59 protein-coding genes and 1 pseudogene (2 of these 60 cut by a window edge) are annotated in these 55,152 nt (G+C 55.2%); 22 read left to right on the top strand and 38 right to left on the bottom strand.

Features of this window, described 5'->3' with window-relative positions:
* Positions 1-1,274 carry the 5' portion of a M20 family metallopeptidase gene (locus MXF20_RS07045; RefSeq protein WP_325968421.1) on the bottom strand. Its footprint begins 7 nt before the window's first position, so 1,274 of the gene's 1,281 nt are visible here — the first part of the coding sequence; the start codon lies at positions 1,272-1,274; its stop codon lies beyond the left edge, outside the window.
* 79 nt (positions 1,275-1,353) lie between these two features.
* Here MXF20_RS07045 and MXF20_RS07040 point away from each other — a divergent pair, with 79 nt between their 5' ends.
* Positions 1,354-2,124 carry a GntR family transcriptional regulator gene (locus tag MXF20_RS07040; protein WP_325968420.1) on the top strand — a complete coding sequence of 257 codons (771 nt, stop codon included), beginning with the start codon at positions 1,354-1,356 and terminating at the stop codon, positions 2,122-2,124.
* A gap of 128 nt (positions 2,125-2,252) precedes the next feature.
* The gene (locus MXF20_RS07035) at positions 2,253-2,714 is read left to right on the top strand and encodes an OsmC family protein (protein ID WP_325968419.1); all 462 of its coding nucleotides are present in this window, start codon (positions 2,253-2,255) and stop codon (positions 2,712-2,714) included.
* Here MXF20_RS07035 and MXF20_RS07030 read toward each other — a convergent pair whose 3' ends face one another.
* The 3 genes from MXF20_RS07030 to MXF20_RS07020 all read right to left on the bottom strand — a co-directional run bounded on the left by MXF20_RS07030 (position 2,715) and on the right by MXF20_RS07020 (position 7,031).
* The gene (locus tag MXF20_RS07030; RefSeq protein ID WP_325968418.1) at positions 2,715-3,791 is read right to left on the bottom strand and encodes a diguanylate cyclase; all 1,077 of its coding nucleotides are present in this window, start codon (positions 3,789-3,791) and stop codon (positions 2,715-2,717) included.
* A gap of 173 nt (positions 3,792-3,964) precedes the next feature.
* Positions 3,965-5,800, bottom strand: coding sequence for a methyl-accepting chemotaxis protein (locus tag MXF20_RS07025; protein ID WP_325968417.1), 1,836 nt, complete (start codon positions 5,798-5,800; stop codon positions 3,965-3,967).
* A gap of 181 nt (positions 5,801-5,981) precedes the next feature.
* Complete coding sequence (locus tag MXF20_RS07020) at positions 5,982-7,031, bottom strand: NAD(P)-dependent alcohol dehydrogenase (protein ID WP_325968416.1); 1,050 nt, start codon at positions 7,029-7,031, stop codon at positions 5,982-5,984.
* Positions 7,032-7,139: 108 nt separating this feature from the next.
* On the opposite strand from MXF20_RS07020, the gene MXF20_RS07015 reads away from it, so the two are divergent.
* A complete protein-coding gene (locus MXF20_RS07015) occupies positions 7,140-7,568 on the top strand; it encodes a helix-turn-helix domain-containing protein (protein ID WP_325968415.1) in 429 nt (142 codons plus the stop codon).
* An 86-nt stretch (positions 7,569-7,654) separates the two neighbouring features.
* On the opposite strand, the gene MXF20_RS07010 is transcribed toward MXF20_RS07015, so the two are convergent.
* Both MXF20_RS07010 and MXF20_RS07005 read right to left on the bottom strand, forming a co-directional pair.
* A complete protein-coding gene (locus tag MXF20_RS07010) occupies positions 7,655-8,476 on the bottom strand; it encodes a Cof-type HAD-IIB family hydrolase (protein ID WP_021508741.1) in 822 nt (273 codons plus the stop codon).
* A gap of 135 nt (positions 8,477-8,611) precedes the next feature.
* The gene (locus tag MXF20_RS07005) at positions 8,612-9,250 is read right to left on the bottom strand and encodes a TetR family transcriptional regulator (protein ID WP_325968414.1); all 639 of its coding nucleotides are present in this window, start codon (positions 9,248-9,250) and stop codon (positions 8,612-8,614) included.
* 93 nt (positions 9,251-9,343) lie between these two features.
* Between MXF20_RS07005 and MXF20_RS07000 the strand changes: the two genes are divergently transcribed.
* Positions 9,344-10,024 (top strand): O-methyltransferase, encoded by a 681-nt coding sequence (locus tag MXF20_RS07000; RefSeq protein WP_325968502.1) that lies wholly within the window; start codon positions 9,344-9,346, stop codon positions 10,022-10,024.
* A gap of 58 nt (positions 10,025-10,082) precedes the next feature.
* Positions 10,083-10,316, top strand: coding sequence for a hypothetical protein (locus tag MXF20_RS06995; protein WP_325968412.1), 234 nt, complete (start codon positions 10,083-10,085; stop codon positions 10,314-10,316).
* Positions 10,317-10,357: 41 nt separating this feature from the next.
* On the opposite strand, the gene zigA is transcribed toward MXF20_RS06995, so the two are convergent.
* The 3 genes from zigA to MXF20_RS06980 form a co-directional block, all read right to left on the bottom strand.
* Positions 10,358-11,575, bottom strand: coding sequence for a zinc metallochaperone GTPase ZigA (gene zigA, locus MXF20_RS06990; RefSeq protein ID WP_325968410.1), 1,218 nt, complete (start codon positions 11,573-11,575; stop codon positions 10,358-10,360).
* A 159-nt stretch (positions 11,576-11,734) separates the two neighbouring features.
* On the bottom strand, positions 11,735-12,841 hold the full coding sequence (locus MXF20_RS06985; RefSeq protein WP_325968409.1) for an ABC transporter substrate-binding protein: 1,107 nt from the start codon (positions 12,839-12,841) through the stop codon (positions 11,735-11,737).
* Positions 12,842-12,989: 148 nt separating this feature from the next.
* On the bottom strand, positions 12,990-13,742 hold the full coding sequence (locus MXF20_RS06980; protein WP_325968408.1) for an IclR family transcriptional regulator: 753 nt from the start codon (positions 13,740-13,742) through the stop codon (positions 12,990-12,992).
* A 379-nt stretch (positions 13,743-14,121) separates the two neighbouring features.
* Here MXF20_RS06980 and MXF20_RS06975 point away from each other — a divergent pair, with 379 nt between their 5' ends.
* From MXF20_RS06975 to MXF20_RS06950, 6 genes are all read left to right on the top strand, one after another.
* Positions 14,122-14,514 carry a RidA family protein gene (locus tag MXF20_RS06975; RefSeq protein WP_325968407.1) on the top strand — a complete coding sequence of 131 codons (393 nt, stop codon included), beginning with the start codon at positions 14,122-14,124 and terminating at the stop codon, positions 14,512-14,514.
* 193 nt (positions 14,515-14,707) lie between these two features.
* Positions 14,708-15,544 (top strand): transporter substrate-binding domain-containing protein, encoded by an 837-nt coding sequence (locus MXF20_RS06970; protein WP_325968406.1) that lies wholly within the window; start codon positions 14,708-14,710, stop codon positions 15,542-15,544.
* Between the two features lie 53 nt (positions 15,545-15,597).
* Positions 15,598-16,335, top strand: coding sequence for an amino acid ABC transporter permease (locus MXF20_RS06965; RefSeq protein ID WP_325968405.1), 738 nt, complete (start codon positions 15,598-15,600; stop codon positions 16,333-16,335).
* On the top strand, positions 16,332-16,976 hold the full coding sequence (locus tag MXF20_RS06960; protein WP_325968404.1) for an amino acid ABC transporter permease: 645 nt from the start codon (positions 16,332-16,334) through the stop codon (positions 16,974-16,976). The genes MXF20_RS06965 and MXF20_RS06960 overlap by 4 nt, the downstream gene beginning before the upstream one ends.
* Positions 16,973-17,710, top strand: coding sequence for an amino acid ABC transporter ATP-binding protein (locus MXF20_RS06955; protein WP_325968403.1), 738 nt, complete (start codon positions 16,973-16,975; stop codon positions 17,708-17,710). The genes MXF20_RS06960 and MXF20_RS06955 overlap by 4 nt, the downstream gene beginning before the upstream one ends.
* Positions 17,711-17,721: 11 nt before the next feature.
* Positions 17,722-18,993: an alanine racemase gene (locus MXF20_RS06950; RefSeq protein ID WP_325968402.1), complete on the top strand. Its 1,272-nt coding sequence runs from the start codon at positions 17,722-17,724 to the stop codon at positions 18,991-18,993.
* 125 nt (positions 18,994-19,118) lie between these two features.
* Here MXF20_RS06950 and MXF20_RS06945 read toward each other — a convergent pair whose 3' ends face one another.
* The 3 genes from MXF20_RS06945 to MXF20_RS06935 all read right to left on the bottom strand — a co-directional run bounded on the left by MXF20_RS06945 (position 19,119) and on the right by MXF20_RS06935 (position 22,353).
* Complete coding sequence (locus MXF20_RS06945; protein WP_325968401.1) at positions 19,119-19,820, bottom strand: aspartate/glutamate racemase family protein; 702 nt, start codon at positions 19,818-19,820, stop codon at positions 19,119-19,121.
* Positions 19,821-19,970: 150 nt separating this feature from the next.
* Positions 19,971-20,192: a YdgH/BhsA/McbA-like domain containing protein gene (locus MXF20_RS06940; RefSeq protein ID WP_325968501.1), complete on the bottom strand. Its 222-nt coding sequence runs from the start codon at positions 20,190-20,192 to the stop codon at positions 19,971-19,973.
* Between the two features lie 118 nt (positions 20,193-20,310).
* A complete protein-coding gene (locus tag MXF20_RS06935) occupies positions 20,311-22,353 on the bottom strand; it encodes an FUSC family protein (RefSeq protein WP_325968399.1) in 2,043 nt (680 codons plus the stop codon).
* 242 nt (positions 22,354-22,595) lie between these two features.
* Here MXF20_RS06935 and MXF20_RS06930 point away from each other — a divergent pair, with 242 nt between their 5' ends.
* Entirely contained in the window at positions 22,596-23,543 is a 948-nt protein-coding gene (locus MXF20_RS06930; RefSeq protein WP_325968398.1) for a sulfonate ABC transporter substrate-binding protein, read from the top strand.
* A gap of 48 nt (positions 23,544-23,591) precedes the next feature.
* Here MXF20_RS06930 and MXF20_RS06925 read toward each other — a convergent pair whose 3' ends face one another.
* The 10 genes and pseudogenes from MXF20_RS06925 to MXF20_RS06880 all read right to left on the bottom strand — a co-directional run bounded on the left by MXF20_RS06925 (position 23,592) and on the right by MXF20_RS06880 (position 30,896).
* Complete coding sequence (locus tag MXF20_RS06925; RefSeq protein WP_325968397.1) at positions 23,592-24,302, bottom strand: helix-turn-helix transcriptional regulator; 711 nt, start codon at positions 24,300-24,302, stop codon at positions 23,592-23,594.
* On the bottom strand, positions 24,299-24,691 hold the full coding sequence (locus MXF20_RS06920; protein ID WP_325968396.1) for an amino acid-binding protein: 393 nt from the start codon (positions 24,689-24,691) through the stop codon (positions 24,299-24,301). The genes MXF20_RS06925 and MXF20_RS06920 overlap by 4 nt, the downstream gene beginning before the upstream one ends.
* A complete protein-coding gene (locus MXF20_RS06915; protein WP_211725330.1) occupies positions 24,684-25,007 on the bottom strand; it encodes an antibiotic biosynthesis monooxygenase family protein in 324 nt (107 codons plus the stop codon). Before MXF20_RS06915 ends, MXF20_RS06920 begins: the two co-directional genes overlap by 8 nt.
* 482 nt (positions 25,008-25,489) lie before the next feature.
* Positions 25,490-25,765: pseudogene (locus MXF20_RS06910) on the bottom strand (hypothetical protein); the annotation flags it as partial.
* A gap of 109 nt (positions 25,766-25,874) precedes the next feature.
* Complete coding sequence (locus MXF20_RS06905) at positions 25,875-26,150, bottom strand: hypothetical protein (RefSeq protein WP_325968395.1); 276 nt, start codon at positions 26,148-26,150, stop codon at positions 25,875-25,877.
* Positions 26,151-26,286: 136 nt separating this feature from the next.
* Positions 26,287-26,673, bottom strand: a complete 387-nt coding sequence (locus tag MXF20_RS06900; protein WP_325968394.1) for a VOC family protein — start codon at positions 26,671-26,673, stop codon at positions 26,287-26,289.
* Between the two features lie 167 nt (positions 26,674-26,840).
* The gene (locus tag MXF20_RS06895) at positions 26,841-28,088 is read right to left on the bottom strand and encodes an MFS transporter (RefSeq protein ID WP_325968393.1); all 1,248 of its coding nucleotides are present in this window, start codon (positions 28,086-28,088) and stop codon (positions 26,841-26,843) included.
* An 11-nt stretch (positions 28,089-28,099) separates the two neighbouring features.
* A complete protein-coding gene (locus MXF20_RS06890; protein ID WP_325968392.1) occupies positions 28,100-28,861 on the bottom strand; it encodes an ABC transporter ATP-binding protein in 762 nt (253 codons plus the stop codon).
* A complete protein-coding gene (locus MXF20_RS06885; RefSeq protein ID WP_418936843.1) occupies positions 28,861-29,844 on the bottom strand; it encodes a FecCD family ABC transporter permease in 984 nt (327 codons plus the stop codon). Before MXF20_RS06885 ends, MXF20_RS06890 begins: the two co-directional genes overlap by 1 nt.
* Positions 29,845-29,897: 53 nt before the next feature.
* Complete coding sequence (locus MXF20_RS06880) at positions 29,898-30,896, bottom strand: ABC transporter substrate-binding protein (protein ID WP_325968389.1); 999 nt, start codon at positions 30,894-30,896, stop codon at positions 29,898-29,900.
* Between the two features lie 50 nt (positions 30,897-30,946).
* On the opposite strand from MXF20_RS06880, the gene MXF20_RS06875 reads away from it, so the two are divergent.
* Positions 30,947-31,171 carry a hypothetical protein gene (locus MXF20_RS06875; protein ID WP_325968388.1) on the top strand — a complete coding sequence of 75 codons (225 nt, stop codon included), beginning with the start codon at positions 30,947-30,949 and terminating at the stop codon, positions 31,169-31,171.
* A gap of 15 nt (positions 31,172-31,186) precedes the next feature.
* Here MXF20_RS06875 and MXF20_RS06870 read toward each other — a convergent pair whose 3' ends face one another.
* The 4 genes from MXF20_RS06870 to MXF20_RS06855 all read right to left on the bottom strand — a co-directional run bounded on the left by MXF20_RS06870 (position 31,187) and on the right by MXF20_RS06855 (position 35,155).
* Complete coding sequence (locus MXF20_RS06870) at positions 31,187-32,389, bottom strand: MFS transporter (RefSeq protein WP_325968387.1); 1,203 nt, start codon at positions 32,387-32,389, stop codon at positions 31,187-31,189.
* Positions 32,390-32,432: 43 nt separating this feature from the next.
* Positions 32,433-33,194 carry an SDR family oxidoreductase gene (locus tag MXF20_RS06865; RefSeq protein ID WP_325968386.1) on the bottom strand — a complete coding sequence of 254 codons (762 nt, stop codon included), beginning with the start codon at positions 33,192-33,194 and terminating at the stop codon, positions 32,433-32,435.
* A gap of 54 nt (positions 33,195-33,248) precedes the next feature.
* Entirely contained in the window at positions 33,249-34,064 is an 816-nt protein-coding gene (locus MXF20_RS06860; RefSeq protein WP_325968384.1) for an SDR family oxidoreductase, read from the bottom strand.
* Between the two features lie 152 nt (positions 34,065-34,216).
* Complete coding sequence (locus MXF20_RS06855) at positions 34,217-35,155, bottom strand: GlxA family transcriptional regulator (protein WP_325968500.1); 939 nt, start codon at positions 35,153-35,155, stop codon at positions 34,217-34,219.
* Between the two features lie 252 nt (positions 35,156-35,407).
* Between MXF20_RS06855 and MXF20_RS06850 the strand changes: the two genes are divergently transcribed.
* Entirely contained in the window at positions 35,408-35,809 is a 402-nt protein-coding gene (locus MXF20_RS06850) for a Rid family hydrolase (RefSeq protein WP_325968383.1), read from the top strand.
* A gap of 113 nt (positions 35,810-35,922) precedes the next feature.
* Here the strand turns inward: MXF20_RS06850 and MXF20_RS06845 are convergent, their stop codons facing one another.
* The 7 genes from MXF20_RS06845 to MXF20_RS06815 all read right to left on the bottom strand — a co-directional run bounded on the left by MXF20_RS06845 (position 35,923) and on the right by MXF20_RS06815 (position 44,707).
* Positions 35,923-36,531, bottom strand: a complete 609-nt coding sequence (locus tag MXF20_RS06845) for an SIS domain-containing protein (RefSeq protein ID WP_325968382.1) — start codon at positions 36,529-36,531, stop codon at positions 35,923-35,925.
* Complete coding sequence (locus MXF20_RS06840) at positions 36,528-38,168, bottom strand: FGGY-family carbohydrate kinase (protein ID WP_325968381.1); 1,641 nt, start codon at positions 38,166-38,168, stop codon at positions 36,528-36,530. The genes MXF20_RS06845 and MXF20_RS06840 overlap by 4 nt, the downstream gene beginning before the upstream one ends.
* Positions 38,169-38,196: 28 nt before the next feature.
* Positions 38,197-39,150 carry an ABC transporter permease gene (locus MXF20_RS06835; protein WP_325968380.1) on the bottom strand — a complete coding sequence of 318 codons (954 nt, stop codon included), beginning with the start codon at positions 39,148-39,150 and terminating at the stop codon, positions 38,197-38,199.
* 1 nt (position 39,151) lies between these two features.
* The gene (locus tag MXF20_RS06830; protein ID WP_325968379.1) at positions 39,152-40,141 is read right to left on the bottom strand and encodes an ABC transporter permease; all 990 of its coding nucleotides are present in this window, start codon (positions 40,139-40,141) and stop codon (positions 39,152-39,154) included.
* A complete protein-coding gene (locus MXF20_RS06825) occupies positions 40,134-41,654 on the bottom strand; it encodes a sugar ABC transporter ATP-binding protein (RefSeq protein ID WP_325968498.1) in 1,521 nt (506 codons plus the stop codon). The genes MXF20_RS06830 and MXF20_RS06825 overlap by 8 nt, the downstream gene beginning before the upstream one ends.
* Before the next feature lie 259 nt (positions 41,655-41,913).
* Positions 41,914-42,900, bottom strand: a complete 987-nt coding sequence (locus MXF20_RS06820) for an autoinducer 2 ABC transporter substrate-binding protein (protein ID WP_325968497.1) — start codon at positions 42,898-42,900, stop codon at positions 41,914-41,916.
* Between the two features lie 472 nt (positions 42,901-43,372).
* Entirely contained in the window at positions 43,373-44,707 is a 1,335-nt protein-coding gene (locus tag MXF20_RS06815; protein WP_325968378.1) for a PLP-dependent aminotransferase family protein, read from the bottom strand.
* A gap of 94 nt (positions 44,708-44,801) precedes the next feature.
* On the opposite strand from MXF20_RS06815, the gene MXF20_RS06810 reads away from it, so the two are divergent.
* Both MXF20_RS06810 and MXF20_RS06805 read left to right on the top strand, forming a co-directional pair.
* Positions 44,802-45,704, top strand: coding sequence for a DMT family transporter (locus MXF20_RS06810; RefSeq protein WP_418936838.1), 903 nt, complete (start codon positions 44,802-44,804; stop codon positions 45,702-45,704).
* 522 nt (positions 45,705-46,226) lie between these two features.
* Positions 46,227-46,664, top strand: a complete 438-nt coding sequence (locus MXF20_RS06805; protein WP_325968376.1) for a VOC family protein — start codon at positions 46,227-46,229, stop codon at positions 46,662-46,664.
* 149 nt (positions 46,665-46,813) lie between these two features.
* Here the strand turns inward: MXF20_RS06805 and MXF20_RS06800 are convergent, their stop codons facing one another.
* Positions 46,814-47,563, bottom strand: coding sequence for a DeoR/GlpR family DNA-binding transcription regulator (locus MXF20_RS06800; protein WP_325968375.1), 750 nt, complete (start codon positions 47,561-47,563; stop codon positions 46,814-46,816).
* A gap of 80 nt (positions 47,564-47,643) precedes the next feature.
* On the opposite strand from MXF20_RS06800, the gene MXF20_RS06795 reads away from it, so the two are divergent.
* The 5 genes from MXF20_RS06795 (at position 47,644) to MXF20_RS06775 (ending at position 50,793) form a co-directional block, all read left to right on the top strand.
* A complete protein-coding gene (locus tag MXF20_RS06795) occupies positions 47,644-48,237 on the top strand; it encodes an NUDIX domain-containing protein (protein WP_325968374.1) in 594 nt (197 codons plus the stop codon).
* On the top strand, positions 48,231-48,584 hold the full coding sequence (locus MXF20_RS06790) for an NUDIX hydrolase (protein ID WP_325968373.1): 354 nt from the start codon (positions 48,231-48,233) through the stop codon (positions 48,582-48,584). The genes MXF20_RS06795 and MXF20_RS06790 overlap by 7 nt, the downstream gene beginning before the upstream one ends.
* Before the next feature lie 203 nt (positions 48,585-48,787).
* Entirely contained in the window at positions 48,788-49,483 is a 696-nt protein-coding gene (locus MXF20_RS06785; RefSeq protein ID WP_325968372.1) for a DJ-1/PfpI family protein, read from the top strand.
* A 194-nt stretch (positions 49,484-49,677) separates the two neighbouring features.
* Complete coding sequence (locus tag MXF20_RS06780) at positions 49,678-49,989, top strand: hypothetical protein (RefSeq protein ID WP_088517478.1); 312 nt, start codon at positions 49,678-49,680, stop codon at positions 49,987-49,989.
* 285 nt (positions 49,990-50,274) lie between these two features.
* Positions 50,275-50,793 (top strand): anti-virulence regulator CigR family protein, encoded by a 519-nt coding sequence (locus tag MXF20_RS06775; RefSeq protein ID WP_325968371.1) that lies wholly within the window; start codon positions 50,275-50,277, stop codon positions 50,791-50,793.
* 221 nt (positions 50,794-51,014) lie between these two features.
* On the opposite strand, the gene MXF20_RS06770 is transcribed toward MXF20_RS06775, so the two are convergent.
* The 3 genes from MXF20_RS06770 to MXF20_RS06760 all read right to left on the bottom strand — a co-directional run bounded on the left by MXF20_RS06770 (position 51,015) and on the right by MXF20_RS06760 (position 53,791).
* Positions 51,015-51,281, bottom strand: coding sequence for a hypothetical protein (locus MXF20_RS06770; protein ID WP_325968370.1), 267 nt, complete (start codon positions 51,279-51,281; stop codon positions 51,015-51,017).
* A gap of 472 nt (positions 51,282-51,753) precedes the next feature.
* Positions 51,754-52,887, bottom strand: a complete 1,134-nt coding sequence (locus MXF20_RS06765) for a glutathione-independent formaldehyde dehydrogenase (RefSeq protein ID WP_325968368.1) — start codon at positions 52,885-52,887, stop codon at positions 51,754-51,756.
* Between the two features lie 370 nt (positions 52,888-53,257).
* Positions 53,258-53,791 (bottom strand): hypothetical protein, encoded by a 534-nt coding sequence (locus MXF20_RS06760; RefSeq protein ID WP_325968367.1) that lies wholly within the window; start codon positions 53,789-53,791, stop codon positions 53,258-53,260.
* 374 nt (positions 53,792-54,165) lie between these two features.
* Here MXF20_RS06760 and MXF20_RS06755 point away from each other — a divergent pair, with 374 nt between their 5' ends.
* Positions 54,166-54,675, top strand: a complete 510-nt coding sequence (locus tag MXF20_RS06755; protein WP_325968365.1) for an ATP-binding protein — start codon at positions 54,166-54,168, stop codon at positions 54,673-54,675.
* A 101-nt stretch (positions 54,676-54,776) separates the two neighbouring features.
* Here the strand turns inward: MXF20_RS06755 and MXF20_RS06750 are convergent, their stop codons facing one another.
* Positions 54,777-55,152, bottom strand: the 3' portion of a protein-coding gene (locus tag MXF20_RS06750; protein WP_325968364.1) for an acyl-CoA dehydrogenase family protein. The gene runs 839 nt beyond the window's last position; only the last 376 of its 1,215 coding nucleotides appear in the window; its start codon lies beyond the right edge, outside the window; it ends in the stop codon at positions 54,777-54,779.

Raw genomic sequence — 55,152 nt, 5'->3', positions numbered from 1 at the left:
CCCTGGGTTGGCTGAAAATCATCGGCGAGATACGCCAGAATCGACTGCGAAAGTGCAATAACATCTGCCATCGTGGTGTACTCGTCGGCGGCATGAATGCGGTTGTCGGGACGGGCAAGGCCGCCGAGCAATATTTCCCGAATACCGGCCTGCTGCACCCAGCCCATATCCGAGCTGGTGGCGGATCCCCAGGCTTTGAATTCTGCTGGCGGGAAGCCGAAGCCCTGGCTGAGCGCCGCCTGCCAGCGCGGCCAGTGCGGCCCGGTGGGATCGGCGACCGGCGCCAGGTGGCCAATCAGCTGTAGCGTGACGTCGCTGGCTATGCTGCCCTGCATCGCGTGATCCACGCACTGCGTCAGCTCCTGCCACACTGCGGCAAACGGCTCTTCCGGCGCATAGCGGCGATTGACCAGCAGCTCGAAGCGTTCCGGAATGGTGGAGCCTTTACTGCCACCGTGCGCCGCAGCCAGCGTGAGTAAAGCGGTGAGCGGCTGGCCCTGATAGTGCGGCGGCGCGGGCATCGCCGAAACCCGCTGTTCCACTTCGCCTTTCAGCTGATACAGCGCATTCATCAGCGGAAGTGCCGCCTCAATAGCGTTAATGCCCTGCAGCGGATCGCCGGAATGCGCCGAGCGACCGCTGACGATGATTTTGATGTCGATACTGCCAAAGCAGCCGGCCCAGATGCGCGGCACCGCGCCGCCGTTGAAGCTCAGCAGGTGGCCGTGGAATAACTGCTGCTCGGCCAGATAGCGGATGCCGGGGTAGAGACCGCCCTCTTCGTCGGTACAGAGTAAAAATACCGGGTTATAGCGCAGCCTGAGCTGATAGCGCTGCGCGGCCCGCACCGCAGCCAGCGCGGCGACGATGGTGCCTTTCATATCCGCCGCACCGCGTCCGAACAGCTTGTTGTCCGCCACGCTGAGCGCCAGCGGCGGAAAGCGCCAGCCATCGCCGGCCGGAACCGTATCGGTGTGGAAGTAGAGGTTGCAGTTCTCAGCCGCGCCGGCATCCAGCGCGGCCAGCAAATTGACCCGCTCGCCCTGCGCGCTGCCATCCGGCGTCTGCCATAGCGCATCGGGCACCGAAACGCGCTGCAGGGAAAACTGCATCGGCTGCAGCATCGTGCTCAGCAGGTCGGCGAATTCGGCGTAACCCAGTCCGGGCGGAAAACAGGTATCCACCGCCAGCATGCGTTGCAGATCGTCAAGAATCTGCGCCTGATCGTCGGCGATATGGGTCAGAGCGCGCTGCAGTGATGAATTTTCCCGCATAACCTGTTCACTTATTGTATTTCTATATAGTTTATAGATAATTCAATTGAACGGCTGGGGTCAATCGGTAATCGGAAACATGCAAAAAAACTATGACGCGGACGACGTTCCACAATTCAGTCGCCTGAACGAAGGCGAAGGCGCACCGCTATATGAAGTGGTGAAGCGCTATATCAGTGAATCGATCCTGCAGGGCGAACTGCCGGCGGGCACTATTCTGCCGAGTGAAAACAGCCTGGCGGCGAAGTTTGGTGTGTCGGTCGGCACGGTGCGCAAGGCGCTGGCGGCGCTCACGACGGAAGGCATGCTGATGCGCCGGCGCAAAACCGGCACGGTGGTCACCGGCTGGGCACCGCTGCATAATCTCAGCCATTTCTTTCATTACTTTCGACTGCATGACAAATCGGGCGGTTTGCTGCAATCGGAAACGCACCTGCTGGATTATCAGCACAGCAGCGCCAGCACCAGCGAGGCCGATAAACTGCAGATCGCGGCGGGTGACGCAGTGATCCGCCTGAAGCGCCTGCGCCGGGTGAAAGGGATTGCGGCCATGCATGAAACGCTGGTGTTGCCCGCCGCACGTCTGCCCGACTTTCCGCCGGCAGAACAGCTGCCGCAGTTGCTGTATCGTTACCTGTTTGAGCATTATGACGTGCGCGTTGCGGCGGTACGCGAGCAGATCAGCGCCACGCTGGCCACGGAAGAAGATGCCGCCCTGCTGGAACTCGCACTACCGCACGCAGTGATGGTGATCGATGAGGTGTCATTTGATCAAAGCGCCACACCGGTGATTCTTGCGCATCACCGGTTCAGCACCGAACATTTCATGTATGTCAATGAGATACGCTGATTACGTAGCTATTTTACTGTAAGGTGTTTCAGATGCGTATCGACGCGCACCTGATTAATTTGAACCAAAACGCAGCGAACGTTGTGAATAAAAACCGCTGAGATGACATCACTGAACAGGACATTCCCATGGCAGCACGGCAGCACCATTACCAGATCAACCTTCGCTGGAGCGGCAATCGCGGCGACGGCACAGCTTCTTACACCGCTTACGATCGTGACAGCGAACTACAGGCAGCCGGTAAACAACCCATTTTGCTGAGTGCCGATCCGGCATTTCGCGGGGATAAAACCCGCTGGAATCCTGAGGAACTGCTGCTGGCATCCGCGGCGGCCTGCCATAAGCTGTGGTATTTGCACCTGTGCGCCGATGCCGGCATTGTGGTGGAGGAGTATGAAGATGCTGCCGAAGGCACCATGGTGGAGGGCGCGCGTGGATGTTTCACCAGTATCACGCTGAAGCCGCGCATCAAACTGCGCGACCCGGCGGATGCGGAACGTGCGCGCGCATTGCATCATCAGGCCCACGACGCCTGCTTTATTGCTAACTCACTGAATTTTCCGGTGCAGTGCGAGCCTGAATTTTTCTGATCATGACGCGCGGGCCAGCGGCGTTTGCCACAGCCGCACGCCGTTGCGCCCGGCGCGTTTGACTTCATACAGCGCTTCATCCGCATGGCGCAGCCAGTCGCTCAGCGACTCAGCACTGGCCGCAGCGGCAATGCCAATGCTCACCGAACAGCGATACTCGGCTGATGCTGGTAACCGCACCTGCGCAATCTTCTCTTTTAGCCTTTCGGCCAGTTCCACCACCGATTCATCGCTGGCCTGATGCACGATGACACCCAGCTCATCGCCGCCAAAGCGCGCCGGAATGTCCTGCAGCCCGACATCGTTGCGCAGCAGCGCCGAGATCTCGGCCAGCAGAAAATCGCCCGCCTCATGGCCCCAGCTATCATTGACCACTTTGAAGTGATCGACATCCAGCAACAGCAGATAGCCGCTGCTATCGCCGCGCCGCGTGCTGAGAAACTCACTCTCCAGCCGCCGTTCAAACAGGCGCCGGTTAGGGATTTTCAGGCCGGGATCCATCAGCGCGATGCGCTCCAGTTCACGGTTGCGGGTGCGTAAATGCCAGGTGAGATTGTAGGAAGCCACGCTGAGTACCAGCATGTAACAGGTGGCCAGCGGCAGCGTCAGCCAGACGGTTTGCGTGCTGAACGCCAGATGTACGCTGGTGCCATCCAGCAGCCACACCATAATAAACCCGCACAAAAATGCCTGTATGGCGGCAATCAGCTGCGCGCCGCCGCCGGCGGCATAGCGATCCGATGCCAGCACCGCCATGATAATAAACGAAGGCATGGGGCTTAGCGCCATCAGCGCCACCCATATTCCGCCAAACGCCGCATCGAGCGTCAGGTTCTGGCGTTCGGTGCCGGTTGAGTCAACAGCGCGCAGCGCCCGCTGATACGCCAGCCATGGCCAGACAAACGCGTTCACAAACAGCAGCGCGCTGAATGCCAGCCCACGCTGCATCTCCAGTAATACAGAGAGGATTGGGAAGAAACAGAGGATCGTGCCGAGCTGACGCATGATGAACATACGACGGACGAAGCGCTGTGACCGGCGCTTCAAATGGCTTTCATCAGGTGAGTAGTAATTCATTCACGGGAAAATTCAGGTCGACAGAATTGCAGTGTATCGGGAAAGAGTCGCCCTGCGGCGACTTTTTTTAAGAATTTTCACCTTGCATATGGGTAAACGCACAAAAAATTGCACTTTAGCGCCCTCACCCGCCACGGACCGCACAGATGATCCACGGCCGCTGCGCTTTTCGCTTAGCTTACAGCACCGTGCAGGCGGAACTGCGTGACCAGCCGTTCCAGCACCAGGGCCTGCTCTTCCAGCGCCAGCGCAGAGTGAGACGATGCACTGACCAGCGACGCGTTTTGCTGCGTGGTGCTGTCCAGCTCGCCAACCGCGCGGGCAATCTGCTCAATACCCCGGCTTTGTTCATCGGACGCAGCCGCAATTTCCGCCATGATTTCATTGACGCGCGCGATGCTGCTGACGATCTGCTCCATGGTTTCACCGGCACGCGTCACCTGCTGTTGACCATTATTGATACGGCCTGCCGATTCGTTAATCAGCCGTTCGATATCTTTTGCCGCGCCGGCACTGCGCTGTGCGAGGTTACGCACTTCACTGGCGACCACGGCAAACCCGCGCCCCTGCTCACCGGCGCGCGCTGCTTCCACCGCCGCGTTGAGCGCCAGGATATTGGTCTGAAACGCGATGCTGTTGATCACGGCGGTGATATCGGCAATTTTCTTCGAGCTGTCAGAAATCTCGCCCATGGTGCTGACCACATTACGTACCGCAATTCCGCCCTGACTGGCGTTCTGCGTAGCTTCTGCCGCAATCTGGCTGGCCAGACGCGCATTGCCGGCATTGTTTTTCACGGTAGCGGTCAGCTGTTCCATGCTGGCTGCCGTTTCCACCACGGCCGCCGCCTGCTGCCCGGTGCGCGATGACAAATCAAGGTTGCCCTGATTGATGGCGCTGGCTGCCTGCGACACGTTGCTGACGCTGTGCAACACCTCGCCGATCATGCTGCGCAGCCGCGCATTCATTCGTCCCATCGCGGAGGTCAGCTGGCCCAGTTCGTCCTGTCGATGCGTAACAAATTGCGAAGTGAGATCGCCGCTGGCAATCCGCTCTGCCAGCGCGAGGTTGTGAAATACCGGGCGCGTAATCTGCCGGATGATGTACCAGGCCACCAGCACGCCCAGCAGTATCGCCAGGCTGCCCATCAATAACGAGATCGCCGCCGAACCGTTGGCCAGCTCATCGTTACGCGCCTTAACCAGGGTGATGATTTGTTTGATGGTCGCACTGCTGTTGTCGCCCGCCACTTTGACGGTATTTTCGCTGGCGCGCAGCTGACCATAAACTGATGCTGCCTGCAGACTCAAATCCTTGAAGCGTTCCGTATCCTGCCATAACGCGTTGAATCCGCCCTGCTGCTCCGGGGGCAGCTGTGACAGCAAGGTGTTCAGGTCCTGGCCGGCGCGCTGAAAATCACTCTCCAGCTTAGTTCGCAGCGCCTCGCTGACGTTGAAGCGCAGCGCCCAAGCCTCTTCGCGCACGTTACTGATGGCAAACAGCAGCTGATAAATCTGGTTGGTGAGTTCGGGTGTGCTGACCGGTGTGCGGATGAGCCCGGTGTAACGTGCGGTCATGTCCTGCTGGCTCAGCGCATCCAGCTGGCTGCGCAGATCGTTCAGCTGTCGGGTTGCCTGCGTCATCGCGGCGATGCTGTGCTGAAAACGGCCAAGATGCGTGGCGACGTCGTTGACCAAACCTTTGGCATCGGCCGTCCACGGCAACTGCTGCGCCTGTTGCGTCAGCTGCTGAGCGTGCGTGACGTAATCCGTCATGGTGCCGCCCGCTGTATCATCGCCGTAGAGGTATTTCAGGCGATTAATTTTGGCCTGAAACACGTCAATATTGATGTCATAAATCAGATTGGTTTTCTGGTAGATGTCACGGATCTGATTGAACCGCTGCACGCTCAGCGCGGTGGCCAGCGCCACCAGCAGTAATACGATGCCAAATCCTGCCGCTAATTTACGTGTAATGCGCACATCGCGTAATCGGGAGACCAGTCCCATGTCTCGCTCCTGTCATTGTTGTTTTTGTTGAGTCTGCAGAAGGAGTTATCGGACCGTAACGGGAATTGTTTACTGTTAAGTGGCGAAAATGTGCTGTGTCGTAAAATCGCTACTGCCAGAGTCGCCTGTTCAAAGAAAATCCGGCGATTTCAGCCTGAAATCGCCGGCCGCTGCTACGCCATTACCAGCGAGTCGCCAGCATATCAATGACGAAACGGTACTTCACTTCGCCTTTAAGCATGCGGGCGAAGGCGGTTTCGATCTCTTCACCCGCGATCAGCTCAATATCTGCCGTGATGTTGTGCTCACCGCAGAAATCCAGCATCTCCTGAGTCTCTTTGATGCTGCCAATCGACGAACCGCTGATGCTCAGACGGCGAAACACCATCGGCGTAATGTTCGGTGACTGATGCGGTTGATCGGGAATGCCGACCAGCACCAGACGGCCATTGGTTTTCAGCGTTGCCAGGTAAGGATCGAGATCGTGCGGCGCCGCCACGCAGTCAATGATGAAATCCAGCGAGGTCTGGCATGCCGCCATCTGCGCAGCATCCCGCGACACCACTACGCGCGTTGCTCCGAGGCGACGGGCATCAGCGCCTTTTTCCGGTGAGGTGGTAAACAGGGTGACTTCAGCGCCCAGCGCACTGGCCAGTTTTACCGCCATATGGCCCAAACCACCCAGCCCCACCACGCCGACGTTATCGCCGGCTTTGACGCCAAAATGGCGCAGCGGTGACCACACCGTCACGCCCGCACACAGCAGCGGTGCCACGCCCGCCAGCGCCAGATTGTGCGGAATCGACACGACAAAATGCTGATCGACCACCACATTCTGCGCGTAGCCGCCCCAGGTGCTGTCGCCGGTGTATTTATCGATGCCGTTGTAAGTGGCGGTGAAGCCCGCTTCGCAGTACTGCTCTTCCTGCTGCTGGCAAAAATGACAGTGGCGGCAGGAATCCACCATCACGCCGAGGCCGACTACATCACCGGCTTTAAACTGCGTGACTTCAGCACCGGTCTCCAGCACGCGTCCGACGATCTCATGGCCCGGCACCAGCGGATAACGGCTGACCGCCCACTCATTGCGTGCCATGTGCAAATCGGAGTGGCACACGCCGCAGTAAAGAATCTCAATTTTTACGTCCTGCTGCTGCAGCGGACGCAACGTAATCTGGCCGGCAGCGAGCGGTTGCGCTGCATCCTGCGCCACCAGTGCGTTAATTTTCATGATGCCTTCCTCAAAGTCTGATGTGGGCTGAATGAAGGCGGCAGACTATAATCAAGGCGGTGCAGAAATGATAGTAGTCACCATTTGGTGACCATAAAGGAGAGTGCGATGCCAGCCTGGGTTGATGGCAAACTGTTTTTCTATGCGGATTCGCCACCGCGTCGTCTGATGGATCTGTTTTCGGTCAAGTGGAGCACCATGGTGCTTCACGCGTTATATCACTGGCCAGGGCAGCGTGCGCGCACCGGCGAACTGCAGCGCAGCCTGCAGGGCATTTCGAAAAAAATGCTGTTTCAGACACTGAAAGAGCTGGAGCAGCGCGGCTTAATTGCGCGTCAGGTGTATGAAGTGATTCCACCCAAAGTGGATTACCGGCTGACCGAACTGGGGATGACCTTCGCCCGGCCGATTGAGCAGATGTATCAGTGGGGATTAGAAAACCAGGCGGCGCTGGATGCCATGGAAGCTAACCTCCGCGCGGCAAGCGGCACGCCGGCGGAAAACACCCGCCCTGCAGCGTCCTCAGCCAGTGAATAACCACGTGCGGGTTGCACTCTGTTCGTCGCGGCGCGATTTATCCCACACTACATGGCGCCGCGATTAGGGGATCGATCCGCTGCCCGTTAACCAAACGGCGTTTCGCGTGCCAGCAGACGGGCGATGACGTTGAGAGCGCCTTCGTCGTTATTACTTTCCGTACGATAACGCGCGACCGCTGCCACCGGCGCTGCGGCGTTAGCCATGGCGAAGCTGTAACAGGCCTGACGCAGCATTTCGATGTCGTTAGCGCTGTCACCAATCGCCAGCACTTCGCAATCATCAATGCCCCATTTCTCCTGCAGCAGCGCAATGCCGTGCGCCTTATGGCAACCGGGAATGATCAAATCGACAAAGCCAAACCCGCTGGAGACCGGATGCATGATGTTTTCAATCGCGTTCAGTTCGCTGTGCAGACGCGCCAGTAGCGCCTCGACACCTTCATGTGCCAGATTGAGTGAGAATTTGAAGATGGTATCGTCGATATCGTACAGGCTGTCGCGCTTTTCCAGCCGGCGATAGTGATTGGCCAGCATGGCGACCACCTCGTCCGGCATTGACTTGTGCACGTAAGCCCCGTTGCGACCGCATACCACGGTGCTGATCTCCGGCTCTTTGGCGAGGATATCCAGCACCTGATGCACCCGTTCCGGCGCCAGCTCGCCGCAGAAAATCTCTTCATTGCTGTCGGACACCCAGGCACCGTTTTCAGCCACGAAGGCGATCTCATCTTTGATAGCGGGAAAATAGTGCTGCAACTGATAATATTGATTGCCGCTGGCGACCACGAAACGGATGCCTTTCTCCTTCAGCAGCGCGTACTGGCGCGCAAAGCGCTGCGCATTGTACTGCTTATTGTCATCGAGAAATGTCCCATCCATATCCACCGCAATCATTTTTACTGCCATCATGCTCTCCCGTCTCTATGTGCCGTCAATCCATCCGGCTTTACCAAGGTTTTATCAAGCTTACTCGCGGTGTGGATTAATGAGAATGTGAATAATGAGATTGTTAACCGCTTTCAGAGATTTCCAGCCCATTTTTTACTGCAAATCGGCGCCTTTTTCTCTGATCCAGGCACAGAACATGTCAGCCATATCACGCGCGTAAGCCTCAATTTCTGCTGCGCTACGCGGCGATTCGGAGAAATGCTTGCCGACGTCACCCAGCGTACGGTTGATTAAATCCGCCGCGCGTGCCACCTCAGCCGCGTCCCGCTGCGGCAATAGCTGTTGCAGAAAATCGCTCATCACATTCTCACCATTGGCGCGCGCTTGCTGCACTTCCGGCGCATCCCGGTAAAGCGGCGCGGCATCATTCAGTGCGGTGCGCATCGCCGCCTCTTCACACTCCGAGTGCAAAAATGCCAGGGTCAGCTGGTGCAGTCGCTGGCGCGGCGTGTAACCGGTGTCGCGTAAAATGGAACCCAGCAGATCGCCGGTTCGCTGCCACTCTTCACTTTGCAATCGGAAAAGAATAGCCGCCTTATTGGGAAAATACTGGTACAGCGATCCAATACTGACGCCCGCCCGTTCGGCCACGCGCGCGGTGGTAAAGCGCGTCGCCCCTTCCTGCTGCAAAACCTGAGTCGCCGCCTGTAAAATCGCGGCAACCAGCTCGCTGGATCGCGCCTGCTGCGGCTTTTTTCTCTCAGAAATCTTAGCGTTACGATGTCCTGCCATCGTCTGCTCCTGAACGCGAATAGTGAAATGCGACTAATTCATCGTATTCTGATCTCACCATAAAATCCAAGATCTCTTGCAGGGCAAACCATGATGACAACACTGACTTCCGCGCCGCTGGCACCGCTACTCAACTACCTGTTTGAGCTGGCCGATAACATGGCGCATCCCACCAATGAAGCGTTTCGCGCGATGTCCGATGAGGAGCAAACGCGTCTGCTGCAGAGCAAAACCGATTATCGCGAACTGTATGGTCACTTAAAAAATGTGCCGCTGGCGGTCTCGCGGGAAACCGGCAAACTGCTGTATATGCTGGCGCGCAGTAGCCGGGCGCAGCATATCGTTGAGTTCGGCACCTCATTTGGTCTTTCCACGCTGCACCTGGCAGCCGCGGTGCGCGATAACGGCGGCGGCCAGATCATTACCAGCGAGTTTGAAACGGGCAAAGTCGCACTGGCGCGCAATCACTTCGCCGATGCTGGCGTCAGCGATCTGATTGAAATTCGCGTGGGTGACGCGCTGGACACCCTGCGCCAGGATCTGCCGTCCGGCATTGATATGCTGGTGCTGGATGGCGCGAAGGCGATCTATCCGGAGATTTTGCAGCTGGTGCAGCCGTATTTGCGTCCGGGTGCGCTGATTGTGGCGGACGATGCCGATTTCAGCCCGGAATATCTGGAAAAGGTACAGGGTAGCCGCGGCTATATGTCGCTGCCGTTTAATGATGGCGTCGAAGTCTCCATGTGGCTGGGATCGCAGCATCAAGTCGCTTAACAGCGCCACGTTTATGTTATATCGTTACAATCCCGTCTTGCTGATTGAGGTTGCTGCGATGAAGGTTACCGTTCCACTGTTAGTGATTGCTTTTGCTTCGGCGAAAGCAGGGGCATTTCAGGCGAAAATCGATCCGTTAAAGCTGGCGCTGAAACCGGCTAACGCGCTCGCCAGCACCGATCAGGCGCAGCCGCTGGCGATTGCCGAAGCGCATGCGCGCCTGGCAGCGGCGGTAAGCGGCTGCCAGTGCCCGTTCTGCACCCAGATGCGGCTGGTGAATACGCAGTTGTGATGACGGGTTCGTCGCCGCACAGCCTGCTGCGCGGCGACGCATCAGTCAAACCACGGCTGGAACGGATCCGGCAACTGCGCCCAGCCGTCTGGTCCCAGCGCCATCTCCTCATCGGTCAGTAATGCCTGGTGCAGCTGCTGACGCAGCACGGTTTCATCCATATCGATACCGATGATCACTATCTCCTGCCGCGCATCGCCGGTGCCTTCATGCCAGTTTTCGCGGATGTAATGTAGCGTGTCTGCGTCCTGCGGCCAGCGATCTTCAGGCACGCTGGCCCACCACATCCCGGCCAGCCCCTGCCGCGTGACGCCGCCGGCCTGCGACCAGGAACCGGCATGGCGCGGACGGGTTGCCAGCCAGAAATAGCCTTTTGAACGCACCACGCCCTGCATGTGCTGCGTAATGACCTGATAAAACCGTTGCGGATGAAAAGGACGCCGCGCGCGGAAAACAAAGTTGCGAATGCCGTACTCTTCGGTTTCCGGCGTGTGCTCGCCGCGCAGTTCCTGCAGCCAGCCGGGAGCCTGTGCCGCCGCATCGAAGTCAAACAGTCCGGTATTCAGCACCTGATCGAGCGCTACCTGCCCGAAGTGCGCGCGAACAATACGCGCACGGGGATTGAGCGAGTGCAGAATCGCGGTCAGGCGCGCCTGCTCCTGCTCATCAATCAGGTCAATTTTGTTGAGGATCAGCACATCGCAGAATTCAATCTGGTCGATCAGCAAATCGACTACGGTGCGCTCATCTTCTTCGCCCAGCGATTCGCCGCGTGAGCGCACACTGTCATCCGAGTCGTAATCACGCAGGAAATTGTAGCCGTCGACCACCGTCACCATGGTATCCAGCGCTGCCACCGCAGACAGGCTCTGGCCCTCTTCATCGGCGAAGGTAAAGGTTTCGGCCACCGGCAGCGGCTCAGAAATGCCGGTAGATTCAATCACCAGATGATCAAAACGTCCCTCTTTCGCCAGCCGGTTGACTTCCAGCAGCAGATCTTCGCGCAGCGTACAGCAAATGCAGCCGTTGCTCATTTCCACAAGCTTCTCGTCAGTACGCGACAACGCCGCGCCGCCGTCGCGCACCAGTGCCGCATCGATATTCACTTCCGACATATCGTTGACGATCACCGCCACGCGCCGCCCTTCCCGGTTATTGAGTATATGATTGAGCAAGGTAGTTTTTCCGGCACCGAGAAAGCCAGAAAGCACGGTAACCGGTAGCCGCCTGAAGCCGCCCTCTGAAGACAAAGCTGACATAATCACTCCTGAATAATGACATCACGTGCACCTGAACAGGCACTGTATTTTGATATGTTATAACATAACAATATGCGCTGTCATGATCGCCGGACACTTTTCGTGGGGTTTTTGACTTTCAGGGAAAGCGAACAGCGGGCTGGATGCCCGCTGTGTGTGTTACTGGTTGTCCGGATAGCTCAGTTCGATAGCATCGTCCGGCAGTCGGGTGAAGGTTTTTACGAGGGTGTGAAAATCTGCCACCGGCTTGAGATCGGCAAACTGCTGCGGATAGAGATCCTTCGCAAGGATTTCCATGCCGATAATGTTGTACGGGTGATTATAGAAGTGATGATAGACGCCATACACGCGCCCCTGTTTCACCGGCGCGATTTGCGCCAGGCCGGTGCGCTGCAATAAGGTCTGGAACGTGGCGCGCACTTCCTGCGGCTGCACGCCGTAACCAAACGGCAGCACGTTGCTGTTTGGCCGCTTTGAACCGGTCATGATGTAAACATCCGGCTTCATGGCGATGATTTTTTCCAGCGCGACGAAGCCCGCATTGCCTGGCAGCAGCGCCGAGCCGATGTTTTTACCGCCGACCGCTTCTACCAGTCCACCCCAGCCATTATGGCTATGAGTGAAGCAGCAGTTGTCGCTGTTACCGGCAATGGGTTCGATAAATACGGTGGGTTTGTTTTTGACCTTCGCGACAGCCTGCGTGATACGCGCGAAGCGCTGCTGATAAAAATCGGTGTAGGCTTTGGCTTCGCTTTCGCGGTTCAGCACTTTGCCCAGCAGCGTGACGCTCGGGGCGGTGTTTTGTGCCGGATGCAGTTCGTAATCGACGAACAGCACCGGGATATGCAGGTTATTCAGCGTGCTCAGCACGCCGGATTGTTCCAGCGCCGGTTTGGCGCGCAGTTGCGCAATCATCAGATCCGGTTTCTGCGCCAGCACGCTTTCCAGATTAACCTGGCCCTGATCGCTGAAGCCCATATCAACAATTTTTGTTGCTTCAGGCCAGCGGCGCTTCAGCATATCCCATGTTTGCGTATCCTGCTTTTTCGGCAGGTTGTTCCACGCCACGACGCGTTTAAACGGATTGTCGCGATCGAGCAGCGCCAGCGTTAACACATCGCGGCCATCCTGTAGGATGATGTGCTGCGGTTCTTTGCTGATGGTTTGCGTGTGACCATCCATGTCGGTGACGGTAAGCGGATAGTCAGTCGCGCAGGCTGCGGTTGAGACCAGAATCCCCATTGCCAGTAACAGGCGCGTTTTCATGCCAAAACTCCGTGGTAAAAGAAATAGTTATTATTATCAATTACCTTAACACAACCTGATTAGCGGCAAAATAAACGCCATCGCCGGGGTTGTAAGCGAATAATACGGCGGCGAATGAACGCCCGCCTGCCGCATTCTGCGCGCTGGCTCAGGTGAAATCTGACAGCTTCTGCCCTGAGGTGATCAGCTCCTGCAGCAGCATCTGCCGGCGCTCCTGTGGCGTATCGCGACTGACCATAAAACAGATCGCCGCAACCGCCTGGCCGCTGCGCGAGCGAATCGGCGCGGCCATGCAGCAGGTGAAGCTTTCAGATAAACCTTCGGTCATGCAGTAGCCCAGCTGGCCGGCGCGGTGAATCTCATCGAGAAAAGTTTGCTTATCAAGAATTTGTCCACTAGCCAGACGATAATCCTCTTCCGGAATCAGATCGAGAATGGCGCTGTCCGACCAGTTACTCAGCAGCAAACGACCGGTCGCCGTCCAGGTAATCGGCACGCGCACGCCGATGTCCGAGGTGATTTTGAACGGATGGGCGTTGCTCTCCGACAGCACCACGGTGTATTTGTTACCTTCCAGCATACACAGCTGCACGGTTTCACCGTGACGCGCCACGATCTCAACCATAAGCTGATGTGCACGACGGATCAGATCGTTGTGGGCCATATAGTCTGCACCGTAGTAGTGCATTTCACGGCCAAAAAACACGGCGCCTTCAGCATCAAGCTCAACCAGACCGGCTTCGCTCAGCAAACTCACCAGCTCATAAATACTGGAGCGTGGCGCGCCGGTCGCTTCGATTAAGTCACGCATCGCCATCGGCTGACGCGCAATATGCAGCTGGCGAAAAATATCAATGACCCGGTCAACACCGCGCGCCCGGGACGGTTTTTCATCCGGCATACGCATACTCCCCTGTCGTTATGGTGCAAATCACCTGCTTTAAAAAAGAGTTGCATGATACACCCGACAACAGCAATTACCCATCCCCGGAATAATAAAAATATTCTCTGTGATTTTATTTAGCATGCGCTATTTTCGGGCCCCATTGTGGCGCAATGAAAGAAAGTAACGCGCGGTTAAATTCGATAGCGATCACAGTTTCATTCAAAATGCTCAAGCATCGAATTTTATTTTGCGATCGCACCAGCAGGGCAAAAAATTAATTGCCGATTGCCATATTGCAAAAATTCAGCGGCTGTGCAAATCTCGTCCTATCCGGTATTGCAGATAGCAGTCTGGTATATCAGACAAACTTCAGGATGGACAGGAGCAGAAAGACATGACGATTAAACGTTATGGCATTGAGGGCGGTACCGGTACCGGCGGGCAACGATTGCCGTTCGCCCGCGCCGTTGAGGCCGATGGCTGGTTGTATATCTCAGGCCAGACGCCGATGCGCGACGGAGAAGTGGTGGAAGGCGGCATTATCGAACAGACGCAGCTGGCGTTTGAAAACTGCCTCACCATCATGCGTGAAGCGGGCTATCGCGTGGAGGATGTGGTTCACGTCACCGCGGTATTGACCGACGCGCGTTATTTCAGTTCTTTCAATAAAGTATTCAGTGAGATATTCAGTGATAATCCGCCGGCGCGTATTTGTAGCGTGCAGGATTTAGTGGTTGATTGCAAAGTCGAAGTGGACATGAAATGTTTCCGCGCCGACCGTAAATAAATAATACCGTTCAACCAGGCTGCAGCATTCATTTTCTTCGCCAACACCAGGGCAGCCTGATATTTATTAACGCTTTAGCTTTTTCAATAAAATAACCCGAAATACGCGGTACTGGCGTTGCGCTGGCGATCGCCTGTTAAGCGGGTAATGCGGAATAACGCCGTCTCGTCAAACATTTAAAGAGAGCATAACAATGAATGCAACATCGCTGAAATTAAGTGCCAAAACCGTGGCCGGTGCGCTGGTCTTGCTGGCGTTAGCAGGCTGTACGCCAACCGAAGAGAAAAAAGAGGCCGGCGCGGCGCCTCAGTCGGCACTGCAAACCGTATTGCAGCGCGGCACGCTGCGCGTCGGTGACTGCCTGAGCTTTGCACCGTTCGGTTTTTATGACAAAGACGGCAACCCGGATGGATACGATGTCGACCTGGCGAAAGCGCTGGCCAAAGAGATGGGCGTGAAACTGGAAATGGTCAACACCACCAGCGCCAACCGCATCCCTAATCTGCAAACCAACAAAGTCGATGTGGTGTTCTGTAACTTCACCCGCAATCTGGAACGCGCCAAAGAGATCGGCTTCACCAACCCTTACGTGGTCGCCAGCGAGGCGATGCTGGTGCGCAAAAACAGCGGCATTCAGTCTGCGCATGATATGGCCGGCAAAACCATCGCCACGGTGAAAGGTTCGACCAACGGTGACGAAGTGCGCAATCTCGGCATCGACGTGAAAATTCAGGAGTACGACTCATCTCAGGCGGCGATTCTGGCCGTCAAACAGGGCCAGGCCGATGCGATGATCGAGGATAACAACTTCCTTGCCTATCAGGCGAAGCTCGATCCGTCACTGACTGTCACCAACGAGGCGCTGGTGCCGCTGGAGTACAACGCCTTTGGGGTGAAACAGGGCGACCAGGTGTGGACCAACTACCTCAACGAGTTCCTGTTTGAAATCAACGCTTCCGGCGAGAACGCCCAGCTGTACGCAAAATGGTTCGGCAGCAAACCGCGCTATCCGCTGAACCCGCAATACTGATTGTCCGCCCACGGCGCAGTCGCACAGGCTGCGCCGCCTGAAGGAGTCATACCATGAGTTATCAATGGCTAACCCTGTGGCGCTACGCCGACACCTTTCTGGAGGCCGCCTGGCTCACGCTGCAGGTCACCCTGCTGGCGTTCGCGCTGGCGGTGGCGCTCGGTCTGCTGGCCGCACTGGCGAAATCTTCACCGCTGGCGCCGCTGCGCTGGATCAGCCACTGCTATGTTGAGTTCATCCGCAATACGCCGGTGCTGCTGCAGATCTTTATCATCTTTTTTGGCCTGCCGTCGCTCGGTATCACTATGAGCGCCTTTACCGCCGGGGTGCTGGCGCTGGGGATTAACGTCGGTGCCTATTTGTCAGAAACCTTCCGCGCCGGCATTCAGTCGGTGGCGAATGGCCAGCTGGAAGCTGCCTATATTCTGGGTATTCCGCGCCACCAGATTTTCCTCAGCGTGGTGCTGCCGCAGGCCGCCCGTGCCGTCTGGCCAGCCATTATCAATAACCTGATTCAATTGCTGCTTGGCACCTCGCTGCTCTCCGCGATCGCACTGCCGGAGCTGACCGGCACCGCCACGGTGATCAACGCGCGCACCCTGCTTTATATCCAGACCTTCAGCGTCGTTGCCCTGGTGTATCTGGTGCTGAGCAACCTGTTTTCATGGCTTGGTACCGTGGCAGGACGCCGGATGTTCCATCCGCCGCTGGTGACGCCGGTAAAAAAGTCCGGCTGGTGGTGGGCAAAAAAATGGCTGATTAAGCCAGTGAAACGGGAGAATGCGCTATGAGCGAACTTATTATCAGCTCGCTGCCGATCCTGCTGAAAGGATTGGTGATCACGTTACTGCTGTCCATCGCCGCTATCGTCGGCAGCACGCTGCTCGGTTTACTGGCCGCGGTGCTCCGCACCAGCCGCCTGCCGATCGCCAGAGAGATTGCCGTGCTGTATACCGAACTGTTTCGCGGTACGCCGGTGCTGATCACCCTGATGTTCATCTATTTTGGCGTCGCCTACTTCGGCTATGAAATCAACCTGTTCGCCGCCGGGATCCTCGGCTTGAGTATTTATCAGGGCGCTTACATCGCGGAAGTGTTCCGTGCTGGTATTGAAGCGGTGCCGAAAGGACAGTGGGAAGTGTCGTGGATCCTCGGCCTGTCAAAGCGCCAGACGTTCCTCAGCGTGGTGCTGCCGCAGACGCGCGGTATCGTGCTGCCGCCGCTGGTGGGCCAGTATCTTTCGCTAATCAAGGATACCTCGATAGTCAGCATGATCGGCATGTCGGAGCTGATGCACCAGGGGCAGGCGATTGTCGATCGCATCGGCCAGCCGGTGGTGGTTTACGGCCTGGTCGCCCTGCTCTACTTCGCTGTCTGCTTTCCGCTTTCCCGTTGGGTTCAACATCATCAAACCAGGAGCCAGTTATCATGAGCAAATCCGCCATTACGCTGAGCCGTATTACCAAATCCTTTGGCGCAACTCAGGTACTGAAAGAGATCAGCCTGGACGTGTCGCCGGGCGAAGTGCTGGTGCTGATTGGCGCCTCCGGCTCGGGAAAAAGTACCGTGCTGCGCATTATGAGTGGTCTGGAAACCGCCGACGGCGGTGAAATCTGGGTCAATGAAGTACCGCTGCACGACCGTAAACGCAGCAGCGAAATTTGCGGCCACGTCGGCATGGTGTTTCAGCAGTTCAACCTGTTCCCACACAAAACCGCCCTCGGCAACGTGACGCTGGCGCTGATTAAGGCGCAGAAACTGTCTGAAGCGGAAGCGAACAAACGCGGCATGGCAGCGCTGACGCGCGTTGGCCTGGCGGAGCGTGCACATCACTATCCGTCTCAGCTCTCCGGCGGGCAGCAACAGCGAGTGGCAATTGCCCGCGCGCTGGCGGTCGAGCCCAAAATCATGTTCTTCGATGAAGCCACCTCCGCGCTCGATCCCGAGCTGGTTGGTGAAGTGATGGAAGTGATGCGCAGTCTGGCACGGGAAGGCATGACCATGGTGGTGGTGACGCATGAGATGGGCTTTGCGCGTAAAACCGCCGATCGCGTGGTGTTTATGGACCAGGGCGTGATCGCCGAACAGGGTTCGCCGGAGCAGATTTTTGTCAATCCGCAGAATCCGCGCACTCAGCAGTTTTTGTCGCGCGTGCTTGAACACTAACAGGAGGCAGGATGTCGATTCACTTTCCTTTGCAGGCCGACGGCACGCTGGATGCGCTGCAGCCTGCGCCGCGTTTTAAATCGGTGGCCGGAACGGGCAATCAGCCGCTGGCTAACGGTACGCCGGTATTTAACAGCCCGGAAGTTTTTTCGCCGCTGATGCTGATGAAACAATCCGCGCTGGAAAATAACCTGCGGCAGCTGGCAGCGTTCTGCCGGGAAAATGGCGTGATGCTGGCCGCGCACGGCAAAACCTCAATGTCGCCGGCGATTCTGCGCCGTGCCGTCAGCGAAGGCGGCGCCTGGGGCCTGAGCGCGGCGACGCCAGCCCAGGTGCGCGCGCTGCGCCAGTTTGGCATCCGCAACGTGTTTCTTGCCAATGAGCTGGTGGATCCCGCCGGAATTCGCTGGATTGGCCAGTGGCAGCAGCAGCATCCCGATCACGGCTTTCTCTGCTATGTGGATTCGCTGCAGGGCGTAAAACTGCTCGAACAACATCTTGGCGGCGCGCAGATTGCCGTGCTGCTGGAGATGTCGGTCAGCGGCGGCCGCACCGGCTGTCGCTCGCCACAGGCCGCGCTGGAAATCGCCCAGGCAATCCATGACAGCCGCTCGCTGCAGCTGGTCGGCGTGGCCGGTTATGAAGGCGCACTCGGTGCCGGACGCGATGCCGCAGGCGTGCAACGCGTGAAGGATTATTGCGAGATGATGATCGCGACCGCCGCGCTGCTGGCTGAACACCAGCTGTTTGCCAGCGGGGAAATTATTCTCAGCGCCGGCGGTGGCGCGTGGTTTGATGTGGTCTCGGCCTGCTTCACGTCGGCGCAGCTGCCGTTGCCGGTCACGCCGCTGATTCGATCCGGCGCGTACATGGCACACGACAGCGGTTTGTATGCGCGCATCGCGCCCTTTGCGCAGCCGGGCGCGACGCACCATTTCAGCGCCGCGCTGGAGATCTGGGGCCGCGTGTTATCGCGTCCCGAGCCAGGGCTGGCCTTTGTGGATTTTGGCCGGCGCGATGTGCCTTTCGACCAGGATCTGCCTAATCCATTATGGATTCGCCAGGCGGACGGCAGCGCACCGCGCGCGGCCACGCATTTGCGCATTACCGACGTTAACGATCAACACGCTTATCTGCAGTTGCCGGCGGACGATCCGCTGCAACCGGGCGACTGGATTGGCTGCGGCATTTCCCATCCCTGTACCGCATTTGATAAGTGGCGCTATTTACCGTTGGTGGATGATGACTATCGCGTCACCGATTCACTGGAAACCGCATTCTGACGCTTTTTCAGCCACAAAAAAGGCTGCCAATACTGGCAGCCAGTTCTGGCACATCCCTGTACGACCATGCGGGCCGGCGTTGTGCCTTCAATGAACAGATAATAACACAACTTATAATTAGCAGGCTAGTTATTTGTGGTCAGCGCCAGCTTCACCGCGTCCTGCGCATGAATGAATGTGGTATCGAACAGCGGCACCGCCGCATCCTCCGCTTTAACCAGCAGCGTAATTTCGGTACAGCCAAGAATGATGGCTTCAGCCCCTTGCGCCACCAGCTGAGCGATGATGTCACGGTACTGCGTGCGTGATTCTTCACGGATCACGCCAAGACACAGCTCCTGATAAATAATGTCGTGCACCGTTTTACGTCCGGCGGCGTCCGGTACCAGCACTTCAATGTCATATTGCTGCTCAAGGCGGCCTTTATAGAATTCCTGCTCCATGGTGAACGCGGTGGCCAGCAGGCCGACACGTTTCACGCCGGCCTGACGAATGCGTTGTGCCGTGGCGTCGGCGATGTGCAGCAGCGGAATGCGGGTGGCCGCGGTGATGTGATCGGCGACTTTGTGCATGGTGTTGGTGCACAGCACAATAAAATCCGCCCCGCCCTTCTCCAGGCTGCGACCGGCTTCGGCCAGGATTTCACCGGCCTGTTGCCATTCACCGGCGACCTGCAATTTCTCAATCTGCTGAAAATCGACGCTATACATCAGGCTGCGCGCCGAATGCAATCCGCCCAGCTGTTGTTTTACCTGTTCATTGATGATGCGGTAATAGAGCGCGGTGGATTCCCAGCTCATGCCGCCAATCAGGCCAATCATTTTCATCAGTTACCGTTCCCCACGGAAATTAGCTCGTCTGGCACTGTACGGTATTCAATGAAGGCATGAAAGCATCGCGGCGCTGAACCGCATCGCAGGCACAAAAAAGCCCGGGATAACCCGGGCTAAGCACGTTAACGGAGAAAGGGATTGTTATTATTTGTACAGCTCAGCAGTCATTTCCACGCCGTTGTCTGCGCGGGCGCTGGTGATCTTATAGCTGTCTGCGCCACTCGCTTTCGCCTGAGCGGCAACCTGGGCTTCAGCGCTGTCCAGGGTGCTGCCGTGAACGGAGATGCTTTCCGCAGCGAAGCTACCGAAAGAGATCATAGAAAGAGCGGCTACAGCAGCGATGGTCAGAGTTTTTACGTTTTTCATGGTCATATTCTTTCAATGTTTGGGTCAGAGCCGTGTGCTCTGCATGGGAGTTATAGTAACCATTGTTATTATTACCGACCTAACAAAAAGTGCGATCTTAATCACACTATGTGCGGTTTTACGCTGCCCGCGGCTGTGGCCAGCGCGCGCCAGGAAAGAGCGACAGCCGGATATTGAACAGATGAAACAGCGGCGCAAACAGGGCATTTTCCTGCTGCGCCGCCGCCTCCAGCCGCAGCAGCAACACATCAAGCTCATGCAGCAGCGCCGGCGACGGCGGGCTGTCCAGCGTTTTCAGCCGCTGCCTGAGAAACTGGCTCAGCTGGTGAAACATGGCCGCGCTTTCTATGTGATTCGCCAGCAGCAGCTGCCGATGACGGGTGTAGTAGTCATAGCAGTTGGCCCCAAGCCAGGCCTCGGCAATCAGGTTGCCGCCTGCGACCAGATCTGGGGCCGGATCGGCGCGTTTGCGCGGCAAAATCACGTTTACCCTGTCCAGCGTGCGTGCGACAAATTGCTGCCGCGCGGTCAGCGTGGCGGTGTTCATGCGCAGCGCGGTAATAAACTGCAGCAGATCGCGAATCCCCTTGCGCAGCGCTCGCCTGGCCGTCCACGCCGGGCGTTTGTTGCGAATCAGCAGCGTCAGCACCAGCGCAACGGCAATCCCCACCAGCGTGGAGATCATGGCATTCACTATAAGCTGCAGATCGGGTTTGAAATGGTGGCTCATGCCGATCAAACCGGGGATCTGCGTGGCGACAATCAAACCAATCAGGTTAGTCGCCGGATTGGCGATCACCAGCCCTAACGCAAACAATCCCGGCGCGAGGCAAATCACCAGCGCTTCAAACGTTACCGCCTGCGGGATCAGCAGCGTGACGTATATCAGGCTGATCGCCATGGAGATCAGCACGCCTTTCAGAAACAGCTTCATCGGCGCGATCGGGCTGTCCAGCCCGGCGAAGAATGAACACAGCACCGCCGCCATCATCGGCGCGGTCGAACCATCACGCCAGCCGCTGCCGATCCAGAACAGGCAGCTGGCAAAAGTGGCGATAAAGGCGGTGCAGCACGACAGCAGCAGCAGGCCTTTATCGACATGCTTGTGCGCGCGTGACGCTTTGCCCGGTTTCACCGCTGGCGTCCAGTCACTGACGCGCTCGCTGACGCTGTGGTAAGCATCGGCGATGCGGACAAAATTGAGTAACCGTTCCAGCAGGCCGATGAGCAAAATGCTCTCTTCACTATTAAGCCGCCCTGCGCGCCAGGCCTGCTGCAGTTGCTCCTGAGCGCCGGTGAGGCAATCGCGCACCGGCTGCTGCGCGTCGCCGTTCAGCCACTGTAAAAACTGCTGAAAGGCCGTCGCGACATAGTCGGGAAAGCGGATCTGCTGCTGCGCCAGCAGATTCAGACGCGATTCAATGGCGGTAAGCGTCGGGATCAGGTAAGACAGATGCTGATACTGCACGCTGACCAGCCGCACCAGCCGCCGCGCGGCATCCCCTTCATAGACGCAGTGGGTAATCAGCGTTTCGACGTTGAGCGGATAGTTGGCCATCTGCACCAGAATATCCTCACGCTCCAGCGATTTAGCCGCTGGCATTGCCGTCACCAGCTCGCTACACAATTTCCGCGCGTTCTGATACCACAGCCCGACGCTCTGTTCGAGCAGATGGCGCATCGAAACCGGAAAGATCAGCCGATGCACCAGGCTACTGCAGACAATCGCCACGGTGATTTCTTCAATGCGGGAAATCACCGTATAGGTAATGGCGTCGGGCGACGTCACATCGGGAAAACCCATAATGGCGGCGCTGTAGCCGGCCAGCATAAACACGTAACTCTTTGGCGTGCGGTCGTGCAGCGACAGATACAGGCAGACGGCAACCCACAGGGAAATACACAGGCTGAACAACATCGGCGACTGAACCGTGGCCGGATAGATCAACAGGGTAAACAGCCCGCCCAGCACGGTGCCAAAGAAGCGAAACACCGATTTGGACACCGTCGACGCAGAATAAAGCTGCGAGGCAACATACACAGTGGTCAGTGACCATGCCGGCTTATCGAGATTAAGTTCCAGCGCAAGGTAAAAAGACAGAAAAGCGGCCAGACAAGTTTTGGCAGAGAACAGCGCGGCGCTTCGGGAAAACCACTTCATAGAACGGGAGCAACCTATAGCAGGCAACGTAAGCGTTTATCCTGACAGAAGGCCGCTGCGTTGACATTTTGATTTGTTATACAAATTATTACCGTGCTAATTATCCGGGTCTCTATGCAACTTGCCCATTACAGTGAATGCAGGTGCCAGCTGGTATTATAGTTATAAGGGAGATAAAAAAGTTATTTATTGGTTATATAACAACTTTGCCAGGATGGAGGAAAAACCACGAGAGACGTCCCATGAAAGCACAACGTTTTGCCCTGAGCGCTCTGGCTCTCAGCTTCGGCCTGCTCGCCACGCACGCCTTCGCCGCCAGCCCGGAAACCGTTACCATCGGCTACCAGAAAGCCAACATTTTTGCGCTGCTGAAGTATCGTGGCACGCTGGATGAAACCTTCAAAAAAGAGGGCATCGCGGTGCGCTGGGTGGAATTCCCCGCCGGCCCGCAGATGCTGGAGGGGCTGAACGTTGGCAGTATCGACCTCGCCGCCACCGGTGACGCACCACCCGCCTTTGCGCAGGCGGCCAAAGCCGACCTGATTTATCTCGGACATTCACCCGCTAACCCTAAAACCGAAGCCATCGTGGTGCCGAAAGACTCACCCATCAAAAGCGTGGCCGATCTCAAAGGCAAACGCGTTGGCCTGAACAAGGGGTCAGACGTCAATTATCTGCTGGTGAAAGCGCTGGAAGATGCCGGGCTGAATTATAAAGATGTCACGCCGGTTTATCTGCCGCCGGCCGATGCGCGTGCCGCCTTCCAGAAGGGCGCGATCGATGCCTGGGTGATCTGGGATCCTTACCTGGCCGAGGTCGAAGCCAACGCTGGCGCGCGTGAAGTGCGCAATGCAGAAGGCCTGGTGCCGCATTACACCTTCTATCTCGCCAGCCGTCCGTTTGCCGAAAACCACCCGCAAACGGCTCAACAGGTGGTCGACGAGTTGAGCAAACTGAGTGACTGGGCCAATCAGCATCAGGATGAAGCCGCGGCGATTCTGGCGAAATCCACCGGCCTCGATAAATCTATCTGGCAGACCACGCTGCAACGCCTGCCTTATGGCGCGTCACGCATGTCACCGCAGGTGTTTGCGGAACAGCAGGCGCTGGCGGACACCTTCACCCGCGTCGGCCTGCTGCCGGTGAAAGTTGATGTGCGCAGCGCGACCTGGTCGCTGGATAAAAAATAAGCTTTTTGTTAAATCTGAAAGGTCGGGCGTTTGGCGCCTGACGTTAATTCAACTAATTTTCAGTTTAAACAGCCGGTACATTGCAACCCGGCCTGAATCGGTTACGTTGACTTCACGGTAGCCCTGTATACGCCTGACCCATTCTTTTTGAAGGAAAAGCGTAAACAGGGCTGAACCCGCCTCCCCGCCGAGGTGGAAACGCCTTTCACTCCAGTCCAGACAGGGGCAACAGGGTTTGCGCCGTGTGCGGGAATTCAGCATAACGCCCATGTTGTCAAAATGGATTTTGCCAGCTGATGTCAGTTTCGAGCCCTCTGCTTCCAGCCATTTTTCCCGGAGCATAAAGTCATAAATATTGACAGCAAGCTCGCCGGCCAGATGGTCATAGCAGGTGCGGGCATAACGCAGATGAACCGGCGTACTGGAAACGGGGGCCTTAGTTGTCCACATGGAAACCCCCATCAGGTTTTCCAGCAATCCGGCGATATGATGACCGGCCAGACTGTAATAGCGATGACGCCCCTGCATCAGGCAAATGACCAGACCGCTGCTGAGGAGTCGGTTCAGATGCCCGCTGGCTGTCGAAGCGGCTATGCCAGCCACTACGCTAAGTTCGGTCGCTGTCCATGCGCGCCCATCCATCAGAGCGCACAGAATACTCACCCTTGACGGGTCCGCCAGCGCAGACGCCACCATTGCCATCGATGTTTCAGGCACATTATCCGGCTCACTTGCGCGCGTTGTGTTAAGGAGGTTCATTCAGAAGGTATTGCCCATTTTCGGGTTACTTCGCCTGCCCTGACATCATCATCCGTGATAAGAATGAGCCGGTTACTGTGGTCGCTGTACTGTACCAGAATATTGATGCCGTTCCGGGCAAGAGTATCAGCTATTTCGCCCAGCTCGCCGGGACGTTCCTGCGCTAATTTTCTGACCAGAGGACGACATACGTTGCAGACGTCAAAACCGGCTTCAGTTAATACCGTGCGCGCTTTAAAGCCGTCTTCAACGAGGAAGTGTGCATGCCCGCCTTCAGGCGTTGTAAACACGCCACCCCCTTCGAGACCCACACCGTTTTTCCCCAATACACTTCCCAGAAAACCCAGTGAGCCCGGGCTATTTTTGAGAATAACGTGAATGTCATGCATGCTGATTGGTTCCCTTATCAGAAGAGTAATCACGGAACACGCTGGCTACCCGTATTCTGTAGAATGAAAAAATCGACTGCCTGCCTTCTTGCTGCGCGGCCTGATGCATTACATTGCGTTTCCACCCGGCGACAGAATCCTCATCTTCCCACCAGGACAAAGAGAGGATCTTGCCGGGCGTGGTCAGGCTCTGGAAGCGCTCAATGGAAATAAATCCAGGCGTGTCGGATAAAAGAGGTTTCAGCTCAGAAGCGAGCTGAAGATATCGCTCCTGAGCTGCTGGCAGGGCTTCTGCCTCAAAAAGTACTGCAATCATGTTCCGCTCCGTCGTTTATTTTCGGGCAGCTTAATGAAGACGAAACCATGTTGCTTCGGTCAGTACCGAAGTGTGTTTGTTAGCGAAGCCATCGGCATGAATAAGCGATAAACAGCAAGCTCAGGAGTTAAAAGGCGGGAATGGGGATCCACTGGCAATGACCGCTTCTGCTACAAAGCGGACCCGGATACAATTCGATGTCTGGTGTAAGCGAAAAACAGACATGACAAACAGTTTAAAACTTACACCCTGATGGCTTTATAAAAATGGCATCAATACTAAAATTTACGCTTATCCTGGAATGGAGTTAAACCTGTGAACATAAATATAAGAACAGCCAGGGCAGCTGATGTCGATGCCATTTTTTATGTCAGAACCTCAGTTACCGAGAATCACTTAAGTCGTGAGGAAATGCGGCGAATCGGGGTTACCGAAAACGTAGTCGCTGATTTGATAGAGAAGAGTCACTGTGCATGGTTTCTTAGCGAAGCCGGCGACAGACTGTAACCTTCACCGCTGAATCGCCTGTCCGGACTCGCTGTGCTGGCACCAATTTTCATACCATATTAAATAGCGGAAGCATCTTTCCAGGGGTACGGATAGACACAGGCACCATTATTAACAGCCATACTGACACAGGTTGAGAACGACATAACGTCAACAATGACAGCGCAGTCGACTTCACCGGCAAGATGCTCTATCGCAGGCCGGCCCCACTCAAGACGAACCGCAAATTTTCCCTGACTAAACCATTGCACGAGGCATTCTCCGTTACAGACTGCCAGTGAGATAAATTTAAGAGGAGAGTGCAATCACGAATTACCCTCTTTCATACTATGTTTTGGCATCAGGCGGACTGAATCCATGTTAAGGCTTTTTTTGACGTAATAGGAAAAATGCGACTGCCGTCAAAATGCCTATCAGGGGCATCGTGCAGGCACCTGCTAAAAAGTTATGCTGATCTATTCGATTATCTCTACGAATTTCAGAAAGACGAGTGAGCGCACTTCTTTTTGAAATAGCACTAACTTCTTCAAATTGTTTTTCATAACCCTGATTAATTAATAGGAGAGCCTGCTTTTCTTCCGAACGGTCCAATGCAACCATCTTTTTATTTTTTTCATAGAAGCGGTACTCAGGCATGTGACTATCCTTATAGTGAAAGTTATTGAGGTGATGTAGCCCTCAGGCTTAGTTATCTCTACGAAACCCCTTTTCTCTATGCGGGTCAATACTAAGTTTTATTCGCAACGCCCGCTTCAGCCACAAAGCAGTCCCTCTAGCCCCACGCCCTGTTTTGCATCACCACTCTGTACCCGTCAGGATCAACGAAGGTTTTCCCATTCACATCCCAGTAAGGATTAAAAGAATTCGTCCGTTTAAAACCCGCTTCGATCATGCTTTCGCATGCCAGCTGCCACGCATTTTCATCCGGATAGTAGAGGACGAGGAGATCGTCTTCGGTTGGCGCGGGTTGAACGGGATGTCCCGGGCAGCAGGTGAATTCGAGGTGCCAGTCGAGGCCTTCTCGCCCCAGCATCACGCCATTGAAACCGTCGTGATCGTGGAATTCGGCAATTTTTTGCAGCCCCAGCCCCTGACTAAACATCAGAACCGATCGTTCAAGCTGGGTGACGGGTCTGGCAATGCGCATGTGCGTAAACATCTGGCTTCCCTCCTGAAAACGCTTTTTCCGCGTGTTGTTAACACCATGGAGTTTACACGTGTTCGGGCGGGTCATTTGTCGATGAGAGCCTGTGAAACCTACCTGCCGCATCATAGACGTCTGGCTAAGTACCGCGTCGGGTTAACCGGAGCAGCGGCATCCGTTAATCAGGTTCTCCCAATCGGCGCGCTGCGCAGCGGGCGACAAATTATGACCATAGCAACGGCGCTGCACAGGGGAAACAGCGCCAGCAGCAGCCAGGGATAAATAGCCTGCGTTGAAGGGACAAGCGCGTTGTCCAGCAGCGGTCCAAACATTAAATTTCCGGCAAGCACCGCGACGCCGCCAGCGGTAGCCAGGGCACCGTAGTGCGCACCCAGCGTCGCGGGGTCAGCAAACCGGGGAATCACATCTTTGGCCGACGGCACCAGCAGCATCTGGCCGAATGTCAGAAACGTCACCAGACACACCGCAGGAATTAACCGCAGCCAGCCGTCAGGCGGCGTTGTCGACGCGAACAGGGCCACGCTGGCAAATGCGGCGGAGAGCAGCAAAAAACCTACCGGTAAAACTTTTACCGTCCCGACGCGTCGTGCAAAGCGCGCCAGCGGCAGCTGAAAGGCGATGATCAACACCGAGGCCAGCATAAAAAGCGGGCCGAGATCTTTCTCGCTGCCGCCTGCTCGCAGGATCTCCACAGGCAGCGCCAGATACAGCTGGTTGTAGCTCAAAAGCCACGAGCTGTAAGCCACGATAAACGCGACAAAACGCGGCTGGCGGAAGGTCATCCACCAGGGGGGCATTTTGAGCGCCTGTTTGCTGTTAACTGTAGCGGGGAGAAAAAAGTACAGCACAACCAGCGCGATGACAAAGACCGCAGCCCCTGCCAGCGCCACCTGGCGGAAACCGAATCCGGTCAGCAGTGCGCCAGCCACCGGGCCCAGTACGGCACCGAGTTCGCCGCACACCGCAAACAGCGCAAACCACTCCGCGCGGCCGCGCTTGCCTTTGGCCTCGCTTTGCGTCCCGGCTTTGGCCAGCAGCGCTTCAATCGACGGGGAAAACAGTGCGCCGCCGATGCCTGTGAGACACGCCCCCAGAATGATGGGCCACAGCGATTGCCCCAACGCCAGTAACAGATAACCCGCAATCCGGACCAGGCAGCCACACAGGATAATCATCTTTGCGCCGTATCGATCAGAGAGCGCACCGCCCAGCAGAAACATCCCCTGCTGGGAGAACGTGCGTAAGCCCAGAATCAGTCCGATAACGCCGCCGGAGAGCAACATATCATCGCGTAAGAATAGCGCCAGAAAGGGAACGACCGCGTAAAAGCCAATGTTGAAAACAAACTGGCTGCCCAGTAAAACGTCCGGGCGCAGGGTAGAGACAGGACGCAGCAAGAACGGAAGCATGCTACCTGACCCTAAATAATGAAATGTATGTGCTTTTTGCCATGGAAGCGGGAGATCTCAATTTTGGTTTTCACCCGGAATACCTCCCAAAGCAGCGCCTCGGTCAGGATATCCTGCGGCGTGCCGGTTGCGATGATTTGACCTTTCTGCATCACGATCAGCGAATCACAGAACATCGATGCGTGGTTGAGATCGTGAATGGCGACAATGCTGGTGACCGGTAACTCGCTGATCAGCTGCATTAATTGCATCTGGTGATGAATATCCAGATGGTTGGTCGGTTCATCCAGCAGAATTTCGCTCGGCGTTTGCGCCAGTGCGCGGGCAATGTGCACACGCTGACGTTCGCCGCCGGAGAGACTCAGCCATCCCTGCTCACTTTTCTCCAGCATGTCCACGCGCTGCAGAGCGGCCGTCACGGTCTCGTCATCGTGCGCGCTCCAGTTGGAGAATGGCGAATGATGCGGAATGCGCCCCAGTTTCACCACATCGCGCACACGCATGTTGGCGTCGGTCATGCCGTGCTGCTCAACGAACGCCACCCGACGACCAAGCAGTTTGCGAGGAATGCGGGCGATATTTTGTCCGTCCAGCGTCACATTACCGGCATCAGGACGGCGCAGACCCGCAAGGATGCGCAGGAGTGAGGATTTGCCGCAGCCATTAGGGCCAATCAGCCCGACAGTTTCACCACGGGAAATGTGCAGTGATACGTCATTGACGATGACCTTTTTTCCGACTTTCCAGGTAATGTTGTCAGCGGAGATGCTCATTATTTATTCCCTGAACGCCAGATAATCACCGCAAAGAACGGCACGCCAACCAGCGCGGTCACGACGCCCACCGGCAGGCTTTGCGGCGCAATCAGCAGGCGCGACGCGATATCAGCCAGCACCATCAGAATGGCACCGGCCAGTGCGCTGGCAATCAGCAAGGTGCGATGCAGCGGACCAAAAAAGAAGCGCATGACATGCGGCACCACCAGACCAATAAAACCGATTGAGCCGGCCATGCTGACGATGGTGGCGGTGATGAGCGCGGTGGTGATGAAGAGTGCAAGACGCACCTGAGGCACCGCAATGCCCAGCGAAGCAGCCGCATCATCACCAAAGGTGAACGCATCCAGCGCCCGGGAATAGTAAAGACAAACGGCCAGCCCGATGGTCACCACCACCAGCACCAGCTGGAATTCCGGCCAGCGCACGCCACTGAAGCTGCCCAGCAACCAGAACATCACATCGCGCGCCTGCTGCGCACTAGCCGAGGTGCTGATGGTGTAAGCGGTGATGGCATTAAACAGCTGGGAAGCTGCAACGCCGGCCAGGATGGTGCGTTCATTACCGCCGCGTGCCCCTTTCGTCAGAAAAGCGACAAAGGCAAACGCGGTGAAGGCGCCGGCAAAAGCTCCCGCCGACAGCGAAACGGCGCCGCTGCCGATGCCCATAACCACCACAGAAACCGCCCCGGTGGAGGCTCCGGCAGACACACCGAGCACGTAAGGCTCGGCCAGCGCATTCTTCAGCAGGCTTTGTAAAACAGCACCGCAAATCGCTAGTCCGGCGCCACAGCATGCCGCCACCAGCGCGCGGCTCAGGCGAAAGTCCCAAATCACACTCTCGTAGATGCGGGTCAGGGGAACATGCGTCAGCCCGATTTTATTGCTGATGGCATAAAATACGCTTTCCAGCGGGATCGACAGCTCACCCACGCTGACGCCCGTCGCGATCACCAGCAATAACAACGCGATGGCAGCCATCAGCGAGGCGGTCAGGAACAGCCCCTGACGCGCCTGAACAACGGCGATGGTCATCAGTTCAGTTCCAGTTTTCTCAGCTGCTCACCCACCTGTTCGGCCCCGTAGATCGTGCGGATGGTCGGGTTCATCGCCTGGCCGTCCATCACCACGATGTGGCCTTTTTTCACCGCATCCAGCTGGCTGACAGCGGGGTCGCTTTTCAGGAATTTGATTTTCTCTTCGGCCTTATCCAGCGCCCAGCGATTGCGATCGAGACTGGAGACCACGATCACGTCCGGATTGGCAGCGATGATGCTTTCCCAGCTGACCGTCGGCCATTCGGTCTCTGACGTGATGGCATTGTGCCCGCCCAGTACGTTAGCGATAAATCCGGATGGACTGTTTTTACCGCCCACATAGGCATCTGCAGACGGTGACGAGCTTGAGAACCAGAACACAAAAGAGAGATTTTTTTTGCTGCTACCGAACTCCTGCCGCAGTGCCGCTTCACGCTTTTTGAAATCCGCAATCACCGCCTGACCACGATCTTCCACGTTGAAAATTTTGGCGAAGTCCTGAATCTCCTGATACAGGTAGGTCATATCCCACAGCTGCTGGCGGCTGCCATACATATCACCCGCGGCTTTTTTAGTGGCGCACATCCCGGGCGACACGTAACTGTTCACGCCAAGGGTGATTAAATCTTCGCGTTTCGCTACCTTGCTTTCAGGTCCCAGCAGCAGCGGCGTCTGGGCAGGAACGAAGTCCGGATTTTGCGCCAGCACGGATTCAAGGGTGGGGATTTCTACCGTGAGTGTTTTGATTTTTGCGTTCTGTTCAGCCAGCTGCGGCAACACTTTGGTCGGCCAGAACGCGCTGGCGATCACCTTATCCTGCAGACCGAGCAGCAGCAAAATTTCAGCGGTATTTTGCCCCAGCGCCACCACGCGCTCAGGCGGCTTGGTGAAGGTCTCTTTATAACCGCAGTTTTCAATCGTGAGAGGATAGGTGGTGGCCAGCGCAGAGCTAACCGATGCAAACACCAAACATAACGTGCAGATGACCTTTTTCATTAACCCCTATCCCCATTGATATTATTGTCTGAACCCGGCGTGGATGTTTAATGCAAATGAAACTCATTAACGAAGCGGGCTTTTATACAATGGGCAATTTAAGGTGTCAACGGGAGATTGTTTCTCAGCGTTATCATCGTCCTGAAGGAGCAAAAGTGAAACAACAGGCGATGGGCAAAGGATGCCTCAGACCGGCGGGCACCCTTCCCTTTCAGGATAAAACATTCGATGCGCACAGCATGGCAAGCCTGTATTCGTTTTGCGGTACCGGGTGAGCAGCGCCCAACGGTTCAGGCCTGACGCTGACCGCACTCCGCCATGTTCACCGGCTTGCTGCGCTTTTCTGACAGCTGCAGACTTATCACTGCCAGCAGAATAAACGCCACCGATAGCCCAATCAGCCCGTAAAATCCGGCCAGCGGATATATCCATGAGGCGACCGCAGAGCCAAAGCCGATACCGCCAAACATAAAGGCACTGGTCAGCGCCAGCGCAATACCGCGATGGCGGACTGATGCCAGTTCGACGATTCGGCGCTGCTGGCTGGGCCACAGCAGGTCGGTGGCAAACGCCCAGACCACCAGTGCCGCCAGCAGCACGCCCAGCGCTTTCGGCAGCAGGGCGATCAGCACCGTATCGACGATAAGCAGCGTCATGCCGGTCAGCAGCAGCTTCTCAGCGGTAAAGCGTGATGCCGCACGGGTGACCCAGAGATTTCCCAGCACCCCGGCAACGCCCAGCACGGCCAGCGCCGCAGAGACCGCATGCGTGCCGCCAGCGTAGCTGTCGCGGATGAGCGGCGCGATAAAAGCGTAAAAGCTGTAAACGCCGGAGGTAATGAAAAACACCACCAGGAAGGCCGTCAGATATTTCCCGTCAGCCAGCACGCCGGCCATCTCACGCAGGCGGATGCGCGTCCCGGCATTGTCATCCGGCACCGTCAGCATAATGTTCAGTCCGCTCAGCAGGCTTAGCACGCCCACCAGCGCAAACAGCGCTTTCGCGCCCCACAGGCTGGCTACCCAGGCAGCGAGGGGAATGCCGGCCAGGCTGGCCATCGATACCCCGAGCAGCACCATGCCGATGGCCCGGCCGCGCTGCTGTTCCTGAACCAGCTCAGAGCCCAGCGCCACCAGCACCGGACCGATGAATCCGGCGCCGGCGCCCATCAGGATGCGCGAGGCGAGCAGTGCGCTGTAGCCCGGCGACAGCACAAACGCGAAGGCGCCCAGGCCAAACAGGGCGATGCCGGTGAGTACCAGCTGGCGACGGCGCAGGTGACCAAACAGCACCTGCACCAGCGGAGCCGCCAGCGCGAAGGTCAGTCCGAAAATACTCAGTAAGCGCGCACTCTGCGCATCAGTCAGCTGCCAGGCAGCGGATATGGCGGGCAGACTGCCAGCCACAGACAGCGCACCGGTAGCCTGGACGAAGTAGGCAATGCTCAGCGCACGCAGCGCGCGGCGCTGAGTCGGGGTGATGACGGCGTTCATTATTCATCTCCGCATAAAATCAGGGGCCGAGCCCCTGAGATAGTTACTGAACAGGGATCGGGTTTTCCGCCACCGACTGGTTGAACTGATTCACCAGCGTATGCTCGTTCGCCCCCGGGTTATCGCGCACCGGCAGCACGCGGTCGACGATGGCTTCAATCGTGTTCGTGCCGAGCTTTTCAAACGTCTCGCTGATGAACGCATCCAGCGGCATGGCGCGCGGGTCGCCGCTTTTGTAAATCAGATCGGTATCTACCCACGGCGGTGAAATTTCGATGACCTGCACGCCGGTATCACGCAGCAGGAAGCGCTGCGACAGGGTATAGGAGTGAATGGCGGCCTTGGTGGCCGAGTAAAGCGCGTTGGTCGCCAGCGGCAGGAAAGCCAGCACCGAGCTGTTGTTGATCAGCACCGCGTCCGGCTGCTGCTTAAGGTGTTCGATAAACGCCGCGCTGACACGTACCGGTCCCAGAATGTTGGTGTTGAGCAGCGTCACCGCCTGTGCGTCATCCAGTTCGCCCGCCGCGTTGTCAAACGGCATGATACCGGCGTTGTTGATGACCACGTTCAGGGTCGGATAGCGCTCCAGCACGCGCTGTGCCGCGGCCTGAATGCTGTCGGCACGCGTCACGTCCAGTACCACATAGTCCATGCCCGGACTGGCAGCAGTGACTTCCTGCAGCAGCGCTTCGCGACGACCGGAGATAATTACCTGGTTGCCCAGCTGATGAAATTTTTCTGCCATGGCGCGGCCGATACCAGAAGTGCCGCCTGTGATGAAAATGGTGTTATTGGTCAGTTTCATGGTGTTACTCCATTAAGGAACAATTATTTCGAAAAAGGGCTGAATGCAGGGCGTTCAGTGCACAGAGACGGGCTGATAGCGTTCAGCTGGCGCGTCGCTGCCGAGGTGCGGCATCATGGCCTGACGCGCCTGTTCATAGCGGGTCCAGAGCGCTTCGTCCTGCAGGGACGGGATGGTAATCAGTTCGCCGCGGGCAAAGCCGGTGAGCGCCGCATCGACCATCTCCTGTGCGCTCATAACGATGCCCGGATCGAGCTGGTCAACCGGCAGACCGCCGTTATCCCAGAACGGCGTTGCGGTGGCACCCGGCAGCACGGCCTGTACCTGGATCCCTTTAGCGGCCAGTTCATGGTGCAGTGACTGGCTGAACGCCAGCACGTAAGCCTTGCTGCCGCCGTAGACACCGTTCAGCAGCTCAGGCGCAATGCTGACGATCGAGGCGATGTTGATGATGGCGCCGCGTCCGCGCGCCACCATGCCCGGTACCACCGCATAGGTAAGGCGCGTCAGCGCGATAACGTTGAGGTTGATCATGGCGTTCATCTGCGCCACGTCGCTTTCCAGCAAAGAGGTATGCGTGCCGATACCGGCGTTATTCACCAGCAGCGTGATGCTCGCGTCCCGACGCAGCTTCTCCTCCAGCGCGTTCAGCTGGGCGGCATCGGCCAGGTCCGCCGTGACAACTTCCACGCTGCGACCGCTGTCGGTGGTGATGTGTTCAGCCAGCTGGTTCAGGCGGTTATGATTGCGAGCCACGATGATCAGGTCATAGCCCATGCGAGCCAGGCGGCCAGCGTACAGTGCGCCCATGCCGGTAGAGGCGCCGGTGACAACGGCGGTGCTGCGGTCGGTGTGTGTTTGCTGCGTCATGATGTTCACCTTGTCAGTTATCGGGTTGGTGAATTCATAGTACGCAGTCACGCACCGGCGCGGCTGACGAGAAAGGTCGTGATTTCGGACAACATGATGGTCAGTATTCCGGCCATCATGAACAGAAGGTGTTGATACGGGACTAACGGACGTCAGGCTTTACCGGTGCGCAGCGACTGAGGCGGGATGCCATAACCGCGGACAAAAACCTCACGCATGTGGCGGCGATCGCGGAAGCCGGACTCACGCGCAATCACGTCCATTGACAGCCTGCTCTGCTCAATCAGCAAGCGGGCGTTTTCCAGCCTTAATCCTTCAATCGCTTTGGCCGGCGACTTGCCCGTTTCAGAACGGAACAGGCGGCTGAGCTGTCGCGCACTGAGGTGAACCGCATCCGCAATGTCTTCGATGGTCAGCGCTTTGCTGAGATTTTTGCGGGCATATTCCAGCGCCGACTGCAGCCGGTCGCTGCGCGGAGAGAGCATCAGCATTTCGGAGTGCTGCGTTTGCCCGCCGGAGCGGCGGTGATGCATGACCAGCAGGTGCGCCACACTGCGCGCCACTTCGGCACCGAGATCTTTCTCCACCATTCCCAGCGTCATATCCAGTCCGGCGGTGAGTCCCGCCGACGTCCAGATGTGATCGTCAATAATAAAGATGCGGTCTTCTTCTATGCGCGTGGTGGGATGCAGCAGCTTGAGGCTCTGGGCATGCACCCAGTGCGTGGTGGCACGTCGATGAGATAACAAACCGGCCTGACCCAGCACGAACGCGCCGGTACAGATCCCGGCCACCCGCCGGGCGCGGGGAGCCTGCGCCTGCAGAAAATCAACGATACCCGGAGTGGCGGGTTGCTCCAGCGGCACCATTACGCCCGCGACCAGCCAGGTATCCATTTCCAGGTCGGCATGAATCGGCTGGCTGTCCACGCCGAAGCCGGCAGAGGATTTCACGGTGCCACCGCGCTCTGAATAAACCGTGCAGTCATACAACGGTTCGCCGCTGACCTGATTGGCAAATTCAAAAATGCTCAGCGTGGATAATCCCAGAACCTGAAAATCATCGGAAATCAGCAAGCCTACCCGGTGCATCATCGTATCCTTTAATAGTCCGGCGCCGTCTGTGAATGTGAAGCCGGTCTGGCCAAAAGCAGGAGAGAACAGACAATAACCTGATTTTGCTCACCGGTATCATTCTGTTGAAAATAAAATGCAGGAGTTCGCGGGTGCCGGGTTAGTAGCGCCCTGATATGTTAAGCGTGCTTTACACACGGCTGTCTGGTCGTCAGACGTCACAGTTTAAAATCTGCTGGCTTTAATTCCGCGATTAACACGAGGAAAAACATGAAAAAATCTATCGTTCCTGAAGAGTTTAAACATTATTACAGTGACTGGCACTTTTCCCCGGTTATCGAAGCCGATGGCACCGTGTACCTTTCAGGTGTGACCGCAGCACGTAAGGACAAACCGATCAGTCAGCATCCTGAAGAACAGTTTCATGATGCATTTTATAAGCTGGGCGTCTATTTAAACGCGGCCGGTTTGGATTATGAACACATCCTGGAAATGACCACTTTCCACATCGACCTGAAAAAACATATCGCCGTGTTTTCTGCTGTAAAAGATACCTATATCAAAGCGCCCTACCCGGCATGGTCCGCTATCGGCGTAGCCGAATTTATTCCGGAAAATGCCCTGGTGGAAATGCGCATTGTGGCAAAAAAGTCATGCGCGACGATGACCTGAAAAGGGTAACCCTCCCCGCACCCGGCACAGGGCTGCGCTGACAGCCCTGATGCACTCAAACGTCAGAAAACACCACCACGCGAAGCAAAGCGGCGGCAGGCTAAAGGTTCTGCTCACCGGTCCTGATCGCGCAGGATTTTGCCGACATTGCCGCCCGGGTGGACGTTCAGTAAACGCTGCTGGTCGAAGCCGTTACGCCGCATGATGTTGCCACACAGCGCATCGAATACCGCCAGCACCAGCACGATGGAAGTAGTGGCCAACATGTTAAGCGGATCGATCTCCCGCTGGATGTGCGTTTTCACTACCAGCGTGGCAGCGCGGGCAATCGCCGAGTCCAGATTCTCCGTCACGCTGATGATCGCCACACCTTTACTTTGCAGCGTCGGCAGCAGGCGCGTCAGCTCTTCAGAATTACCGCCACGTGAAATCAGGATCATCAGATCGTCGCTACGCATAAAACCGAGGTCACCGTGGGCCGCATCGGTAGCGCTAAGATACACCGCCGGTTGCTCGACGCACGCCAGCATGTGAGCGATTTTGCGCGCGGCAATGCCCGAAGTGCCGACACCGGTCACGGCAATCTTACCCTTGCAGCCAGTGACCAGCGTCAGAAGCTGCTGCCAGGTAGCCGCATCCAGACGCTGCTGTAGCGCCAGTATTTCCGCGCTGTAAGTCTGCCAGCCCTGACACGCCAGAGAGAATTCGTCTTCCGCATTCATTCGCTTGTCCCCTGCATCAGGTGGCGGTATTTCATGCTGTCGTGGTACATCTCATGGAAAACGCGGTATTTGCGATCGTAATACTCTTTGATTTTGTTGGTCTGCGGCGTAATGGTTTTACCGATGCGGCTCATAGCGGCCATTGCTTCGGGCAAAGATTCGTACGCGCCCGCCGCGACGGTGCCCATCATGGCGCTGCCGAGCAACATCGCTTCGCTCTCTTCCGGCAACAGCATCGCGCAGCCCGTCGCGTTGGAATGTTCCTGCACAAAAATCGGATTTTTAGTGCCGCCGCCGCTGGCCATAATGGTATCAATGCAGTAGCCACTCTGGTTCATGGTCTCAATAATGTGGCGCGTGCCGAGCGCCAGCGCCTGAATGGTGGCGAGATAATGCAGCGCCATGTCTTCTGGCGTGCGTGATAACTTCAGGCCAGTCAGCGTGCCGGTCAGCGTCGGGTTGGCACGCGGTGAGCGGTTGCCGTGGAAATACGGCAGCATATGAATGTCCTGGGTCAGGAAGGCGATATTCTCAGGTTCACCCGCCATTTTGCGCAGAATACCGTTCAGCACTTCATAAATGGTTTTGCCGCTGTCTTTGCCCTGCTTGAGCAGATCCTGATAACACGGATGCGACTGAATCACATGGTCAATCAGCGCGCCAGTGGTGGATTGTCCCCCTTCATTGAGCCAGTAATCTGGCAGGATCGCCGAATAATACGGCCCCCAGATGCCACCGATATAGCGCGCGCTGCGCGACATCGCCATATGGGCCGTGGACGTGCCGCCAATCAGCGCGATGCGGTTGTCAAAATCCGCCGACTCGCCGGATGCGCCGCTGGCACCGAGAATACCGAGGCTGCCGGCGTGCGCATCAATAATCGAAACGCTGACGGCAGTGCCCGCAATCAGGCCCATTTCTGCGGCGGCGCGCTGCGTCAGGCCATGCCCCAGCGGCTCACCCATGGTTTTCACTTCGCTGCCGATTTTCGCCGCGTTGTTTTCCAGTAAATCGTCCAGACCGATCTGGCGGAAATAGCTGGGGTCCCAGCGATCTTCATGGCCGATGTAGGTCCATTTGCAGACGGTAGAACACAAAGAGCGCGTGGTATCCTGCGTGGCGCGCCAGGTGAGGAAATCCGGCAGATCGAACAAATGCCCGACGTTGCTCCAGGTGGTCGGCATATGCTGCTTCAGCCACAGCAGCTTGGGTGTCTGCATTTCCGGCGAGATAATCCCGCCAACAAACTCCAGCACGCGATGTCCGGTAGCATTGATGCGTTCTGCCTGCGTAATCGCGCGATGGTCCATCCACACAATAATGTTCTGCTCGCTGCGCCCGGTCGGGCTGACGGTCAGCGGTTTGCCTTCTTTATCCAGCACCACCAGCGAACAGGTGGCGTCAAACCCGATGCCCTTTACCTGGATTGGGTTGATATCCGCCTGATTAATCACATCTTTAATTGCGTTACACACAGACTGCCAAATCTCATCGGAAGACTGCTCAACGAAATCGGCTTTCGGGCGGTATAACGTGATCTCCCGGCTGGCCTGGCCCAGCATGCGGCCAGTCATGTCGAAGACGCCTGCGCGGGCGCTGCCGGTTCCTACGTCTACTCCAATAAAGTAACTCGCCATGTTCTTTCCTTATTTAAAAAGCATTCGCTTATGATTTTCTGTTTTGCAGAGCGATAAACAGGATCAGAACGCAACCCCACAGCGCCATGGTCAGGTAACTGCTGACGCCCATCAGGTTCAGGCCGCTTTCCAGCATTTGCAGGACGATTAACGCCAGCACCAGCCCGATAATCCGGCCAAACCCGCCGTCGGGGTTAATGCCGCCGAGCACCGAGGCCAGAATGGTCACCAGCAAATAGGAGTCACCGTAGCCCGCTTTTGCAGAGTTAAATTTGGACATCATCAGCAGTGCCGCGCCCCACCCTAACAGCGCAGAAAGCACGTACACCGCGATGGTAACTTTGTGGGTGTTAACCCCGCTGAACCGCGTCGCCTGTTCGCTGGAGCCCATCAGATACAGGCTGCGACCGAGCGTAGTGTGTTCCAGCAAAACCCACAGCAGCAGCGCCACCAGCAGGAATATCAGCAGGGCAACCGGAATGCCCAGCACGCTGCCATTGCTAAGGTACTGAATCATCGGCGGGAAGCCGGAAATGACCGCGCCATTGGTCAGCAGAATATTGAGGCCGGCAATCAGGGTCATGGTACCGAGCGTCGCCAGAATCGGTGAAACCCCGATATATGCGATCAGCACGCCATTAAGTGCGCCAATCACCAGCGCCACCGCCAGGCCGGCGAGCATCGCCAGCGCGAAATATTCCGGCTGGTTCGGGTGCGCCACCAGAATCGCAGCCATCGCCAGTGAACAGGCGTTGGCACCCGCAATTACCGACAGATTGATGCCGCCGGTCAGCATGGTGATCCCCATGCCCAGCGCCAGCATGCCCAGAATCGGTAACTGCGAGGAGATCGACTGGAAGTTGCCGACGCTGTAAAAACTGCCACCCAACGTGAAGGAGAACAGCACGGCAACGGCGACGATGATCAGCAACTGCAAACGGATGATGCGGTCGCCGGGTAAGAAGCGGTTTAAGGTTGTCATGTCACATCCCCTTTGCCAGTTTGCGTTTTTCATTCCACGCGGTGCTGCTGATACTGACCAGAATGATCGCGCCGCTGAAAACCTGATGCCAGTAAGAAGAGATGCTCAGCAAAGTCATGCCGTTTTGCAGGAAGGCCAGCAGCATCACGCCAAGAATGGTGCCGGTCAGCGAGCCACGCCCGCCGGTCATGCTGGTGCCGCCTAATACCACCGCCGCCAGCACCGTCAGCTCATAACCGAGCAGGGAATTGGGTGCCACCGACTGGGTGATTTGCGCCTGTACCACGGCAGCAATGCCCGCCAGCAATCCCATGAAACCGTAGACGTAAAAATGCAGCCGCAGGATGTTCAGACCAAGACGCGACGCGGCATCACGGTTGCTGCCCATAGCGTAAATCTGGCGGCCCACGCGGGTGCGATTCATCAGTACGCCGGTAACGATAATCACCCCCAGCAGGCAAAGCAGCGGCAGTGTCAGGCCATAGTCGTAACCGTCGGCGGCGGTAAAGGAGAACCAGTTAATGCCGTTCATAAACCAGTCGGGGAAACCGTACAGCCAGGTGCCGTTAGTGACATACACCAGCAATCCGTAGAACAGATTCAGCGTGGCGATGGTGATAATGATCGCCGGCACGCGCAGCCAGTACACCAGAAAACCGTTGACCAGCCCCAGCAGCAACCCGATCCCCATCGACATGGCAAACGCCAGAGCAAAACTGCCGCCGTGATGAATGATGTAGCTCGCCATCACGTACTGCCCAATGGAGGTGACAGCCGGAAAAGAGATATCAATGCCGCCGGCGATCAGCACCACAAACAAACCGCAGGCCAGAATGCCGAGAATGGCGTAACTGGTGGCGACATCAGTCAGGTTGCCCAGCGTCATGAACTCACTGGTGCTGACGCTCAGGCCGATCACCAGCAGCAGAACCAGTAATCCCAGCCAGAATTCGTGCTGGGTAAACAGTTTCGAGAGAGATTTGTTATCCATTAATCACCTCCGCAATCTGCGCTTCGCTACTCTGGTGCGGCGCGAATTCCGCCACCAGTTCGCCTTTGCGCATCACCAGCACGCGATGACTGTTGTAATACGCTTCCGGGATTTCATCGCAAATCATCAGCACCGCCATACCGGATTCCGCCAGATCGCGTGCAATACGGTAAATCCCCTCTTTGTTAGCGATATCCACGCCCACCGTTGGCGAATCGAGGATCAGGATATGGGGCCGCGTCGCCACCCATTTAGCGATGGCGATACGTTGCGCATTGCCGCCGGAGAGCGTTTTAACCGGTAAACTGCTGTCCGGAACTTTGATGTTCAGGTCACGGATCAGGTCCTTAACCACCGACGCCGCTTTGCGGTGATCCATCAATCCTGCACCGGTATGCAGCTTGTCGAAAATCGATACCAGCGTGTTGTCATAAATCGATTGATCCATGATGAGCCCCTGCGTCAGCCGGTCTTCTGACACATAGGCGATGCCGTGACGGATGGCGTCGCGGTTAGAGTGGAATTTCACCACCCTGCCGTTGACGCGAATCTCTCCGCTGTCCGGCTGGCTCATGCCAAACAGGCTCAGACAGAGTTCCGTGCGGCCCGAACCGAGCAGGCCAATAATCGACGTGATCTCTCCCTGGCGCAGCGACAGCGAAATATCGTGGTACTGCCCTTTACGGCTCAGCTGGCTGACTTCCAGCAGCGGCGTCACATCGACCGGCGCCCGGTGCGGCAGATGGCTGTAGGTAAAGCGCTGCCCGGTCATCAGGAACGCCAGTTCATGGCTGTCGAGTTCACTGGCCGGATAAGTGCCGACCAGTTTGCCGTCGCGCATCACGCTGATACGATCGGCGACTTCCATCACTTCATCGAGACGGTGGCTGACGAACACCACGCAGATACCGGCAGCTTTAAGTTCATTCACCACCCGCAGCAGACCGTTCACCTCGGTGCGGGTCAGTGACGCGGTCGGTTCATCCATAATCACCAGACTGGCGTCAGCGGCGATGGCACGGCATATTGCCACTAACTGACGATCGGCGATCGACAGCTTTTCAACTTTACGATCCGGATCCAGAGCAACACCAACCCGTTGCATTGCCGCCAGCGCTTTTTTGCGCATTGACTCACGATGAACCCAGAAATCACCGCCCGGTAAATAACGGTGAATGACAATATTTTCGGCCACCGACAGATTGGGAAATAACGATAAATCCTGATAAATAACCTGGATACCGTAATAGGAAGATAACTGCGGCGTCAGGGTATGAAAGAGTTTTCCATCCAGCGTAATGGCCGCGCCTTTTTCTGGCTGATAAACCCCGGAAATGACTTTGATTATGGTACTTTTGCCGCAGCCATTCTGTCCGGCCAGACAATGCACCTCACCTTTATTCAGCGTCAGGCTGACATTATCCAGTGCTAATACGCCGGGGAACTTTTTACTGATTTTTTCGAGGCTGATAAAGGCCTCAGCATTGGCAGGGGACGTGCTGAGCGTATTCATCATAGATCCTTAAGCCTGCCCATCATATTTCCAGTCAGGTATTGGCGATGCTCGTGTATCCGAATCATTTATTTTTATGACCTCATCGGATTTTACTGAGTTTGCCGTGCCTGACGCGAATTATTCAGGGTATATGTTTTCAAACTCTGAGTAGAAGTTCAGATACAGCACAACATACAACGCCGTATCTGTTTCTATTTGCCTGGTGTGGCGCTGGAGATAATCTATCTCCGTTAAATTAAGGTGTTAAACATTCCGATCAGAAGCCCAGTGATTTGGCATTCTCAGGCGTTACTTCGAGAATTTTATTAAAGCGGATCACTTTCTTGTCCATATCGACATCAGCTTTACCCAGCCCTTCAATGCTCAGGTCTTTGGTGACTTCTTTACCCTGCAGCAGCTGATCGGCAACCGAGACTAAGGCGTATCCGGCATCTTTTGGATCCCACAGCAGGACTTTCCTGATGTCACCGCGCATCAGGTATGGCGCAGCCTGAGCTGGCATCGCAATACCGACAACCGCGATTTTATTTTTCGCCCGCTTCTGCTGAACCGCCTGACCGGCACCAATCGGACCAAGGGAGCCGAAACCGATAATTCCTTTCAGATCAGGATAGGTTTTCATTAAATCCAGCGTGGTGGAGTATGACTTATCAATATTTTCTGCCACCGGCAGGCGTGAAGTCACTTCATGCATGTCCGGGTATTTTTCTTTCTGGTATTTGATCGCGGCATCTGCCCACGCATTATGCAATGGCACGGTCAAAGAGCCGACATAAATGGCGTAACCGCCTTTGCCACCCATATCTTTTGCCAGCTCGTCCATGTTGGCTTCGGCATATTTCTGGCTATCGATGGTTTCAACATCCCACTGACCAATTTGCTGATCCGGCGATTCATGGGTTAATACCACAATGCCCTGATCGCGCGCTTTTTTCAGCACCGGCTCCAGCACTTTGGCATCGTTTGGCACCACAATGATGGCATCAACTTTTTTGGCAATCAGATCTTCAATCACCTTGACCTGCTGCGCCGGGTCTGGCGTCGAGGCGCCGACCTGATAGGCGTTAACATCGAGTTTTTGCGCAGCGTCTTTCACGCCGACTTCCATGCGGGTGAACCATGGAATACCGGTAACTTTGGCCACGACGGCGATATCGTAAGGTTTGGCAGCGAATGAGGGTGTTGTGAATAACATGCACGCTGAAACCACACATGCACTGACTAATGCGAGGTTAAATTTCATTTTGGTACCTTTCTGATGAGGTTCTGGTATAGGGAACAGGCGGTTGCTATTTAATTCACGCTCAGAGATTAACTTACACGTACATCGCTTTTCGCGCAGATGTGATTGAAATGTGATAAAAGTCCACAAATGTTAAATTAAATAACTAATTATGTTAAATATTGGTTAATAACAAAGGCGAGATGGCAAGAATTCGGAACTGATGATGGCTTTAGCCGCCACAATGAAACATTAAAAGATCAATAAATTAACAATATTTTTACATACCAATGCCCTGCAGAGGGCTGTACGGCTGAAAAGTCACCGCCATCTGTTTTAAATTGCACGGATTGTGAACAGCGTCACGTGAGCAGGCGAAGAGGTTTTGCACTGCCTGTGCAGGTGCCCGGGCACGATGTAACCACATCCACATCAAAGGCAAATCGGGCATGCACGTAGCTATGGTTACTTGTTAGCGAGGAGCGTAAAGTGCTCAAAGATCAATCTCATACTCGATAGCTTCTTTAATTTTCGTCAGGGCCTCGCTCAACTGACTCATCGTGACTGAGCCAAGTGCCAGACGAATAGCATGCGGCACACAGTTTGAAGTGCTGAAAGGCTCTGCTGTGGAAACAGAGATATGTTGCTGCATCAATCGGTGAACCAGCCTGTCAGCCCTCACCTCCTGAGGCAGTGATAACCAGATAAAGTAAGCGTTGGCGTGGCTCACCCATTCACTGTTCACAAGTATTTTGCGCGCCAGCGCCTGCCGCTGACGCGCGTCCTGTCTTTTCAGCGCCTCAAAGCGTCTGAGTGTGCCATCTTTAATCCAGTCGCAGACAATCGAAACCATGAGAGAGGGAGTATTCCAGGTCGTTGCCCTGATGGCTCGCTCCAGGGCGATTCGCATTTCAGCGGGACACACCACGGCACCAACGCGCAGGCCAGTGGCAACACTTTTAGCAAAACCGGTAACATAAACGGTTCTTTCGGGCGCATAAGTGGCAAGCGGCGGCGGTGGACGACGGACAAGAAATGCATAGGCCGCGTCTTCGATGATAAGCAGATCGAACGTTCTGGCAATCCGGGCCAGCTCCCTGCGCTGGGCATCATTCATAACCCAGCCAAGCGGATTATGCAGTGTTGGCATGGTATATACCGCGCGCAGGCGCCTGCGTTGGCAGATTTTCCTGAATGCCGCCAGGTCCGGTCCACTGGCATCAGCGGGTATCGCCACCAGCTCCAGATGATAGAGGCTGGCCAGGGCTTTGAAGCCAGGATAGGTCAGAGCATCTACAGCCACCACATCCCCGGGTTTAAGCAGTCCCATAACAGCAACGCTAAGACCGTGCTGCGCGCCATTTACAATCAAAACCTCTTCGGCAGATGCGGTCAGGCCGGAGGCATTGAGCCATAACGCGATTGTCTCCCTGTCGCTTTGCCTGCCAGCGTGCGGCTGGTAACGTAACAATGAAGCCAGATCGCCAGATGTGGCCAGCTGTCGCATTGCTTCGCGTAACCGTTCGGCCTGGTCCGGTAGCGAAGGATAGTTAAAGTTCAGATCCAGCACGTCTGACGCCACCGCGTGCTGATCCAGACCCAGCCCGACGGGCAGCGAAATTTCCCTGACAAACGTTCCTCTTCCGGTTTCTCCGCTCACCAGCCCCATGGCTTCCAGCTCTGCGTAAACACGGGTAGCCGTTGCCAAAGACACGTGCTTTTCAGCCGACAGCGCTCTGTGGGTAGGCAGGCGGGTGCCCGGCAGGAGCGCGCCTGATCGTATCGCGGAAGCGAATTCATCCACGATGACTTTGTATCGAGCTTTCATGAATTGTATCTATGACAATTATTTGATTGTCATAGATGCTGGTACTTAGCATGGGCGCTGTCAACGTTATCTGTTAAATCATTTATGGAACTTAATGAGGTCTGTTGTGACAGCTACCAGGGTAAAAAATACACATTCTGGCCTGAAGTCAGGTTGGCTGAACGGGCTGACCGGCGTGATCATCTTCAGTGGCTCTTTGCCCGCAACACGCCTGGCAGTGCGGGAAATGGATCCCTTGTTTCTGACTTTTTCACGCGCTTCAATTGCCGGTGTGCTGGCCATTATGCTGATTCTCTTTTTAAGTCGGGCTCGTCCTCAGCGGCATCAGTTGATTTCTCTGGTTATCGTTGCCGCAGGTGTGGTGGTTGGTTTTCCACTTCTGACCGCCATGTCGCTGCAGCACGCTACCTCGGCCCACTCTATTGTCTTCCTCGGCCTGTTGCCCTTGGCGACGGCTATTTTCGGCGTTGTCCGGGGAGGCGAAAGGCCCAGGCTGGCTTTCTGGATTTTTTCTGTCGCCGGCAGCCTGCTGGTGATGGGATTTGAGCTACTGCAGAAGGGTTCTGTATCAGTAACCAGCGATCTTCTGATGCTAACTTCCGTGGTTGTGTGTGGCCTCGGCTATGCCGAAGGTGCAAAGCTTTCGCGTGAATTGGGAGGATGGCAGGTTATCTGCTGGGCACTGATTATTTCCCTGCCGCTGATGCTTGTTGCCACCCTGGAGACCTTGCCGGAGCGCATCGGCGAAATAAGCCTGCAGGCGTGGCTTTCACTGGGATATGTATCGCTGTTCAGTATGCTGATTGGTTTCATTTTCTGGTACAGGGGACTGGCTGCCGGCGGCATTGCCGCTGTGGGACAATTACAATTGCTGCAGCCATTCTTTGGTCTCGGGCTTTCAGCAACGTTACTGTCTGAAACGGTAAGCCCAATGATGATTCTCATAACGCTGGGCGTAATCCTGTGTGTCGTTGGCTCGCGCAGGTTTGCACATTAGTCCATAGCCTCCTGTCGTCTGGAGTTAGCATTTTATCGGCGGCCATCAATAATAATGTCCGCTTTTAGCCTACCGAGGACTTAGCACAAGTCCATGTCTGCTATGAGCGAGAAGCGGTCATCCGCTGTTTATCGACAAAAAATGCAGGCTGATAGCATAATGCTTATCAATTGAGAGTAAACAGCAGGCACATTTTTGTAGCTGCGCAATTTATTGCGCGAAGCATTGATAGGCACGGTGCTGCTATTAGTTGGCGCGATTAATCGCGCCGCTACGAAATGTGCGGTAAGTGAATTTGGGACTTAACTGAACGGCACTAAGGCTTATAGCACGGTTGCTTATTTATCAACGGGGAGCCGGTTTCTGTCCATCTGATGCTGTGTATCCATCATAAATGCACAGTTTACACCGATTTCAGTAGTGCTTTTTCCCGGAAAAATCCCATCGCATTTATTGTGTGGCAATAAAGCAGCGTTTTTATATAGTTGGATGGTCATCTTTTGAAACTCAGCAGGTAATCGAATGATCTTAAGCGCTAATCACGTTGGTTTTTCCGTTAAAAACATTGAAGAGTCCGTATTCTTCTGGACTCATATCCTTGGAGGTGAATTATTACGCGAAGGAAAAATGTCTGGCCCCATAATCGATGAAGTCACAGGCGCAAGGGGAGCTGATGTACGGATGGCTTTGCTTGAACTGGCTGGTATCAAAATTGAATTACTACAATATAGTAATATTGAGCAGCCAGCAGAACCTTCAGCACCTTATATCCCAGGCTACGCTCACCTTGCTTTTACAGTTGAGGATCTTGATACGCTGTTGAGCAAAGCAGCGGACTATGGCTGGAAGACGCCGGGTAAACCTCAGACAGTGTTGTCAGGCCCGATGAAGGGAACCAGAGTAATATATTTACAAAGCCCTGATGGTCAGACGCTTGAATTAATGGAGCTTAGTCATTGAAGCCCATAAATTACGATCTGTTATCCGCTAATTAAAACAGTGACGTTTTCGACGTCCGCTTCTGACACACAGCCGACATTGATCGCTTTACCCGGCAGGCCATAGAAGATCATGTACCGATCTGTTTTGCAAAAACACGGTGACTAGCACTACAACAGCGAGACATGCTTCTGCTGTAAAATCTGGCGCAATTCTTTATCGGGCTCGCCATCAACAATCAGCGTACTGGCCAGCTCCAGGTCACCAATTGCGAAGGCAGAGGCGGAATTGAGTTTCTCTTTTGATACCATAACAACGGTTTCAGCGGATCTTCCTGCCAGCGCGCGCTTTATGCCTGCCTCTTCATAATTGCCGGTCGTAAGTCCGGCCGTTTTATGCACGCCGGTAACGCCCATGAAAAACAGATCGGCATTGATGCGCGCAGCCGCCTCATGGACCGCCGATCCCACCGCGACCACCGAGTGGCGATAAAGCAAGCCGCCCAGCGTTATCACTTCTACCCGCGGAAAATCCACCAGCGCAACCGCAATACCGGGGCTGTGAGTGATCGCCGTGAAAGCCAGGTCGGCTGGCAGTAACTGCACCAGTTCTGCTGTGGTGGTGCCGCCATCAATAATCACCACCTGACCGGGTTGAATCAGCTTCACCGCCTTTTGTGCCACACACTGTTTGGAACTCATTTGCACGTTTTTGCGTTTTTCAAAGGATGCCAGCGCGGCTGAAACCGGCAGCGCGCCGCCGTGCACGCGCTGTAACAATCCTTCAGCGGCCAGTTCCCGCAAATCGCGCCGTATTGAGTCCTCGGATATACCGAAACGCTGACTGAGCTCACCTGACATCACTTGATTTTCAGCCGCCAGAATCTTCAGAATCTGTTGTTTACGCTGGCTCGATAGCATAATTACCCGCTCACGCTTTTTCTTGAATTTGCACGATTATGCATGATAGCGTCTGTTTTGTCATCTTCAGGAGGCAAGCTATGCAGCAGAAAATACGCAATATCCGTGAGCAGCTACTGTCCGACAACTGGTACACCCTGAAAAAATACAGCTTCGAACTGCAGCGCCGTGACGGCTCGTGGCAGGAGCAGCAGCGTGAAGCCTATGACCGGGGAAATGGTGCCGTCGTGCTTCTGTACAACCGCCAAAAGCGCAGCGTGGTGCTGACCCGCCAGTTTCGTCTGCCAGTTTTTATTAATGGTCATCACGGTTTTTTGATCGAGGCGGCTGCCGGGCTACTCGATAACGCTTCGCCGGAAACCCGCATTATCGCCGAAGCAGAAGAAGAAACCGGTTACCGGGTGCAGCATATTGAAAAAGTCATGGAAGCGTTTATGAGTCCGGGTTCGGTGACCGAGAAACTCTATTTCTTCATCGCCGAATATGCTGATGACGATCGCCAGAGCAAAGGCGGTGGTCTTGCCGATGAGGGCGAGGATATTGAAGTACTGGAATGGCCTTTGGCGCAGGCCCTTAGCGCAATTCGCAGCGGGGAGATTATGGATGCGAAAACCATCATGTTACTGCAATACGTTGCGATGAATGTCCATTTTGAGGAGCCAAAACCATGCTGATCCTGATCGCAGGCCCTGTGCGCAGCGGCACCGAAGGAGACCCGGTTTTAATTCACGCGAATATGCGGAAATTAGACGAAGCTGCGCTACAGGTTTACCACAAAGGGCATACGCCGGTGATCGGGGAATGGCTGGCATTACCTCTTGCCGCCGCCGCAGGTTCACAGGCAATCGGTGATGAAATCAGTGAGGCTTATCTTTATCCGGTTGCACATCGGCTGATTCAGCATTGCGACGGGATCTTACGTATGCCGGGCGCGTCGCACGGCGCCGATAACGATATACGGATTGGCCGGGAACTCGGGTTGAAAATTTATTCTCACATAGATGAGATTCCGCTCGGGTGATTATGCTTTCACTGGATGGCGACGAGGCCAGCGCGACCATTTCGGCTTATGGATACCAATATTTTCTGTGAATAAAACAACCCCATTGATGCTCAGAAAATATGCCAGTATTGCTGATGGCTTTTTCTCTGCATCGTCTGATGCAGTGATTCATAACTCAAAGCGGCGATGTCTGCTGCTGGCACATGATGAAGGGATTATTTATGCGTGATTCTGCATCTACATCCATCGGTCTGCTGCTGTTCCCTGCGCTTACGCAGCTTGACCTGACCGGTCCGTTTGAAGTTTTTGCGCGGGCACCAGACACGAAGGTGCATCTCATCTGGAAAAATCTGGACCCTGTGGTGTCAGACCGGGGGATGGCGATTCAGCCAACCACCACATTCGACGCGTGTCCCGCGCTGGATATCATTTGTGTTCCCGGCGGGCCGGGACAGATAAACCTGATGGAGGATGAAGAAGTTCTTTCGTTTATCCGGGTTCAAAGTAAACAGGTGAAGCTGGTAACGTCGGTATGCACCGGATCGCTTGTGCTGGGCGCGGCCGGGCTTCTGCAGGGATATAAAGCGACGACGCATTGGGCTTCACTGGATCAGCTGACGCTATTGGGCGCAGAGCCGGTAAATGAGCGCGTTGTACGCGACCGCAACCGTATAACGGGCGCCGGTGTGACTTCAGGTATCGATTTTGCCCTCAGCGTCGTATCAGAGATGTTCGGACCGGATATCGCGCAAAACATTCAGCTGCACATGGAATATAACCCTGCCCCGCCCTTTGACTGTGGCTCGCCCCGCTCCGCATCTGAAGAACAGCTGAAAAAAGCTCAGCAGCAAATTGCGCCATTTATTGAAAAACGGCGGCAGGCGACGTTGAAAGCCGCAGCCAGACTGCATAAATAACGGGCCGGCACCGAGCGGACTGCCTCACCAACCGATGCCCTCTATGTGCGAAAAATGAACCTTAAAGTAAGAGCGATTAGGGTTCTGTCGTCTGAAATTTATTTTGCATTAAACAACGCGTCCTCCAGAAATTACACCGCTAAGTGGCTTGCGATGATAGGGTGACATCTTTGCCACATTAAGAGGAAAAGCGAATGATTGTAAGGACCTGGCACGGTTGTGTTCCGCTCAAACACGCTGAAGATTTTGCTAAACACCTTGAGAAGACAGGTGTGGAACATTCACGAAGCATTGCCGGGAATATAGGCGCTTATGTGCGCAGAGAAACACAGGGTGACTGGGAGCATTTCTTTCTGGCAACTTACTGGAAGGATCTGCAGTCAGTAAAGACCTTCGCGGGAGAAAACTATCACGTGGCGGTGACGTATCCGGATGACGAACAATTTGAGTTACTTTCCGATCCGTACGTTTTTCAGCACACCGTGGAAACCGTTTTACCGCTTTAGTCCCCTTTTCATGGCAACTTAACGGTTGTCCTGATTCGTCTCTAAGTTAATTCGAAGCGTCAATGTCCGCTTTGCGCGACGAGCGGACATTTCTCTCAATAGTCACAAGCCGGCATATGCACTCCTGGGTTCAGAGGCTGAGCAGTGGAATGCCCGCGTTCAGAATGACTTTCTGACATGTCCGGCTTATTACATTACTGATATTTCAGAAACGAGGTGATGGTTAAGATTGCCGCCTCATTCTATATTTCAATAAGGCAATACATACTATTAGGGACATCTGTCATGATCACGCAACGCACGCTTAAAACAACCTTTGCTCTGATGATTGGTTTCGCCGTTTTTGTTGCACCGGCTTATGCAAACCCTGGCAATGGCAATGGCAATGGCAATGGCAATGGCAATGGCAATGGCAATGGCAATGGCAATGGCAATCACGGTAATAATGGCGCGCACGGAAATAAAGAGCAGGGTTACACATCGTCGAAAAACCAACATGGACATCGCAAGAACGCCCGGCAACCCGATCATGTTCAATCAGATATCAGCTTCTCTCAAGCCCGTGCGCTCGCCGTCAACTATGGCCTGGTCGGCTATCAGTCTCTGCCGCCGGGGATCGCCAAGAAAGTGGCGCGTGGGAAAGCATTGCCACCGGGTATTGCTAAGAAAAATTTGCCAGCATCCATGATCAATGCGCTGCCTCATTACCCCGGCTACGAGTGGCGCGCGGTGGGAGATGATTTAGTGCTTATTGCGTTGAGCACAGCAGTTGTGACCGCCGTGATTAACGGTGTGTTCAACTAACCACAGACTGCAAGCCCGGCTAAAAGAGATCGCCGGCAAAGTCATGTATACGCAAACAACATGTTTCCCGAATTGCTTGCAAATCAAACGGATGATGTCCGCTTTTCGCTCAAAGCGGACATCGGTCTGTTCGTCAATTCGTTCTATGGCAAAAGCCGATGTTTACGATTATCCGACTCAAATGCCCCCAGACGAAACTCACATAGTGCTGTATTTAGCGGCTATTTACTGAGTGGGAAAAGGTGAATCAAATTAGCGGCCAGGGGATAAATACCTAATAATCGCGTTGAAGCCCTGAGGTCATCAATGGAGGCACCTTCTTTCGGCATGCTTCCTCCCCACACCGTAATTCCTTCCGAAAGATGCGACGGGCGCTGCTGGCTTTCGTCACTAATTTCAACGGTTTCACCATTACTTAATGTGATAATCAAAGATGCAACATCCTGTGTTTCCGATGTTCCATTTTCTTTTTTAAGTGTAATTTTCATTAGCCTTTTCTCCGTCATGATCATTCATATGGCTATAATACCAGGCGTTTAGCTCCCTCGCACGATTATCACATTAATGTTGTGTCCCCTTCTCGCTCATCGCGGGCATTAGCAAATCATGAAAAATGATAATTAAAAAATTAGTTATTACAAAGTTGAATAATCCGTTATCTCTTTCATGCCTGATAAATAACTTTAGCTGAGGAGGAATGATGTCAGACGAAGACCAGAAATGCCTCGAAGCTTGTTATCTTTGTTGCGGCATGTAATCACTGTGCGGCTTCGTGCCCTGAGGAACAGAGGCTGCGCATGTGCATCAAACTGGATAAGCAGTGGGCAAATTTCTGCCGGAGTTACGCTGATATGTCATTAATGTGGTCATGCCAGATATAGCCAGCCACAGACAGGCAGTTTTTGTTCTCCCTCTTCCCACCGCCTGAATGTGTCTTAGCTCTTCTGAGTTACCTGAATTTCAGGGTTTCAGAATGACTTTTGTCCAGCCTTTATCACGATCATCAAAATGCTTATAGCCTTCGGCAGCGTCTGCCAGAGCAAGTCGATGCGAGATGATCTGCGCCGGATTGGCTCTGCCCTGATGGATAAGCCTTGCGAGCTGGCGGTTATACGCTTTGACATTACACTGGCCGGTCTTGATTGACTGACCTTTGAACCAGAAATTCCCAAAATCGAAAGGCACTTTACCCTCTTTGGCCAGGTCGGTCGCGCCACCGGGATCCTGCGGAACAAAAACGCCGACCGCACCGATGCCGCCCGTGGCTTTAGTTGACGCGACAAGGCTGTTAAGCGTGGCAGAGTTATCCTCGTGGCCATGTTTATTGCAGCATTGATACCCCACACACTCGCAACCGCAGTCCGTGCCGCGCCCATCGGTTAATTCGAGAATTTTGTTTACTGCCTCATCACCCACACCGTTGATCGCCACTGCGCCCAGTTGTTCGGCCAGCGCCAGTCTGTCCGGATGGGTATCAACCACAAACACCTGCGATGCGCCTTTAATCATGGCCGAGTGAGCAGCCATCAGGCCGACCGGGCCTGCACCATAAATCGCCACATTTTCTCCGGGGCGTAATCCTGCCAGTTCAGTGGCATGCCAGCCGGTGGGGAAGATGTCGGAAAGTAAAACGTAGTCCTCCTCTTTTTCTACCGCATCCGGCGGCAGCACCAGACAGTTAAAATCAGCATAGGGCACGCGCAGTAACTCCGCCTGTCCGCCATCCCACTCGCCCATTTCAGCAAAGCCATAGGCGGCTCCGGCCGTACCCGGATTGGCCGTCAGGCAGTAGCCGGTTAACCCTTTCTCGCAATTTTCACAGAATCCGCAGCCGACATTAAAGGGCAGGCAGACATAATCGCCGACTTTAACCCGCTCAACCGCGCTGCCGATTTCAATGACCTGCCCGAGGTTTTCATGACCAAAAATACGCCCCTGTTCGAAGCTGGTGCGTCCTTCGTACATATGCAGATCTGAACCGCAGATATTGGTGGTGGTAATACGGACAAGCACATCGGTAGGGCGAACGATTTTGGGATCCGGAACCTCTTTGACTGAAACGTCGAAAGGTCCGTTATAGACAACTGCTTTCATGATGTTCTCCTCACGTGCATGATCAGTTATGAAGGCTGCGGCTGCGTGACGCTTTGCTGTCGCCGCCCTCTCAGTGATGCTGCTTTTTCAATCAAAAGGCTTGATTGAATGCGTAAGTGTAGAACAGCACATGAAGTTGCCTGGCGGTATTAATATTATGTAACTCTATGAATTGTAAGCACCGTTTCGCTAAACGCCCTTTATCTCCGCCTTCTGCCTGACCCCTGCACACCACACCGTTACGCTGGCTTAGCCTTGCGCTGGATCCCGTAAAAGCTATTGTCCTCAACGTCCGCCTGGTTTGAGTACCACATGAAAAGCCCACTCTTGGGTGGGCTTAGGCGTACAAACGGTGATCAGCGTCATGCAATTAATCAAGTAAACCGGAGGGACAGTAATCGCCTTCCCATTCAATTATCTTAGCGCCTGGATCAAGATCCCTCACCGATACGCTATCCCCGCCAAATTCTGAGCCAGTGACGACGATATCGTAATCATGATTTGGCTGAGGAATGAATCTGGTGGAGGTAGATCGTTCTGTATTTTGGTAGTAGCCCGCCTGAGTCCAGTAATGAATTATGCTTATCCGTTGCCCCGGCTTGATAGTAAATTCATTTATGAAAGCCCCATTATTGTTACTTGATTCTGGCATTCCGATTTTTTTATTTCCTGACACAGGAATACCGAGAATAGCCAGACCAGCCGTAACCCGGCGCTCTAATACTTTTTTATAACAGCCACTCGGCTGTTTTTCGTAAAATTGCAGGGCCGTATTGCCCTCAGATGCAGCACGAATCCTGGCTGCATCTGAACCTTTATAGTCTTCCAGAGAAGGCCTGAACCCAGCCGAACAACCACTTAACAACGTTACTATTATTCCTGTAATGACCAGTTTTCCATACATGCGCATCTCCTTACGTTTCTGTCGCTCCCGTTTTTATCGGCCTGTGGGTGTGAAATCTTTAGCAGGTATTAAGTCAGTCATCCGGGGATAATTTGTCTCTGATATACCTGCCTGAGACCTGAACAATGTCCGCTCCCGGTACAAAGCGGCCCTACCCCTGCGCACTCCGCTATCAACAACACGCTGACATCACAGCTAAAGCAAAGCACCAGGTGATTATTGCGACTTAACCTGTTAGTTTAAAACGATGAAAACTTGCTCAGCTCTGTCTTCCGCAATCATTATTATCACCTTGCACGATCAGGTGGGATAACGTTTGCCATTTTCCCGCCGGTAAGGCGGGCCTTACCAGTAATCAACCAGTGAGGTCAGCCATGAACACCAACGATGTCGCATCACCTGAAAAAGCCACGCTTCACCTGCTATGTGGAAAAATTGCGTCGGGTAAATCCACGTTATCCGCAAAATTAGGCGCAGCACCGCGCACTATCATCATCAGTGAGGATCGCTGGCTTGCGGCACTCTTTGCCAATGAAATGCAGTCGGTCGCGGATTACGTGCAGTTTTCCTCTAAGCTCAGAAATGCCATGAAACCGCATCTGGTGTCATTACTTAACGCGGGGATGTCGGTGGTACTGGATTTTCCGGCTAATACACCCGCCAGTCGTGAATGGATGATGAGTATCATTAAAGCATCAGGTGCTGCTAACCACCTGCATTACCTTAACGTTCCTGATGAGGTGTGTAAGAGCCGATTACGTGCCCGTAACGCAGCAGGCACCCACGATTTTGCCGCTTCAGATGAACAATTTGAAATTATAAGCCGTTATTTCTCAGCGCCAGCGGCTGATGAAGGTTTCAATATTATTGAATACCGTTCATAAGCCGCCGGGTTGCGGCTTATGAGGTGCCAATTCCATGACGCAGCCGGATTTTCGCTATTAAACGGCGCCCGATAACGGCGCCGTTTGCTCATCAAGGCCGGTTACCCCTCTCCCCTGCCGATTTGCCAGATGCCGGTTGGCGGCGTGCCGTTAACTTTCCAGTCACCAATATCACGCGCTTTGTAGATCACCGGATTATGCGACGAAACGGTGCGCGCATTGCGCCAGTGGCGATCGAGCGCTTTGCTGACGCGCGTATCCGACGCGCCAAGCGCGTTGAACAGTTCGGTAGCGGCACGCGGCACCAGCTCGCTGGCAATCACCTGCGCTTGTCCGGCCTCGGCTTCTGCCAGGTTGTTGATAGCGGCGATGGCTGCTTCATCGCCACTGACATGCGCTTCATACGCTGATTGCAGTGAATGGGTAGCGCGAATCACCGTGGCTTCGACGGCAAATGCCAGACTGGTGATCTCGCCC

Source organism: Pantoea dispersa (assembly GCF_035783935.1).
Classification (GTDB): Bacteria; Pseudomonadota; Gammaproteobacteria; order Enterobacterales; family Enterobacteriaceae; genus Pantoea; species Pantoea dispersa_C.
This window is presented reverse-complemented; position numbering and strand designations above follow the sequence as displayed.

What these genes read in the sequence shown, in the direction of transcription:
- zigA (WP_325968410.1), bottom strand. Translation starts at nt 11,575, where the DNA reads ATGTCAGCTTTGTCTTCAGAGGGCGGCTTCAGGCGGCTACCGGTTACC.
- MXF20_RS06970 (WP_325968406.1), top strand. Translation starts at nt 14,708, where the DNA reads ATGAATGCAACATCGCTGAAATTAAGTGCCAAAACCGTGGCCGGTGCG.
- MXF20_RS06760 (WP_325968367.1), bottom strand. Translation starts at nt 53,791, where the DNA reads ATGTATGGAAAACTGGTCATTACAGGAATAATAGTAACGTTGTTAAGT.
- MXF20_RS06975 (WP_325968407.1), top strand. Translation starts at nt 14,122, where the DNA reads ATGACGATTAAACGTTATGGCATTGAGGGCGGTACCGGTACCGGCGGG.
- MXF20_RS07005 (WP_325968414.1), bottom strand. Translation starts at nt 9,250, where the DNA reads ATGGCAGGACATCGTAACGCTAAGATTTCTGAGAGAAAAAAGCCGCAG.
- MXF20_RS07030 (WP_325968418.1), bottom strand. Translation starts at nt 3,791, where the DNA reads ATGAATTACTACTCACCTGATGAAAGCCATTTGAAGCGCCGGTCACAG.
- MXF20_RS06770 (WP_325968370.1), bottom strand. Translation starts at nt 51,281, where the DNA reads ATGAAAATTACACTTAAAAAAGAAAATGGAACATCGGAAACACAGGAT.
- MXF20_RS06930 (WP_325968398.1), top strand. Translation starts at nt 22,596, where the DNA reads ATGAAAGCACAACGTTTTGCCCTGAGCGCTCTGGCTCTCAGCTTCGGC.
- MXF20_RS06845 (WP_325968382.1), bottom strand. Translation starts at nt 36,531, where the DNA reads ATGAATGCGGAAGACGAATTCTCTCTGGCGTGTCAGGGCTGGCAGACT.
- MXF20_RS06895 (WP_325968393.1), bottom strand. Translation starts at nt 28,088, where the DNA reads ATGCTTCCGTTCTTGCTGCGTCCTGTCTCTACCCTGCGCCCGGACGTT.
- MXF20_RS06840 (WP_325968381.1), bottom strand. Translation starts at nt 38,168, where the DNA reads ATGGCGAGTTACTTTATTGGAGTAGACGTAGGAACCGGCAGCGCCCGC.
- MXF20_RS06810 (WP_418936838.1), top strand. Translation starts at nt 44,802, where the DNA reads ATGAGGTCTGTTGTGACAGCTACCAGGGTAAAAAATACACATTCTGGC.
- MXF20_RS06780 (WP_088517478.1), top strand. Translation starts at nt 49,678, where the DNA reads ATGATTGTAAGGACCTGGCACGGTTGTGTTCCGCTCAAACACGCTGAA.
- MXF20_RS06775 (WP_325968371.1), top strand. Translation starts at nt 50,275, where the DNA reads ATGATCACGCAACGCACGCTTAAAACAACCTTTGCTCTGATGATTGGT.
- MXF20_RS07000 (WP_325968502.1), top strand. Translation starts at nt 9,344, where the DNA reads ATGACAACACTGACTTCCGCGCCGCTGGCACCGCTACTCAACTACCTG.
- MXF20_RS06950 (WP_325968402.1), top strand. Translation starts at nt 17,722, where the DNA reads ATGTCGATTCACTTTCCTTTGCAGGCCGACGGCACGCTGGATGCGCTG.
- MXF20_RS06995 (WP_325968412.1), top strand. Translation starts at nt 10,083, where the DNA reads ATGAAGGTTACCGTTCCACTGTTAGTGATTGCTTTTGCTTCGGCGAAA.
- MXF20_RS06795 (WP_325968374.1), top strand. Translation starts at nt 47,644, where the DNA reads ATGCAGCAGAAAATACGCAATATCCGTGAGCAGCTACTGTCCGACAAC.
- MXF20_RS06880 (WP_325968389.1), bottom strand. Translation starts at nt 30,896, where the DNA reads ATGAAAAAGGTCATCTGCACGTTATGTTTGGTGTTTGCATCGGTTAGC.
- MXF20_RS06905 (WP_325968395.1), bottom strand. Translation starts at nt 26,150, where the DNA reads ATGCCTGAGTACCGCTTCTATGAAAAAAATAAAAAGATGGTTGCATTG.
- MXF20_RS06790 (WP_325968373.1), top strand. Translation starts at nt 48,231, where the DNA reads ATGCTGATCCTGATCGCAGGCCCTGTGCGCAGCGGCACCGAAGGAGAC.
- MXF20_RS06835 (WP_325968380.1), bottom strand. Translation starts at nt 39,150, where the DNA reads ATGACAACCTTAAACCGCTTCTTACCCGGCGACCGCATCATCCGTTTG.
- MXF20_RS06875 (WP_325968388.1), top strand. Translation starts at nt 30,947, where the DNA reads ATGCAAATGAAACTCATTAACGAAGCGGGCTTTTATACAATGGGCAAT.
- MXF20_RS07020 (WP_325968416.1), bottom strand. Translation starts at nt 7,031, where the DNA reads ATGAAAATTAACGCACTGGTGGCGCAGGATGCAGCGCAACCGCTCGCT.
- MXF20_RS06940 (WP_325968501.1), bottom strand. Translation starts at nt 20,192, where the DNA reads ATGAAAAACGTAAAAACTCTGACCATCGCTGCTGTAGCCGCTCTTTCT.
- MXF20_RS06850 (WP_325968383.1), top strand. Translation starts at nt 35,408, where the DNA reads ATGAAAAAATCTATCGTTCCTGAAGAGTTTAAACATTATTACAGTGAC.
- MXF20_RS06915 (WP_211725330.1), bottom strand. Translation starts at nt 25,007, where the DNA reads ATGATTGCAGTACTTTTTGAGGCAGAAGCCCTGCCAGCAGCTCAGGAG.
- MXF20_RS07025 (WP_325968417.1), bottom strand. Translation starts at nt 5,800, where the DNA reads ATGGGACTGGTCTCCCGATTACGCGATGTGCGCATTACACGTAAATTA.
- MXF20_RS06945 (WP_325968401.1), bottom strand. Translation starts at nt 19,820, where the DNA reads ATGAAAATGATTGGCCTGATTGGCGGCATGAGCTGGGAATCCACCGCG.
- MXF20_RS06980 (WP_325968408.1), bottom strand. Translation starts at nt 13,742, where the DNA reads ATGCCGGATGAAAAACCGTCCCGGGCGCGCGGTGTTGACCGGGTCATT.
- MXF20_RS06925 (WP_325968397.1), bottom strand. Translation starts at nt 24,302, where the DNA reads ATGAACCTCCTTAACACAACGCGCGCAAGTGAGCCGGATAATGTGCCT.
- MXF20_RS07010 (WP_021508741.1), bottom strand. Translation starts at nt 8,476, where the DNA reads ATGGCAGTAAAAATGATTGCGGTGGATATGGATGGGACATTTCTCGAT.
- MXF20_RS06985 (WP_325968409.1), bottom strand. Translation starts at nt 12,841, where the DNA reads ATGAAAACGCGCCTGTTACTGGCAATGGGGATTCTGGTCTCAACCGCA.
- MXF20_RS06800 (WP_325968375.1), bottom strand. Translation starts at nt 47,563, where the DNA reads ATGCTATCGAGCCAGCGTAAACAACAGATTCTGAAGATTCTGGCGGCT.
- MXF20_RS06890 (WP_325968392.1), bottom strand. Translation starts at nt 28,861, where the DNA reads ATGAGCATCTCCGCTGACAACATTACCTGGAAAGTCGGAAAAAAGGTC.
- MXF20_RS06955 (WP_325968403.1), top strand. Translation starts at nt 16,973, where the DNA reads ATGAGCAAATCCGCCATTACGCTGAGCCGTATTACCAAATCCTTTGGC.
- MXF20_RS06860 (WP_325968384.1), bottom strand. Translation starts at nt 34,064, where the DNA reads ATGACGCAGCAAACACACACCGACCGCAGCACCGCCGTTGTCACCGGC.
- MXF20_RS06865 (WP_325968386.1), bottom strand. Translation starts at nt 33,194, where the DNA reads ATGAAACTGACCAATAACACCATTTTCATCACAGGCGGCACTTCTGGT.
- MXF20_RS07015 (WP_325968415.1), top strand. Translation starts at nt 7,140, where the DNA reads ATGCCAGCCTGGGTTGATGGCAAACTGTTTTTCTATGCGGATTCGCCA.
- MXF20_RS06765 (WP_325968368.1), bottom strand. Translation starts at nt 52,887, where the DNA reads ATGAAAGCAGTTGTCTATAACGGACCTTTCGACGTTTCAGTCAAAGAG.
- MXF20_RS07040 (WP_325968420.1), top strand. Translation starts at nt 1,354, where the DNA reads ATGCAAAAAAACTATGACGCGGACGACGTTCCACAATTCAGTCGCCTG.
- MXF20_RS06830 (WP_325968379.1), bottom strand. Translation starts at nt 40,141, where the DNA reads ATGGATAACAAATCTCTCTCGAAACTGTTTACCCAGCACGAATTCTGG.
- MXF20_RS06785 (WP_325968372.1), top strand. Translation starts at nt 48,788, where the DNA reads ATGCGTGATTCTGCATCTACATCCATCGGTCTGCTGCTGTTCCCTGCG.
- MXF20_RS06755 (WP_325968365.1), top strand. Translation starts at nt 54,166, where the DNA reads ATGAACACCAACGATGTCGCATCACCTGAAAAAGCCACGCTTCACCTG.
- MXF20_RS06855 (WP_325968500.1), bottom strand. Translation starts at nt 35,155, where the DNA reads ATGCACCGGGTAGGCTTGCTGATTTCCGATGATTTTCAGGTTCTGGGA.
- MXF20_RS06825 (WP_325968498.1), bottom strand. Translation starts at nt 41,654, where the DNA reads ATGAATACGCTCAGCACGTCCCCTGCCAATGCTGAGGCCTTTATCAGC.
- MXF20_RS06965 (WP_325968405.1), top strand. Translation starts at nt 15,598, where the DNA reads ATGAGTTATCAATGGCTAACCCTGTGGCGCTACGCCGACACCTTTCTG.
- MXF20_RS06920 (WP_325968396.1), bottom strand. Translation starts at nt 24,691, where the DNA reads ATGCATGACATTCACGTTATTCTCAAAAATAGCCCGGGCTCACTGGGT.
- MXF20_RS06900 (WP_325968394.1), bottom strand. Translation starts at nt 26,673, where the DNA reads ATGTTTACGCACATGCGCATTGCCAGACCCGTCACCCAGCTTGAACGA.
- MXF20_RS06870 (WP_325968387.1), bottom strand. Translation starts at nt 32,389, where the DNA reads ATGAACGCCGTCATCACCCCGACTCAGCGCCGCGCGCTGCGTGCGCTG.
- MXF20_RS06805 (WP_325968376.1), top strand. Translation starts at nt 46,227, where the DNA reads ATGATCTTAAGCGCTAATCACGTTGGTTTTTCCGTTAAAAACATTGAA.
- MXF20_RS06885 (WP_418936843.1), bottom strand. Translation starts at nt 29,844, where the DNA reads ATGGCTGCCATCGCGTTGTTATTGCTGGTGATCGCGACGGGCGTCAGC.
- MXF20_RS06815 (WP_325968378.1), bottom strand. Translation starts at nt 44,707, where the DNA reads ATGAAAGCTCGATACAAAGTCATCGTGGATGAATTCGCTTCCGCGATA.
- MXF20_RS07035 (WP_325968419.1), top strand. Translation starts at nt 2,253, where the DNA reads ATGGCAGCACGGCAGCACCATTACCAGATCAACCTTCGCTGGAGCGGC.
- MXF20_RS06960 (WP_325968404.1), top strand. Translation starts at nt 16,332, where the DNA reads ATGAGCGAACTTATTATCAGCTCGCTGCCGATCCTGCTGAAAGGATTG.
- MXF20_RS06820 (WP_325968497.1), bottom strand. Translation starts at nt 42,900, where the DNA reads ATGAAATTTAACCTCGCATTAGTCAGTGCATGTGTGGTTTCAGCGTGC.
- MXF20_RS06935 (WP_325968399.1), bottom strand. Translation starts at nt 22,353, where the DNA reads ATGAAGTGGTTTTCCCGAAGCGCCGCGCTGTTCTCTGCCAAAACTTGT.